55 protein-coding genes, 1 tRNA gene and 2 pseudogenes (1 of these 58 running past the window's edge) are annotated in these 54,887 nt (G+C 63.2%); 37 read left to right on the top strand and 21 right to left on the bottom strand.

The window, feature by feature from the left end:
* A protein-coding gene (locus NKJ73_RS18650; protein WP_023677950.1) for a twin transmembrane helix small protein crosses the window boundary here: on the bottom strand, nt 1-51 show its 5' end (the start). 141 nt of this gene lie to the left of the window's left edge; 51 of the gene's 192 nt are visible here — the first part of the coding sequence; the start codon lies at nt 49-51; its stop codon lies beyond the left edge, outside the window.
* A gap of 24 nt (nt 52-75) precedes the next feature.
* A complete protein-coding gene (locus tag NKJ73_RS18645) occupies nt 76-942 on the bottom strand; it encodes an SDR family oxidoreductase (RefSeq protein ID WP_352570547.1) in 867 nt (288 codons plus the stop codon).
* 57 nt (nt 943-999) lie between these two features.
* Between NKJ73_RS18645 and NKJ73_RS18640 the strand changes: the two genes are divergently transcribed.
* On the top strand, nt 1,000-1,854 hold the full coding sequence (locus NKJ73_RS18640) for a YihY/virulence factor BrkB family protein (protein ID WP_031212039.1): 855 nt from the start codon (nt 1,000-1,002) through the stop codon (nt 1,852-1,854).
* On the opposite strand, the gene NKJ73_RS18635 is transcribed toward NKJ73_RS18640, so the two are convergent.
* Nucleotides 1,821-2,711: a DMT family transporter gene (locus NKJ73_RS18635; protein WP_352570546.1), complete on the bottom strand. Its 891-nt coding sequence runs from the start codon at nt 2,709-2,711 to the stop codon at nt 1,821-1,823. The two genes, NKJ73_RS18640 and NKJ73_RS18635, sit on opposite strands and share 34 nt — an antisense overlap.
* Before the next feature lie 149 nt (nt 2,712-2,860).
* Nucleotides 2,861-3,736: a tRNA glutamyl-Q(34) synthetase GluQRS gene (gene gluQRS, locus NKJ73_RS18630; RefSeq protein WP_352570545.1), complete on the bottom strand. Its 876-nt coding sequence runs from the start codon at nt 3,734-3,736 to the stop codon at nt 2,861-2,863.
* Nucleotides 3,737-3,858: 122 nt separating this feature from the next.
* Here gluQRS and NKJ73_RS18625 point away from each other — a divergent pair, with 122 nt between their 5' ends.
* The gene (locus NKJ73_RS18625; RefSeq protein WP_352570544.1) at nt 3,859-4,500 is read left to right on the top strand and encodes a DNA-3-methyladenine glycosylase family protein; all 642 of its coding nucleotides are present in this window, start codon (nt 3,859-3,861) and stop codon (nt 4,498-4,500) included.
* A 129-nt stretch (nt 4,501-4,629) separates the two neighbouring features.
* On the top strand, nt 4,630-5,187 hold the full coding sequence (locus tag NKJ73_RS18620) for an HNH endonuclease (protein WP_023677956.1): 558 nt from the start codon (nt 4,630-4,632) through the stop codon (nt 5,185-5,187).
* 151 nt (nt 5,188-5,338) lie between these two features.
* Here NKJ73_RS18620 and NKJ73_RS18615 read toward each other — a convergent pair whose 3' ends face one another.
* A complete protein-coding gene (locus NKJ73_RS18615; protein ID WP_352570543.1) occupies nt 5,339-5,857 on the bottom strand; it encodes a disulfide bond formation protein B in 519 nt (172 codons plus the stop codon).
* 29 nt (nt 5,858-5,886) lie between these two features.
* The gene (locus NKJ73_RS18610) at nt 5,887-6,474 is read right to left on the bottom strand and encodes a YqaA family protein (RefSeq protein ID WP_352570542.1); all 588 of its coding nucleotides are present in this window, start codon (nt 6,472-6,474) and stop codon (nt 5,887-5,889) included.
* Nucleotides 6,475-6,852: 378 nt separating this feature from the next.
* Here NKJ73_RS18610 and NKJ73_RS18605 point away from each other — a divergent pair, with 378 nt between their 5' ends.
* From NKJ73_RS18605 to NKJ73_RS18595, 3 genes are all read left to right on the top strand, one after another.
* Nucleotides 6,853-8,712 (top strand): ABC transporter ATP-binding protein, encoded by a 1,860-nt coding sequence (locus NKJ73_RS18605; protein ID WP_352570540.1) that lies wholly within the window; start codon nt 6,853-6,855, stop codon nt 8,710-8,712.
* Nucleotides 8,713-8,838: 126 nt separating this feature from the next.
* Nucleotides 8,839-9,612, top strand: coding sequence for a CPBP family glutamic-type intramembrane protease (locus tag NKJ73_RS18600; RefSeq protein WP_352570539.1), 774 nt, complete (start codon nt 8,839-8,841; stop codon nt 9,610-9,612).
* A 158-nt stretch (nt 9,613-9,770) separates the two neighbouring features.
* A tRNA-Leu gene (locus NKJ73_RS18595) sits at nt 9,771-9,855 on the top strand.
* 376 nt (nt 9,856-10,231) lie between these two features.
* On the opposite strand, the gene NKJ73_RS18590 is transcribed toward NKJ73_RS18595, so the two are convergent.
* Nucleotides 10,232-10,663, bottom strand: coding sequence for a winged helix-turn-helix transcriptional regulator (locus NKJ73_RS18590; RefSeq protein ID WP_352456668.1), 432 nt, complete (start codon nt 10,661-10,663; stop codon nt 10,232-10,234).
* Between the two features lie 142 nt (nt 10,664-10,805).
* Here NKJ73_RS18590 and NKJ73_RS18585 point away from each other — a divergent pair, with 142 nt between their 5' ends.
* Together NKJ73_RS18585 and NKJ73_RS18580 are read left to right on the top strand one after the other, a co-directional pair.
* Entirely contained in the window at nt 10,806-11,624 is an 819-nt protein-coding gene (locus NKJ73_RS18585) for an antibiotic biosynthesis monooxygenase (RefSeq protein ID WP_352570538.1), read from the top strand.
* Nucleotides 11,625-11,773: 149 nt separating this feature from the next.
* Complete coding sequence (locus NKJ73_RS18580; RefSeq protein WP_352570536.1) at nt 11,774-12,511, top strand: SDR family NAD(P)-dependent oxidoreductase; 738 nt, start codon at nt 11,774-11,776, stop codon at nt 12,509-12,511.
* Between the two features lie 94 nt (nt 12,512-12,605).
* Here NKJ73_RS18580 and NKJ73_RS18575 read toward each other — a convergent pair whose 3' ends face one another.
* The 5 genes from NKJ73_RS18575 to NKJ73_RS18555 all read right to left on the bottom strand — a co-directional run bounded on the left by NKJ73_RS18575 (nt 12,606) and on the right by NKJ73_RS18555 (nt 17,179).
* Nucleotides 12,606-12,812 (bottom strand): hypothetical protein, encoded by a 207-nt coding sequence (locus NKJ73_RS18575; protein WP_023677964.1) that lies wholly within the window; start codon nt 12,810-12,812, stop codon nt 12,606-12,608.
* A gap of 182 nt (nt 12,813-12,994) precedes the next feature.
* The gene (locus NKJ73_RS18570) at nt 12,995-13,471 is read right to left on the bottom strand and encodes a hypothetical protein (RefSeq protein ID WP_352570535.1); all 477 of its coding nucleotides are present in this window, start codon (nt 13,469-13,471) and stop codon (nt 12,995-12,997) included.
* Between the two features lie 209 nt (nt 13,472-13,680).
* Nucleotides 13,681-14,286, bottom strand: coding sequence for a hypothetical protein (locus tag NKJ73_RS18565; protein WP_502905385.1), 606 nt, complete (start codon nt 14,284-14,286; stop codon nt 13,681-13,683).
* Nucleotides 14,287-14,498: 212 nt separating this feature from the next.
* Nucleotides 14,499-15,779 carry a GNAT family N-acetyltransferase gene (locus NKJ73_RS18560; protein WP_352570533.1) on the bottom strand — a complete coding sequence of 427 codons (1,281 nt, stop codon included), beginning with the start codon at nt 15,777-15,779 and terminating at the stop codon, nt 14,499-14,501.
* Complete coding sequence (locus NKJ73_RS18555) at nt 15,779-17,179, bottom strand: lipopolysaccharide biosynthesis protein (protein ID WP_352570532.1); 1,401 nt, start codon at nt 17,177-17,179, stop codon at nt 15,779-15,781. The genes NKJ73_RS18560 and NKJ73_RS18555 overlap by 1 nt, the downstream gene beginning before the upstream one ends.
* A 269-nt stretch (nt 17,180-17,448) precedes the next feature.
* On the opposite strand from NKJ73_RS18555, the gene NKJ73_RS18550 reads away from it, so the two are divergent.
* The 4 genes and pseudogenes from NKJ73_RS18550 to NKJ73_RS18535 all read left to right on the top strand — a co-directional run bounded on the left by NKJ73_RS18550 (nt 17,449) and on the right by NKJ73_RS18535 (nt 19,017).
* Nucleotides 17,449-17,634 carry a hypothetical protein gene (locus NKJ73_RS18550; RefSeq protein WP_352456662.1) on the top strand — a complete coding sequence of 62 codons (186 nt, stop codon included), beginning with the start codon at nt 17,449-17,451 and terminating at the stop codon, nt 17,632-17,634.
* Nucleotides 17,635-17,687: 53 nt separating this feature from the next.
* Nucleotides 17,688-17,845, top strand: a pseudogene (locus NKJ73_RS18545) (IS1380-like element ISCARN79 family transposase); the annotation flags it as partial.
* A gap of 48 nt (nt 17,846-17,893) precedes the next feature.
* Nucleotides 17,894-18,049: a hypothetical protein gene (locus NKJ73_RS18540; protein WP_352456661.1), complete on the top strand. Its 156-nt coding sequence runs from the start codon at nt 17,894-17,896 to the stop codon at nt 18,047-18,049.
* A gap of 51 nt (nt 18,050-18,100) precedes the next feature.
* Nucleotides 18,101-19,017: pseudogene (locus NKJ73_RS18535) on the top strand (NAD(P)-dependent oxidoreductase).
* A gap of 287 nt (nt 19,018-19,304) precedes the next feature.
* On the opposite strand, the gene secA reads toward NKJ73_RS18535, so the two are convergent.
* Nucleotides 19,305-22,037 carry a preprotein translocase subunit SecA gene (gene secA / locus NKJ73_RS18530; RefSeq protein ID WP_352456659.1) on the bottom strand — a complete coding sequence of 911 codons (2,733 nt, stop codon included), beginning with the start codon at nt 22,035-22,037 and terminating at the stop codon, nt 19,305-19,307.
* Between the two features lie 252 nt (nt 22,038-22,289).
* Here secA and NKJ73_RS18525 point away from each other — a divergent pair, with 252 nt between their 5' ends.
* Nucleotides 22,290-23,207: a peptidylprolyl isomerase gene (locus NKJ73_RS18525; RefSeq protein ID WP_352570530.1), complete on the top strand. Its 918-nt coding sequence runs from the start codon at nt 22,290-22,292 to the stop codon at nt 23,205-23,207.
* A gap of 43 nt (nt 23,208-23,250) precedes the next feature.
* Here the strand turns inward: NKJ73_RS18525 and NKJ73_RS18520 are convergent, their stop codons facing one another.
* Nucleotides 23,251-23,907 carry a TetR/AcrR family transcriptional regulator gene (locus NKJ73_RS18520; RefSeq protein WP_352570633.1) on the bottom strand — a complete coding sequence of 219 codons (657 nt, stop codon included), beginning with the start codon at nt 23,905-23,907 and terminating at the stop codon, nt 23,251-23,253.
* A gap of 109 nt (nt 23,908-24,016) precedes the next feature.
* On the opposite strand from NKJ73_RS18520, the gene NKJ73_RS18515 reads away from it, so the two are divergent.
* Nucleotides 24,017-24,253 carry a putative antibiotic biosynthesis monooxygenase gene (locus NKJ73_RS18515; protein ID WP_352570529.1) on the top strand — a complete coding sequence of 79 codons (237 nt, stop codon included), beginning with the start codon at nt 24,017-24,019 and terminating at the stop codon, nt 24,251-24,253.
* Nucleotides 24,254-24,256: 3 nt separating this feature from the next.
* On the opposite strand, the gene NKJ73_RS18510 is transcribed toward NKJ73_RS18515, so the two are convergent.
* On the bottom strand, nt 24,257-25,483 hold the full coding sequence (locus tag NKJ73_RS18510) for a caspase family protein (protein WP_352570527.1): 1,227 nt from the start codon (nt 25,481-25,483) through the stop codon (nt 24,257-24,259).
* Between the two features lie 180 nt (nt 25,484-25,663).
* Here NKJ73_RS18510 and argJ point away from each other — a divergent pair, with 180 nt between their 5' ends.
* The 5 genes from argJ to NKJ73_RS18485 all read left to right on the top strand — a co-directional run bounded on the left by argJ (nt 25,664) and on the right by NKJ73_RS18485 (nt 28,842).
* A complete protein-coding gene (gene argJ / locus NKJ73_RS18505) occupies nt 25,664-26,905 on the top strand; it encodes a bifunctional glutamate N-acetyltransferase/amino-acid acetyltransferase ArgJ (protein WP_352570526.1) in 1,242 nt (413 codons plus the stop codon).
* Complete coding sequence (locus tag NKJ73_RS18500; RefSeq protein WP_352570524.1) at nt 26,905-27,684, top strand: GNAT family N-acetyltransferase; 780 nt, start codon at nt 26,905-26,907, stop codon at nt 27,682-27,684. The genes argJ and NKJ73_RS18500 overlap by 1 nt, the downstream gene beginning before the upstream one ends.
* Nucleotides 27,681-28,103, top strand: coding sequence for a (deoxy)nucleoside triphosphate pyrophosphohydrolase (locus tag NKJ73_RS18495; RefSeq protein WP_023677979.1), 423 nt, complete (start codon nt 27,681-27,683; stop codon nt 28,101-28,103). The genes NKJ73_RS18500 and NKJ73_RS18495 overlap by 4 nt, the downstream gene beginning before the upstream one ends.
* A gap of 127 nt (nt 28,104-28,230) precedes the next feature.
* Nucleotides 28,231-28,536: a hypothetical protein gene (locus tag NKJ73_RS18490; protein ID WP_023677980.1), complete on the top strand. Its 306-nt coding sequence runs from the start codon at nt 28,231-28,233 to the stop codon at nt 28,534-28,536.
* A gap of 126 nt (nt 28,537-28,662) precedes the next feature.
* Nucleotides 28,663-28,842, top strand: a complete 180-nt coding sequence (locus tag NKJ73_RS18485; RefSeq protein WP_352456654.1) for a Flp family type IVb pilin — start codon at nt 28,663-28,665, stop codon at nt 28,840-28,842.
* A gap of 50 nt (nt 28,843-28,892) precedes the next feature.
* Here the strand turns inward: NKJ73_RS18485 and NKJ73_RS18480 are convergent, their stop codons facing one another.
* Complete coding sequence (locus NKJ73_RS18480) at nt 28,893-29,765, bottom strand: methyltransferase domain-containing protein (RefSeq protein ID WP_352453067.1); 873 nt, start codon at nt 29,763-29,765, stop codon at nt 28,893-28,895.
* 54 nt (nt 29,766-29,819) lie between these two features.
* Here NKJ73_RS18480 and NKJ73_RS18475 point away from each other — a divergent pair, with 54 nt between their 5' ends.
* The 5 genes from NKJ73_RS18475 to NKJ73_RS18455 are packed head-to-tail and all read left to right on the top strand — an operon-like array spanning nt 29,820 to nt 32,921.
* Complete coding sequence (locus tag NKJ73_RS18475) at nt 29,820-30,620, top strand: ComF family protein (RefSeq protein WP_352570523.1); 801 nt, start codon at nt 29,820-29,822, stop codon at nt 30,618-30,620.
* A 28-nt stretch (nt 30,621-30,648) separates the two neighbouring features.
* Nucleotides 30,649-30,918 (top strand): glutaredoxin 3, encoded by a 270-nt coding sequence (gene grxC / locus NKJ73_RS18470; RefSeq protein ID WP_352491813.1) that lies wholly within the window; start codon nt 30,649-30,651, stop codon nt 30,916-30,918.
* 10 nt (nt 30,919-30,928) lie between these two features.
* On the top strand, nt 30,929-31,795 hold the full coding sequence (locus NKJ73_RS18465) for a carbon-nitrogen hydrolase family protein (RefSeq protein ID WP_352570521.1): 867 nt from the start codon (nt 30,929-30,931) through the stop codon (nt 31,793-31,795).
* Nucleotides 31,792-32,217: a DUF1178 family protein gene (locus NKJ73_RS18460; protein ID WP_352471325.1), complete on the top strand. Its 426-nt coding sequence runs from the start codon at nt 31,792-31,794 to the stop codon at nt 32,215-32,217. The genes NKJ73_RS18465 and NKJ73_RS18460 overlap by 4 nt, the downstream gene beginning before the upstream one ends.
* Nucleotides 32,218-32,225: 8 nt before the next feature.
* Nucleotides 32,226-32,921 carry a hypothetical protein gene (locus tag NKJ73_RS18455; protein WP_352570520.1) on the top strand — a complete coding sequence of 232 codons (696 nt, stop codon included), beginning with the start codon at nt 32,226-32,228 and terminating at the stop codon, nt 32,919-32,921.
* Between the two features lie 77 nt (nt 32,922-32,998).
* Here NKJ73_RS18455 and NKJ73_RS18450 read toward each other — a convergent pair whose 3' ends face one another.
* Nucleotides 32,999-33,799: an SDR family NAD(P)-dependent oxidoreductase gene (locus tag NKJ73_RS18450; RefSeq protein WP_352570519.1), complete on the bottom strand. Its 801-nt coding sequence runs from the start codon at nt 33,797-33,799 to the stop codon at nt 32,999-33,001.
* 179 nt (nt 33,800-33,978) lie between these two features.
* Here NKJ73_RS18450 and NKJ73_RS18445 point away from each other — a divergent pair, with 179 nt between their 5' ends.
* Together NKJ73_RS18445 and NKJ73_RS18440 are read left to right on the top strand one after the other, a co-directional pair.
* On the top strand, nt 33,979-35,199 hold the full coding sequence (locus NKJ73_RS18445; RefSeq protein ID WP_352570518.1) for a helix-turn-helix domain-containing protein: 1,221 nt from the start codon (nt 33,979-33,981) through the stop codon (nt 35,197-35,199).
* Between the two features lie 9 nt (nt 35,200-35,208).
* Nucleotides 35,209-35,862: a Vgb family protein gene (locus NKJ73_RS18440; protein ID WP_023675144.1), complete on the top strand. Its 654-nt coding sequence runs from the start codon at nt 35,209-35,211 to the stop codon at nt 35,860-35,862.
* Nucleotides 35,863-35,924: 62 nt separating this feature from the next.
* On the opposite strand, the gene NKJ73_RS18435 is transcribed toward NKJ73_RS18440, so the two are convergent.
* Complete coding sequence (locus NKJ73_RS18435; RefSeq protein WP_352570517.1) at nt 35,925-37,418, bottom strand: FAD-dependent monooxygenase; 1,494 nt, start codon at nt 37,416-37,418, stop codon at nt 35,925-35,927.
* A gap of 69 nt (nt 37,419-37,487) precedes the next feature.
* On the bottom strand, nt 37,488-37,973 hold the full coding sequence (locus NKJ73_RS18430) for a MarR family winged helix-turn-helix transcriptional regulator (RefSeq protein WP_352542481.1): 486 nt from the start codon (nt 37,971-37,973) through the stop codon (nt 37,488-37,490).
* Nucleotides 37,974-38,074: 101 nt separating this feature from the next.
* Here NKJ73_RS18430 and NKJ73_RS18425 point away from each other — a divergent pair, with 101 nt between their 5' ends.
* Nucleotides 38,075-38,965, top strand: a complete 891-nt coding sequence (locus tag NKJ73_RS18425; RefSeq protein ID WP_352503215.1) for a DMT family transporter — start codon at nt 38,075-38,077, stop codon at nt 38,963-38,965.
* A 19-nt stretch (nt 38,966-38,984) separates the two neighbouring features.
* Here NKJ73_RS18425 and ubiG read toward each other — a convergent pair whose 3' ends face one another.
* Nucleotides 38,985-39,734, bottom strand: a complete 750-nt coding sequence (gene ubiG, locus NKJ73_RS18420) for a bifunctional 2-polyprenyl-6-hydroxyphenol methylase/3-demethylubiquinol 3-O-methyltransferase UbiG (RefSeq protein WP_023675148.1) — start codon at nt 39,732-39,734, stop codon at nt 38,985-38,987.
* A gap of 214 nt (nt 39,735-39,948) precedes the next feature.
* Here ubiG and NKJ73_RS18415 point away from each other — a divergent pair, with 214 nt between their 5' ends.
* From NKJ73_RS18415 to NKJ73_RS18375, 9 genes are all read left to right on the top strand, one after another.
* Entirely contained in the window at nt 39,949-40,518 is a 570-nt protein-coding gene (locus NKJ73_RS18415; protein ID WP_023675150.1) for a putative glycolipid-binding domain-containing protein, read from the top strand.
* Nucleotides 40,519-40,716: 198 nt separating this feature from the next.
* A complete protein-coding gene (locus NKJ73_RS18410; RefSeq protein WP_023675151.1) occupies nt 40,717-41,970 on the top strand; it encodes an aspartate kinase in 1,254 nt (417 codons plus the stop codon).
* A gap of 181 nt (nt 41,971-42,151) precedes the next feature.
* Nucleotides 42,152-44,422 (top strand): phosphoenolpyruvate--protein phosphotransferase, encoded by a 2,271-nt coding sequence (ptsP, locus tag NKJ73_RS18405; RefSeq protein ID WP_352471315.1) that lies wholly within the window; start codon nt 42,152-42,154, stop codon nt 44,420-44,422.
* A gap of 8 nt (nt 44,423-44,430) precedes the next feature.
* A complete protein-coding gene (prfA, locus tag NKJ73_RS18400) occupies nt 44,431-45,510 on the top strand; it encodes a peptide chain release factor 1 (protein WP_352570515.1) in 1,080 nt (359 codons plus the stop codon).
* Complete coding sequence (gene prmC, locus NKJ73_RS18395; RefSeq protein ID WP_352570514.1) at nt 45,503-46,381, top strand: peptide chain release factor N(5)-glutamine methyltransferase; 879 nt, start codon at nt 45,503-45,505, stop codon at nt 46,379-46,381. The genes prfA and prmC overlap by 8 nt, the downstream gene beginning before the upstream one ends.
* A gap of 331 nt (nt 46,382-46,712) precedes the next feature.
* Nucleotides 46,713-47,675 carry a DUF4167 domain-containing protein gene (locus NKJ73_RS18390; RefSeq protein ID WP_352570513.1) on the top strand — a complete coding sequence of 321 codons (963 nt, stop codon included), beginning with the start codon at nt 46,713-46,715 and terminating at the stop codon, nt 47,673-47,675.
* 238 nt (nt 47,676-47,913) lie between these two features.
* Nucleotides 47,914-50,520 (top strand): ATP-dependent chaperone ClpB, encoded by a 2,607-nt coding sequence (gene clpB / locus NKJ73_RS18385; RefSeq protein WP_352570512.1) that lies wholly within the window; start codon nt 47,914-47,916, stop codon nt 50,518-50,520.
* Between the two features lie 147 nt (nt 50,521-50,667).
* Entirely contained in the window at nt 50,668-51,033 is a 366-nt protein-coding gene (locus NKJ73_RS18380) for an MmcQ/YjbR family DNA-binding protein (protein WP_352456638.1), read from the top strand.
* Between the two features lie 238 nt (nt 51,034-51,271).
* The gene (locus NKJ73_RS18375) at nt 51,272-52,753 is read left to right on the top strand and encodes a L,D-transpeptidase family protein (protein ID WP_352570511.1); all 1,482 of its coding nucleotides are present in this window, start codon (nt 51,272-51,274) and stop codon (nt 52,751-52,753) included.
* 21 nt (nt 52,754-52,774) lie between these two features.
* On the opposite strand, the gene NKJ73_RS18370 is transcribed toward NKJ73_RS18375, so the two are convergent.
* Entirely contained in the window at nt 52,775-53,407 is a 633-nt protein-coding gene (locus NKJ73_RS18370) for a TMEM175 family protein (RefSeq protein ID WP_023675159.1), read from the bottom strand.
* Between the two features lie 168 nt (nt 53,408-53,575).
* Here NKJ73_RS18370 and NKJ73_RS18365 point away from each other — a divergent pair, with 168 nt between their 5' ends.
* Entirely contained in the window at nt 53,576-54,877 is a 1,302-nt protein-coding gene (locus NKJ73_RS18365; protein WP_352570510.1) for an MFS transporter, read from the top strand.
* Nucleotides 54,878-54,887 lie beyond the last annotated feature (10 nt).

The following is a 54,887-nucleotide window of genomic DNA, read 5'->3' as shown; positions in this document are numbered from 1 at the left end:
CACCACGGCGACCATGACGAGAACGGCGAGGATGTTGAAGACGGTTGCCATGGTGTGTTCCAGGTTGGATTGCGTTCAGGCGCGTTTGGCGAGCAGACGGTAGAGTACCGATGACGGCAGGATGCGTTTAAGGATCGCGCCGATCCTGGCCGGCACTGTTACCACATAATGCGGGCGTGGGCGCCGCGACAGAAGCGCATGGTGCAAGGCGGCATAAACCACCTCCGGCCCGGGCTTCAGCCGCGATGTGCTGCCGCCGGCCCGCAGCCGTTTGAGTTGCGCCGCATAGGCGAGGCGATGAACGGACTTCTCGTGATCGATATTCGCCAGGAACCACGCAAGGCTGTTGCTGGCGATCTTCGATTTCACCGGCCCGGGCTCGATCAGCGAAACATGGATTCCGCTGCCGAGGAGTTCTTGGTAGAGGGACAGCATCAGCCCTTCGATAGCGTGCTTCGATGCCGAGTAGGCGCCGCGAAAAGGCACCGGCGCCAGGCCGAGGATCGACGAGCAATGAACGAGACGACCATGGCCTTGGCGGCGCATCACCGGTACGACACGGCGAGTGAGGTCATGCCAGCCAAAGACATTGGCCTCGAACTGCTGCCGTAAAGCCTCGACCGGCAGGTCCTCGACGGCGCCGGGCTGTCCGTAGGCGCCATTGTTGAAGAGCGCATCGAGCCGGCCGCCGGTCCGTTCCAGCACCGACGCCACCAGCGCCTCGATCGATCCGGGCTCGGTGTAGTCCAGATAAAAGGCCTCGATGCCGTCGGCCTCGAGCGCAGCGATATCTTCAGGCTTTCGGGCCGTCGCGAACACCCGCCAGCCTTCCTTCTTAAGAGCATGGGCGCAATAGGCGCCTATACCGGAAGAGGCACCTGTGACAATGATGGTGCGCAACTCTTCACCGGGAGGAATGGTGGTTTGACCTAGGGTTGTCATTTACCGCAAACCCTTCCCATATTCGCGGCGTCGGGACAATCGAAGGGAACGCGGTTCTTGTTGCGGAAGATCGTAGCCCTCAAACGCGTCCTCTACGACGCGCTCGGCCATTTCAACACCGACGACGGCTGGGCAATGGCCAGCCATCTGGCGATCACCGCGCTGATGGCGCTTTTTCCTTTCCTGATCTTCGCCACGACGCTGGCGAGTTTTTTCGGCGCGCAGGCTTTCGCCGACACCGCCGTGCACCTTGTGTTCGACACATGGCCCGAGCAGATCGCCAAACCGATCGCGCGCGAGGTGCTCAACGTGCTTACCGTCCGGCGCAGTGACCTGTTGACCTACGGTATCGTGCTTGCCGGATATTTCGCCTCGAACGGCATCGAGGCGCTGCGCACCTCGCTCAACCGGGCCTATCGTGTCTCGGAAACGCGCGGCATCATCTATCGGCGGGTGCAGAGCATCATCTTCGTGCTGATCGCGACGGCCGGGTTTTTGGCCATCAGCGTGCTGCTGGTCTTCGCGCCATTGCTGGCACGGCTGGCCGAGTCGCATTTCGAATGGATAAAACCCTATATGGGCACGATCACGCTGTGGCGTTACGTCATCGCCTCTGTAGTCATCATCGGCGGCCTGTTCGCCGTGCATTTCTGGTTGCCGGCCGGCAAGCGCCGCCTCGTTTCGATCGTGCCTGGCATCATCTTCACGCTGGTCGGCTGGCTCATCGGGTCGACCATCTTCGCCGCCTATCTCGATCATTTCTCGTCCTATGTGACGACCTATGCCGGCCTCGCCTCGATCATGATCGCCGTCGTGTTCCTCTATATCGTCTCAGCGATCTTCATCCTCGGTGGCGAGCTCAACGCCGCGATCAGCCGCTATTTAGAGGCGCGTGCCCGCGTCGGCGGCTGAGCCGTCGCCAGCCCGACGCCGAGCGTCGCGATCGCCATGCCGGCGATCTGGAGCGGGCTCAAGTGCTCACCGAACAATGCCCAGGCGATGACCGCGGTGACAGCCGGGACGAGGTAAAACAGCGAGGCGACCTTCGACATTTCGCCGTCGCGGATCATCACCATCAACAGGAAGATGGCGCCGATCGACAGCACCAGCACGAGCCAGGCCATGGCGAAGATCAGTTCGCCGTTGACGAGGACCGTTCGGGTCTCGAAGGCGAGCGAGGCCAGAGCCATCACCGATGCGCCGCCGACATATTGCCAGAACGTGGCAGCCACCAGATCGCCGCCGGAAGCAAAGCGCTTCTGCCAGATGGTGCCGGCGCTCATGCCGAGTACCGAGACCAGCGAGGCGCCCAGTGTCTCGGCCGTCACGCCGCCGCCGAGCGCGCCGAGCTTCGGCCAGAGCACGATCACCACGCCGATCAACCCGAGGCCGAGACCGGCCCAGTGGCGCGGCAGGATGGCCTCGCCGAGAAGCCGGCCGGCGAGCACTGCCGTGATCAGCGGCTGCAGGCCGACGATCAGGGCTGAAAGTCCGGCGGGCATGCCCCGGTGGATTGCCCAGAACACGCCGCCGAGATAGATGCCATGCATCAGGATGCCGGCACCGGTCGCGTGCAGCGCCTCATCGCGGGTGGCGCGGCTCGAACCAAGTGCGGCCATCAAAGCGACAAGCAGGATTGCGGCCAGGACAAAGCGCGCGGCCAGGAACGTAAAGGGCTCCGCCCACGGCATGGCATAGCGCGCGCCGATGAAGCCGGTCGCCCACAGGACGACGAAAGAGGCGGGGATGAACCGCTTGAGGCTGTGCATTTCCGGAGGCCGCGATGAATTCGGGTGAGGGATCGACTGCGGCGACTGCTTAATGCCGTTCGGGCCGGCAAGCAAAACCAAACGGTTGATCCATAGAGTCATTTGAATTGAAGGAGCGCCGTTGATGGCCGCGAGCTCACCGGTCTAGTCTAGAGACCGACCAGCCGCTTGAGATCGGCGGGCGATGCGCCCGCCTTACGCTGGGCGGCAAGGCCGGTATTGCCAAGGCTCTTCGACAGTTTTCGTCCGTCCGGGCCGAGGATCAGGCGATGGTGAAAATAGGCCGGCTGCGGCAGGCCAAGCAGTTGCTGAAGCAGCCGCTGCACGCTGGCCGCGGAATAAAGGTCCTGGCCGCGCACGACATGGCTGACGCCCTGCAGCGCGTCGTCCATGGTGACGGCGAGGTGATAACTGGTCGGGATTTCGCGGCGCGCCACGACCACGTCGCCCCAATCCTGCGGATGGGCTTCGACACGACGCGTCGCGGAGAGCGTCTCGTCCGTGTATTCGGCCCATGACAGGTCCTTGCCGGCGCGCGCTATTGCAGCATCGACGTCCAGCCGCCAGGCAAATGGCACATTTTCGGCAACGCGCCGCTTGCGTTCGCTCGCCGTCAACGCCTTGTCGGCGGCGGGATAGAGCGGCACGCCGTCCGGGTCGCGCGGCCAGTCGCGGCCACGCTTCTCGCTGTCGGCGATGAAGGCGCGGATATCACTTCTGCTCATGAAGGCCGGGTAGACAAGTTCTTCCTTGATCAGCCGCTCGAGCATCGCCCGATATTCGGCAAAATGCTCGGACTGGCGGCGCACCGGTTCCTCCCAGCCAAGCCCCAGCCATTTCAGATCGCGAAAAATGCCTGCCTCGAATTCCGGCGTGCAGCGCGTCGTGTCGATATCCTCGATGCGCAGCAGCAGGCGTCCGCCCGCCGCCTTTGCCAATTTCTGATTGAGCAGCGCCGAATAGGCATGGCCGAGATGCAGTTCGCCGTTCGGGCTCGGCGCGAAGCGGAATGTCAGCAGTGTCATTGTCCGGCGGCAATCGGGTTGTGTGGCGCTTTCGCCAATTGCTACTTTGCGCCGGTGGCGTCGTGCGTCCAGAGGGACACGTGACGAAGCGTGCGGCACTTTTGATTTTGGAACAAGCAGACATGCAACGCATCGCCAGTCTCGACGACATTGCGCAAGGGCTGGATAGGCTATGCTTACTCGACCCACGCCTGGAAAAAGTGCGCGGCATGGCCGGCGAGGTGCCGCTCAGGCTGTCGGAGCCGGGGTTCAGGAGCCTTGCCTCGATCGTCGTTTCACAACAAGTGTCCCGCGCGAGCGCCGATGCCATCTTCGGCCGGCTGACGAGACTGCTCGATCCGCTGACGCCGCAGGCGATACTTGCCGCCGACGAGGCGATCTTTCTCGAGGCCGGGCTGTCGCGGCCCAAGCAGCGCGGCCTGGTTGCCGTCGCCCGGGCGGTGGCCGAGGGACTCGACCTCGATCACCTGTGCCGGCTCGATGCAAGCGAGGCGATCGCGGCCATGACCAAGGTGCCGGGCATCGGCTCGTGGACGGCTGAAGTCTACCTTTTGTTTGCCGCCGGACACCCAGATATCTTTCCGGCGCGCGACGTTGCATTGCAGAGCGCGGTCGGCCATGCACTCGGCATCGACCCGCGTCCGCCGGAGAAAATGCTGATCCGGCTTGCCGAATCATGGAGCCCGTGGCGCGGTGTCGCATCGCGGCTTTTCTGGGCTTATTATCGCGAATTGAAGGGCAGGGATGCCGCGCCTCCGGCCTGAATCCGCAAAAAAGCATTGAAATCATGCGTTTTTGAGACCCGGCATGATCGACAATCCGCTTCACATCCCTGTCATGTCGGGCTTACAGTATCCGCGTCGACCGGTTCTAGGGTGAAGGAGGTCAACGACGTGACGGTTGCCGTATCTCCGGATGGGCTTCCAGCGCTGGTGCTGAATGCGGATTACCGTCCGCTCAGCTATTACCCCCTGTCGCTCTGGTCCTGGCAGGATGCCATCAAGGCGGTGTTCCTCGAGAGGGTGAACATCGTCGCCGAATACGAACACGCCGTCTCTTCACCGACCTTTTCGATGAAGCTGCCGAGCGTCGTCAGCCTGAAGGCTTACGTGAAGCCGTCGAGGCATCCGGCGTTTACCCGTTTCAACGTCTTCCTGCGTGACCGTTTCCAATGCCAATATTGCGGCACGCCGGACGATCTGACGTTCGACCATGTCATTCCTCGCCATCGCGGCGGCGCCACGACCTGGGAGAATGTCGTCGCTGCCTGCTCGCCCTGCAATCTGAGGAAGGGCGGCATGATGCCGGCCCACGCCAAGATGTGGCCGCTGCAGAAGCCCTACCAGCCGACGGTGCATGATTTGCATAATAACGGCCGGCTGTTCCCGCCCAACCATCTACACGAAAGCTGGATGGATTATCTGTACTGGGATGTCGAACTCGAGCCATAGAGTTCGGCAGAAATCCGCCATACCGGTCGCCTGACGCAGCTTTCTGCGCTTCCGGTGCTCACGTACTTTAGTACGCTCCGCTCCGGTTCTCGAAAGCCACGTCATGCACTCCGGCCTGACGAATTTCTGGACGAACTCTGCGTTGTGCCGCTCAGTCGCGGGCGAAGGCGCTGCGGAAGGCTACGACTGCCAGGACAAAGCTGGCGATGGCGTTCCAGCCGGCTAGCGACAGGCCGAGGATGCGGAGCGCCGCCTTGTCGCAGGAGGGCGGGACGAATTTGTCGAGCGCATCGAGCACGCCCTTGCCGCCGGTGTCCACCGGCCCGGCGGCTGCAGTGCAATCGGTCGGGCCTGGCCACCACGCCCATTCGACGCCGGAGTGATAAACGCCGAGATAGACGCCGTAGAGCATCAGCAGGCCGCCAATAGCCAGCAGGCCACGGCTTACCCAGGCTGGCGCGTGAAGAGCCGACGCAAGCACCGCCAGCAGCATCAAGGGCACGCCGACGTAGTAAGGCGTGCGCTGCTCGAGGCAGAGCTTGCAGGGGATGTAGCCGCCGAGATACTGGAAGGCCAGCGCCGAGCCGACCGTGGCGGCCATGGCGACAGCGAGAAACAGGGCGGTGCGCAGCCGCTGGCGTCCGGTATCGGCATTCACGGTCGCTGTCATCGGACTCAGTCCATTCGGTTCGATGCCGTTCAGACGGCGTATTTGACGACGATATAGAGCAAAATCAGGGCAGCGGCGGCGGCGCCTGCAAGCTGGCCAAGGCGCTTTTCGATGAAGTGGCGGATCGGCTCGCCATAGCGGCGCAAGAGCCACGCGAGAAACAGGAAGCGAGCACCGCGCGCCACGATTGCCAGCACGATGAACAGCAGCAAGGGAACACCGATGACGCCCGACAGGATCGTCACAACCTTGATCGGCGGCAGATGGGCGAGGCCGGAGGTGACCAGCATCAGGATGATGAAGCCGACACCCGATGAGACGCGCATCGCTTCGAACTCGTCATATTTGCCATAAAATTCGAGGATCGGCCGCGCCACCGCATCATAGGCATAATGGCCGATGAACCAGCCGGCGATGCCGCCCAGCACCGAGGCGACGGTGGCGACCAGCGCGTAACGATAGGCGCGATCCGGCCGCGACAGCGCCATCGGCAGATAGAGGACGTCGGCCGGCACCAGGAACACCGAGCTCTCGACGAAGGCGATGAAGGCAAGCCACCATTCGGCCGATTTGCTCGCCGCCAGCGACAAGGTCCAGTCGTAAAGTCCGCGAAGCATCGGCACTCCTAATGCACGCCCAAACCAGAAGCGGTCTTGGGATCACGACATGTACAAACAAGACTTGGAAGCGCCCCGCATCAACCTCGTCGGACAAGGTGCGCTTCAATGACATGCGCCGCCTGTCTAGAAAGATTTTCCGCGCTGCACAATGGCAGCTGCTTCACGAAATCGAAAGGCTGAGGCTTGAGCGAGCCCAGATGTCGGGATTTGGCCAGTTGATTGACGAGCAAGCCATGGCGTCGAACACTTGCCTGCCTGAAGTGCGTCAAGGCAGTTTCCAATTACATCGTGGGTTTTCCGGCCGAACACGATCCGTGTTTAAATACCGGCGATTCCTGTCGCATCCTCTCTCCCTGCTTCGCCCTTTGCGCCGCCATGTCGTTGTCTGATTTCATTTATCGCGCCTTTGAGAAGCTCATCCGTCCGCTGGATATTCCACCCGCGCCGCTGCCTGCGAGCGGGCCGTTTGCGCTGCTCCTGCATTTTGCGCGGATGTTCCGCGGCACCCTTGCGGCCATTACCGTCCTGATGATGGCGGTCGAGGGGATCAACCTTGCGACGATTTGGGGGGCCTCGTTCGTCGTCGATGGGGTGAGCGCGAAGGGCGCGGCGGTTTTCCTGCAGGAGGACTGGCCGACGCTGGTCGTGCTCGGCGTGCTGGTTTTCCCCGTGCTGCCGTTGCTCATCTTCGTGGGCAATGCGCTGAACTCGCAGACGGTGGCCGTATGCATGCCGGCGGCGATGCAGTGGCAGGGCCACAAGGCGGTGGAACGTCAGGATCTTGCCTTCTTCCACGACCTCTTCGCAGGTCAGGTGGCGTCGCGCATTTCGCAAGTCGCATCCGCCGTGCAGCAGCAGATCGTCGTGGCCTTCTACAGAATACCGCTGTTTCTGGTGCAACTCGTCGGTTCGCTCGTTCTGCTTGGCGCGTTGTCCTGGCCGCTGGCGCTTCCGGTTTTCCTCTGGATCTCCGCCAACATCGCCATTGCGGTGGTGGCGGTACCCCAATATTCTAAGCGGTCGCGCCGCTCGGCGCGGGGGCGAAGCCTCGTGGTCGGCGCCATGACCGACCTCTACAGCAACATTCAGATGGTCAAGCTGTTTGCGGCGGAAGACAGCGAGGCGGGCGCGATGCGGACCGTGATGGAAAACGCCATCGAGACCCAGCAGCGCGAAAGGCGCATCTATCTGACGACCGATATGGGCGTCGTCCTGCTCAACGTTGCCCTCTTTCTCACCAACGTTGCCATAGGGCTCTGGGGATTTGTCGCCGGCTTCGTCACGGTTGGTCAGTTCGCCGCTTCGATCGCCATCGTGCAGCGGCTCAATGCCAACTCCCGTGCCTTCCTGCAGATGGGCCAGCAGATTTTCCAGGCGGTGGGCACGATCCGCGACGCAATGCTGGTCGTGACGACGCCGCCGACCATAAAAGACGCGCCGAACGCCAAGCCGCTCGACGTCACGGCCGGCGAAGTCGAGTTCAAGAACATCCAGTTCGAATACCGCGAGGGTCAACGGGTGATCGAAGACCTGTCGCTCACCGTGCGCGCCGGCGAGAAGGTCGGGCTCGTCGGCCTCTCCGGGGCCGGCAAGTCGACCCTTGTCAGCCTGCTCCTGAGGTTCTTCGAGCTGAAGGGCGGCGCGATCCTGATCGATGGGCAGGATCTCCGCAGCGTGACCCAGGCCAGCCTTCGGGAGAGCATCGGCGTCGTCACCCAGGACGTCTCACTGCTGAATCGCTCCGTCGGCGACAACATCCGTTATGGCCGGCCCGATGCCCCGCCGGAGGCGTTGGAGCGCGCCGCGATGCTGGCCGAGGCCGACGGCTTCATCGCCGATCTCAGAGATGGCGAAGGCCGCACCGGCTACGACGCTTTCGTCGGCGACCGCGGGGTAAAACTTTCCGGCGGCCAGCGTCAGCGCGTCGCGATCGCCCGGGTGTTGCTCAAGGACGCGCCAATCCTGGTTCTCGATGAGGCGACGTCCGCATTGGACAGCGAGGCCGAGGCGGCGGTCCAGGACAAGCTCGCTCTTCTGATGGAAGGCAAAACTGTGATCGCCATCGCCCATCGCCTGTCGACGATTGCCAGGATGGACCGGATCGTCGTCCTCGACAAAGGCCGCATCGTCGAGGAGGGAAAACCATCGGCGCTGCTGGAGCGCGACGGGCTCTATGCCCGACTGTGGAAGCTTCAGACCGGCGGCTATATTGCCGACGCCCTCGAGGAGATGTGAGCCGCCCTCGGTGATGATGTTTTGCTCATGGCCGGCTCGATACATTCTGCTTTCACTCCGGAAACCGGACTTGGCTGAACTCGTTTCCACCATAACGTTCGGAAGCCGATCCCAACTTCATCGATCATGAGCGAAGCCATAATCCCGAACTCCCGTGCCGCCATTCTCGAGCGGCGATCTGCCGGCGCGCTGACATGGTCCGGCCCCGCCCTGATGTTGTTCGCGCGGTCGGCTTTCGCTGTTGCCGCGCAGGGCCTGGTTGCGGCCGTGTACGCTGCGCACGGTTCGGCGACGCCCTGGCGCGACGCACGGGCTTGGCTGCCGGTATATGGCAGCTTGATCGACGCGGGCTGCCTTGGACTCCTTTGGTGCCTTGCGCGGCGCGAGGGCATCACGTTGCTCGATTTGGTCGGTTTCGATCGCAAACGCTTGGGGCGCGATCTGTTGTTGGGCGTTGCGCTCATCCTCCCGAGCCTCGTTTTCATCTACGCTGGGATCACCGCCAGCAGCCTGTTGGTCTATGGCAACCCTGACGCACCGCAAATATACGGACCTTTGCCGCTCTTGCCTGCGCTCTACGGGGTGCTGATCTTTCCGTTGGTCTGGGGCATTACGGAGCAGACCACCTATAACGGCTATCTTCTGCCGCGTTTCCAAGTCTTGTCGGGAAGCACGGGATTTGCCGTTGCCGTCGTAGCGTTTTCCTGGTCGTTTCAGCATGCGGTGATGCCGCTGACGTTCGACCCACACTTCATGCTCTACCGGCTCTTGGCACCCATCGCGCATTCGACATTCATCACCCTCGTGTACCTGCGCGTGCGCCGCATCCTGCCGCTGGCGACGGCGCATTGGCTCATGGATGGGGCGTCGGTATTCATCGGCATTCCGCTGTTGCGGTAGAAGGGTTCAAACGGGCTGAGATGCCCACTTTAGACCGAAGCCTCCGATCGACGAAATCGAAAGCCTGGGTTTGAGCTACATGGGGTCTCGGGAATTGGCCAGTTGACGAACAGGCCTCCAACCGTATAGTCCGCGCCCATCCAGGCCGCCCGGCCTGAGCCCCTATGGCGGAATTGGTAGACGCGCTCGACTCAAAATCGAGTTCCGCAAGGAGTGCTGGTTCGATCCCGGCTAGGGGCACCATTTCCTAAAATTCCCACGCCACTTCCTGTTAAATCCAATGGCGTGGGTGGGATCGTCCACGACGCCCTCGACGGCCACCGAATGGTTGCGTCTTGCCTGTTGCCGCAAGCTGCCCAAGCTTCCGCTGAACGGTGCGCGGACCAGCCCCAAGCGCAATCTGGCGTTCCTCACCGCACGCGATCAGGCGTGCCGCGGTCCCGCAAGAAGACGTTGCCGCAAAGTCGATCGCTGCCCGACGGACATGTTTCCTCCCGCGAACTACCCACCAGACCCGGCCCACGGATGCAACCTCGGGAGGTGAGATATGCGGGCATTATGGCACGATGCGAAACAGCTTCGTCTTGGATCGTGCTGCGGGCCGGAGCCGCCGCCGTGCCTAGCGCAGGGCCGCCACGACGTCGGCGAAGTCGGCCCGCTTGCCATTGCCGGCGCGACGCAATTGCACCTCGACCGGCTTGCCGTCGGATTGGTCGCAGTAGACGATGGGTCCGGGCCGCACCCATTTGTCGCCCCACTCGGTCAGCGCGATAATGACCGTTTTGAATTCCAGCCCCTTCCGGGTCAGGACGTAGTCGGCCTGCTCGCCGGCGGCACCCGGGCGACGGTCCATCAGGCCGGCCTCGACGAAATCCTCGAGGCGCTTGGCCAGGATGTTGGTGGCGATCCCCAGGCTCTTCTGGAATTGCGAAAAGCGCGTGCAGCCGCCGAATATCGCGTCGCGCAGGATCAACAGGCTCCAGCGCTCGCCGACCAGTTCCAGGGCGCGTGAGGCCGAGCAGTTTTGTTTTTCATAGAGACGACCAAGCATGGTGTGAACATACCCTATTGACTTGCATCATGCAAGTACGCAATTGTGCTTGCATGATGCAAGCGACAGAGGTCGAGAGAGTGTTCATCGCCCGAGATTTCGGGTGTCCATCAACCAATCAGATCCAGACAGGAGATATGTTATGAAAAAGGAAGAAGATTACACGACGTCATTCGTCGTTAAGCAAAGCCCCGAAGAGGTTTTTGCCGCGGTTGTCAATCCGCGAGCCTGGTGGTCGGAAGATATAGATGGCGATACCAACAAGCTCGGTGCGATATTCTACTATCATTTCAAGGATATCCACCGCGGCACATTCAAGGTCACGGAGCTTGTGCCTGGCAAGAAGGTCGTCTGGCACGTCGTCCAGAACTACTTCAACTTCGTCAAGGATGCGACCGAGTGGACCGGCACGGACGTGGTCTTCGAGATCGCGCCGACCGAAAAGGGGACCGAGCTGCGTTTCACCCATGTCGGGCTGACGCCGAGTGAAGAATGCTACGATGTCTGCCATGACTCGTGGCGCTTCTATGTCGCGAGTCTCCGCGACCTGATTTCGACGGGCAAGGGGCAACCCAACAAGGGCGAAGAGAACGCCAACCCAACGGTTGTGCCGCAAAACGAGGACCTCGGCGCCGTCGAGCGCAAGGCGGCAGGCGATGGCGCCGAGATGATCGTCATGACGACGGCAGCGGCGAAGCCCGGCATCGAAAGCAAGGTGCGGAATGCCCTGCGGGACGTGGCGGGGGCGGCCCGCAAGCAAAGCGGGTGCATCGACTATAGCGTCTTTCGCTCGGAGGCAGAGCCCAACGTTACCATCTGCGTCGAGCGCTGGGCATCGAAGCAGGAGCGCGACGCTTTTCTACGCTCGGCGGACGCGAAGAATTTCGTTTCGGCCATAACCGGCGCCTTCCTGGAGCGGCCTTCACCGATCTCCTACACGACGTTGGAAGTCGGGTCCTAGTTGCAAGGTTCGCCCGGTCACGGCGCCGGCTGCCCTGGAGCAATGCAACGGGGCAGACGGCGTCCAAGCGTGGGAACAGAAAACCATAGCCTACTTGCATGATGCAAGAACGAATGGCTTGCATTCATGCAAGAGGAAGAGAGATCGCCGTGCCGAAATCGATGGAAGTCACAAACAAAGCCGTTCTCGTGACCGGGGCCAATCGCGGCCTCGGCAAGGCGCTGGTCGAGGAAATATTGAGGCGGGGTGCCAAGCGCGTCTATGCCGGCGCGCGCAAACCGCTCGCCCACGCGGATCGGCGCGTCACGCCGCTGATCCTGGACGTGACCGATGCGGTGCAGATTGGGGCGGCTGTCGAGCGGATCGGGTCTCTCGATATCCTCATCAACAACGCCGGCATCGGGCTCTACGACGATCTTGGCGATCGTGCTGCGCTCGAGCGACACCTCGCCGTCAACCTGCTCGGCGTGCATGGCGTAACCCACGCATTCCTGCCGCTGCTCACGAATTCGCGCGGCGCCGTGGTCAACATCCTGTCGGAAGCGGCTCTCGTTCCCTTCCCGATTATTCCGTCTTACTCACTATCGAAGGCCGCCGCGTTTTCCATGACGCAATCGCTGCGTGCTCTCGCCGGCGCTCGTGGCGTGAGCGTTCATGCAGTCCTGTCCGGTCCCATAGACACCGACATGAGCAGAGACGCCGATATACCGAAGAGCTCCGCGGAGAGCGTCGCGAAAGGTATCCTGGACGGCATGGCGCGAGGGGAGGAGGAAATCTTCCCTGATCCGAAATCGGCCTCCATGGCCGAGAGCTGGCGCGGCAGCGCGTTCAAAGCGCTCGAACGCCAGATGGCGGCTTTCGTCCAAGCCATGCCCGCCAAGCCATAGGCGACCGCCGCCATCGATACGCTGCCAGCATTCGCAATTCAGCACCCCACAGTGGAGCGGAACATCATGCTGTTGAACGCAACTTCCCCGGTTTTCACCAGCGGATCACGATGACTTTGTCGGTCCCGTTAGCGAGTTCGACAGCTTCGGTGCCATCCGGTTTGCGGCTTTGGATTCTGGCGCTCTCGACAGCTTCAACGCCAACAACGTTGACTGCAAAGGCTTCATCGATTTCGGCGGCACAGACCAAGGTGTCCGGCGGCAGGTCCTTTACTTGATCCAACAACTCGCGAAGCTTCATGGTCGAATCTCCTTGGCGATAGCAGGAATGAGCAGCACGCTTTCGCCGCACATTCGGAACCATGTCCCTTGAGAAAGGTTCCCGATGAGGTGGAGATGCCGCAGAATGGGACGAGCGCGACGATCCGCCCGTCGCGATGATGTGAACGCGCCGTGCGAAGCATCTGTCTCAAATCCCTGTCCCTAATGCTGCCGGCGCAATTCCTTGTTGATCATGCCGCCCATCGCTAGACCGACCGCCATCACCGCAAAAGTCGCCGCGATAGATCGCTTCGGCAGCACCGTCTCCCAACCTGGCGTCAACCGCTTCGGCACGAAGCCATAATCTGTTGCCGCGGCAATGGCCGCTGCCGCCAACGCATCGCGAAATATCAGAAGCGACGGACGCGGCGGCCTCGAGGCGAGCCATAGTTCGAAAAGGAATGCCCAGAAGATGGAGGAAGCGTGATGCGTGCCATAGCCGACGAGCGTGTGCGCCACGTCACCGCGCCGCACGGACGCGGCCTGTTCGCCGTAGAGCCAGTGGCTGGTCGCATTCGTGGGCTGCAGGGCGCCTTTGCCTTCCCGCCTTGCAAGCAGGGCCAGCGCAGCTGTCGTGGCGAAGCTGACGATCGTACCCGAACCGGCTGCGGACAATCCTGTCTGGATCAGACTTTTCACTTGGTCCTCCGTCGTTTCGCGGGTCGGCTCCTTGGAACGCCTTCGTGAATTCGCGGCAGTCTCGTGCCGTCGTTGCCAAACGGCAAAACGAGTCCGAAGTTCCGGGAACGGACTTTTGGTTGGACGTTATCCCAGAAGCGTCCTCTGGGATAACGCCATTGAAGTCCGGCTGCCTTTCCTCGCAAGCTCGGATCGCAGCCCGGCCGCTATTACATTGGCCCCGGCACCATCTTGGTCGGCTGCTCAGGCATCGGAAACGGATAGTTGTCGCATTTCACGTCCGGGTTCGTCGGGCTGAACATTCCGAGCGGGTTGTCCTTGAACAGCCAGGCGTGAAGGTCGTAGTGGTGGAACTCCTTCGGGATGAGCGGGTAATGCCCCTCCATCGGCCCCTGGAATGTCTGGCCGAAGAGCTTCGGCGGCTCCTTTGTGTCCGGCGTCAAGGGCACGAGCCATTCCGCGCCGACCAGGCGCAATTCGCCGCCGACCGGCTCATAGATCAGCACATTGGGGCGCGTCGGATCCGCGGTCGGGCCGACAGTCGTGACGTTGACGAAATGGATGCCCATCGCGCCCTTCGGGTAGTCCATCGCCCCCTCTACCTTTTCGCCGCTGTAGAAGACGCATCCTACCGTCGATAGATAAAGCTCGCGAATGGCAACCTTGTAGTCTTCATACCTGGACAGCGATTTACGCAGGGCATCGATCTCGGCTTTGTCGGGTTCGGCCGCCCGAGGAGTGGCGGCGTTCAGCCACGCGCCAATGAGACCTGCCAAGGTGAGGATACCGACACGCCTGAGGTGAGTTGTTTTCATCATGCATTCCTCCCAGATTTTTTTCTTCTGGCCGTGCAGGACCGAGGCGGCAGTGATGCTGGACGCGCGGCCGTAATTGATCGCCTCATCCCGGTTGGGACTGCGTCGATGCTAATCCTTTCCGCTGATCGGGAGAATTAACCCTGACGACCTAGGCCCGAGCGGGCCGACGGTGCGGAGACGGACGGCCGGGCCCGCTTTGGACCGATGCACTAGCGCCGGCGCAGCAGGCTCCTCATCCGGTTGCGCAGCAGGCGCGCCATGTTGCGGGTTTCACGGTAGAGGTGAAGCTGCGACGCCGCCTGGCGGGCGGGGCGGTCGGCATCCGGCGTCAGCCCGATCACCAGCGTGCCCATCGGCTTGCGTTCGCTCCACAGCCGGCTCATCACCGGATGGTCGGGCACCGCGCAGGAATCGGTCATCATGATGTTGGGGTCGTCGAGATGCTGCCTGGTCACCTCGATCATCAGCAGCGTGCCCGGCGAATAGGCGGCGAGCGTCTCGTCATAGGCGGTCTTCCAGGTGTAGGCGACGCCGGCCTCGACGAAGACGACCAGGCAGGCAATGGTGCGGCCGTCGAGCGTCAGCGAATGGATGCGGCAGAGATCCTGCTCGGCCAGCCGGTGCACCGCCTCGCGGGCGAAGGCGGCGCGGTAGCGGTCGATCGCCATGGCAGTGCGCTCGCGGCCTTTCCAGCCGGCAGCCTCCAGCGTCAGGAAATTTTCGATGGCGTGGCGGATCTCGTCAGGCCCGCGCGCCACGACATGCTGCAGCCGGCCGAGGTCGGCGAGGCGGCGCTTCAGGCGGCGGAACTCGCGATAATGGTGCGCGCGCAGCGAAGCTTTCAGATATTCCTCGCCATCGAGCTCGCTTTCGAGCACCGGGCGCTCGGCCTTGCCGGTGGTGACCAGCGTCAGGCCGCGCGTTTCGGCGACGCTGGCGAGCAGGTTCGCCACCGGGCCATCCAGCCTTATGTCGGGCAGCACGAAGACCTTCGGCAGCTTGAGATGCGGCCTCGACAGCATCGCGAAGAAATCCTCGATGACACCGATCGGATCGTCGCGGTCGACCAACGGCGTGCCGATCGGGCCGAACGGGCTCGACCAGGTGCGCATGACGGGAACCCCGAGCGGCACCACCGGTCGCTCGACCGAGAACGGCACCAGCAGGCGCAGCCGGTTGCGATACTGGTCGCCGTCCCGGATGACGGCCAGCCGCACCTCGCGGTCCTCGAGCCTGGGCATGGCCGGCGCCAGGAAGCGCGGATTGAAGAAGACGTTGGGCTCGATCGTGCGGGTACAGAGATAGTCGAGCTCCTCGACCAGGTCGAAGCCGGCGGAGGCCGGATAGATGGCAAGCTTGCGCTCGGGCCGGTTGTTGGCGAGGATCTCGACATGGGCGGGATCGGCTTCGCGGGCAAGCCCGGCAAGGCCGGACACCATGGCGCCGGCCGGGCCGCCGCTGGTTTCCTCGAGCAAGGGGACGGCAGCCATCAGGCAGCTCCTTTGGCGGGCACGAAAATGACCATGGCGATGCCGAGCTTGCGCCAGACCGTAAAGGACAGCGCGCCGGCCTCGAAGATCATGGCGAAGACGGTGGCCATCGCCGCGCCCCACAGACCGAAGAGCGGGATCAGCACGACGCTAAGCGCGATGTTGAAGGCCAGCGTCATAGCATAGACAGCGGCACAGATGTTCTGGTTGCCGCTCATGGTGAGCAGGCTTTCGCAAGGGCCGACGGCGGCCCGCGCGACGACGCCGAACACCAGCAGGAACAGCAGCGGATAGCCGGCGGAAAATTCCGGGCCGAACAGGGTCAGCATCGGCTCGCCTAGGGCCAGCACGAGCAGCGCCATCGCCAGCGACGGCCAGAAGGTCCACGACACGGTTTCGCGGGCGAAGGCGGCGAGCCTGTGCGGCTCGCCATGGGTGAACTGCGCATAGCGCTGGGCGACGCCGGCCTTGACCGCGAAATAGACGAAATGCACTAGCGCCAGCGTCTTGACGGTGGCGAAATAGACGGCGACGTCGTTGGGATCGAGATAGGCGCCGACCATCAGCACGTCGGCATTGGTGAGCAGGAAGAAGAAGCTCTCGACCAGGAAGATCGGCAGCGAGACGATGAACCATTGGCCGAAATGCAGCTTCATCGGCCCGGCCGGAATTCTTTTGTCGATGCGCGAGGTGACGCCGACGAGCTGACCGAGCGTGGTGGCGTAGGTGGCGGCGATCGCGGCGAAGATCGCCGTTCTGGCGTCGGGCGCGTAGCCCGCCAGCAGCATCAGCGCCATGAACGCCAGGATCAGCAGCGGCCGCACCAGGAATGTCGGCGACAGCGCAAACAGCGCCCAGGAATTGGCCCGCGCCAGCCCTTGCAGCAGGTCGGACATGGCGATCATCGGCAGGCAGATGATGCCGAGGATGAACGGCACGACATAATAGTTCTCGATAAAGGGCGACAGTAGCCAGACGCCGAGCGCGCCGAGGCCGGCGATCACCGTTGAAGCAACCAGCACGAACAGCCGGCTGGCCCGCACGATGCCGCGCAGTTCGGCCAGCATGCCGCGCTCGCGATATTCCGGGATGAAGCGGATGATCGAGGTGTGGAAGCCGAGGCAGGCGAGATTGCCGACGATGACCATCGTCACCCACACGAGCACGAAAATGCCGTATTCGAACGACCCCATCCAGCGCGCCATCAAAACCTGGCTGACGAAGGCGATGACGGCGCTGACGATGCGGACCGAAAAGGCGATCAGCGACATGCGGCCGGCCTCGCCGCGCGCGCCGGCGCTGAACAGGACGGCATCGATCAGGCCAAGCAGCGGCCTTATGCGCAGCGCAAGGCGCTGCGGCAAGAACCGCCCGGCTGTCGTCGCCGCGGAAAAGCGCACCCCGATACTCTCCGTTTTCCGCCAATTTACAGGGTGTTGGTGTAGCGGAGACACATTAAGAAACGGTTGGGTGGGCTTTCCTTCGCCCCGTCTCGGGGAGAAGGCGCCGGCAGGCGGATGAGGGGCGGGTGCGCTGCTTCATATTCATCATTCGCGCAACCCTTCACCCTGCTCGGTAGTGTCTCAGTTTGAAATACGCGGAAACGCCTATCTCGTTTGCCCCATATGCCAAAACGCCTATATGCTTAGCGGAACGCATGGCAGCAACAATGGTCTACACTGTCATCTGGTATGGAAGGCAGGGCATCGTCGACAAGGTGATCTTCGACGAGGAGAAGACCGCGAAAGATCATGCAACCTCCATGTTCCAAACCCGAAAGGGTGACGATGGAATCGTGTCCGTTGAAGTTCGTAAGGACAACGGCGCTGTCGTCTTTAGCCATGCGGAGAACTAGGAATGCCAACCGGACCTAAAGGCCAGGAAGGATGTTCTGCCACCACTTACCAGCTCACAAACAAGCTCATCAAGATCGGTGCCGAGGTTATCAGCCATGGGTGTTATGTCGCCTTCCAGATGCGGAGGTCGCTATCCCGAGGCAACTCTTCCCCGACATCCTGCGGCTGATCGCGGAACTCCGGCCATCGCCCTATCCATCACCGGCGTGACCGGCCCGGTTGTCATGCGTTTCAGCAAAACCAGGGGAGAACTATGCCTTGAAGAAAGCGAAATCGACATCCTCGGCCAGCAGCGGGCAGACATCACGACTTTGGCCGATCACCAACGCCATTTTTGCCGGGTCTGGTCTTGCAACTGGTGCCAGTTTGCGCAAACCTCAGTCTCAACAGACCGGTAATCCGGTGGATGCCTGATTACCTGAATCTGGGAGGGGCGAAGTGTTAGGCGAGCCCATTACCGTTCTGATGGTCAATGAGTATCCTGACTACATTGATGCACAAGTGTGGGCTGCTGAGCTGAAAACCCGTGTGCCGCAGCTGGAGTTCAGGCTTTGGCCAGACGCCGGGAACAAAAGTGACATAGATATTGTGCTGATCGACAAGGGCGCCAGTCCTGGCTTTTTTGATGCCATGACGGGGCTAAGCGCCGTCGTCTATTTGGGAGCTGGTGTCGAGGGTATTGATCTTCAGAGCTTTCCCAAGAGTGTTCCGCTCATCAGGCTCGCAACGCGTGAGCAGGCTTCGGAAGTGGTGCAGTACATCGTCCTTCGCGTTCTCTGCCAGCAACGGCATGTTGCGGATTACATTAGTCTACAAGCCCGCAAGTTGTGGAATCCGATCGCGCCGCGGAAGATCTCCGAGACAAGAATAGTTGTGCTGGGTGCGGGCCGGATCGGTGGCTGGGCCGCAAAGCTGTTTGCGGACTTGGGCTACGACACAGCAGTCTGGTCTCGTCATCAAAAGACGCTTCCTGGTATACACAGTTACTTTGGCCGTGCCCAGCTTGCGGACGCATTCACAAGTCGGGACTACGTTATCTGTTCACTTCCCCTGACTGGTGACACTCGTGGGACTCGAGTGCCTTTGGAAAAATGAAGCGAGGTGCCTACCTTGTGAATGTCGGCAGGGGCGCGCATGTCAACGAAGCCGACCTGATCCGCGCTCTCGACGAAGGTCAGCTTTCTGGTGCTTGTCTTGACGTGTTTGAGCGTGAACCGCTGGAGGCTTCATCGCCGTTGTGGACTCATCCCAAGGTGACCGTCACACCTCATGTCGCGAGCTTCTGGGTGGATTCTGGAATCGACCAGGCCGCAGATCTCTGCGGTCAAGTCGCAAGAGGAGAGCCTCTGTCCAACAAGATCGACCTCGAACGGGGTTATTGAATCGAAGTAGTGTCTTTACCCACTTTAGCAAGTTCCGATCTTCATGAAGCGCGGACATCAGCGCGTGCGTCACCCGGCTATTAGATTTCAAACTGAAACACCACCGACGGTCGAGATACAGAAAATTCGAAATGCGTATTTTGGTGTCGGCGGGACAGCGCCCCCTGTGGCCTGCCGGCCATCTCCCCCTCAAATGGGGAGATCGACTAGTCGCCAACGCCTCTGCTGCCCCTCATCGCCCTTTCGGGCACCTTCTCCCCGTATGACGGGAGAAGGAAAGTAGGCGCTTACGCAAACGCCCCGTGGCAGTGCTTGTATTTCTTGCCTGAGCCGCAGGGGCAGGCTTCGTTGCGGCCGACCTTGCCCCAGGTCGCCGGGTTCTTCGGGTCGCGGTCTTCGGGGGCGACGATGGCGTTGGTCTCTTGGCGGACCAGAACGGCCGTCTCGCCGCCTTCGAAATCGTCCTCGCCGGTGAAGCCGTCGATATGGCTGCCGAACATGTCGGGGGCTTCGGGCGGCGGCGCATCGGCCGCCTGGCGGACCAGTTCGACGCGCATCAATTGCGCGGTGACGGCCTGGCGCAGATTGCCCAGCATCGCCTGGAACAGCTCGAACGCTTCGCCCTTGTATTCCTGCAGCGGATCGCGCTGCGCATAGCCGCGGAAGCCGACGACCGAGCGCAGATGGTCGAGATTGACGATGTGCTCGCGCCACAGATGGTCGAGCGTCTGCAGCACCACCGAGCGCTCGACATAGGTCATCACGTCGGGGCCGAAACGCTCGGCGCGCTCCTTGGCGGCGGCGTCGGCGGCCTGGCTGACGCGCTCGCGGATGTCGTCCTCGGCGATGCCTTCTTCCTTGACCCAGTTCTCGACCGGCAGATCGAGATTGAGGAATTCGGCGATCTCGGCCTTGAGGCCGGCGACGTTCCACTGCTCGGCATAGGCGTTTTCGGGAATGTTCTTGGCGACGATCTCCTCGATGACGCCTTCGCGCATCTCTGTGATGGTTTCGGACAGGCCCTCGCCGTCCATCAGCTCGATGCGCTGCTCGAACACCACCTTGCGCTGGTCGTTTGAGACGTCGTCGTATTTCAAGAGGTTCTTGCGGATGTCGAAGTTGCGCGCCTCGACCTTCTTCTGCGCCTTTTCCAGCGCCTTGTTGATCCAGGGGTGGATGATCGCCTCGTCTTCCTTGAGGCCGAGCTTCTGCAGCATGCCGTCCATGCGCTCGGAACCGAAGATGCGCATCAGGTCGTCCTGCAGCGACAGGAAGAATTTCGACCTGCCGGGATCGCCCTGGCGGCCCGAGCGGCCGCGCAACTGGTTGTCGATGCGGCGCGATTCATGGCGTTCGGTGGCCAGCACGTAGAGGCCGCCGGCGGCGAGCGCCTTTTCCTTCAGCCGGGCGATGTCGTCGCGGATTTCCTTTTCCCTGGCCTCGCGCTCGGGGCCGGCCGGCATGTCGCCAAGCTCCTCGGCGATGCGCATGTCGGCATTGCCGCCGAGCTGGATGTCGGTGCCGCGGCCGGCCATGTTGGTGGCGATGGTGATGGCGCCGGGCTTGCCGGCCTGGGCGACGATCGCCGCCTCGCGCTCGTGGTGGCGGGCGTTCAGCACCTCGAAATCCTTGAAACCTTCCTTGCGCAGGCGTTCGGCCAGTTGCTCGGACTTCTCGATGGAAGTCGTGCCGACCAGCGTCGGCTGGCCCTTGGCGCGGGCTTCCTTGATCTCCTTGACGATCGCCTTGTATTTCTCCTCGACCGTCCGGTAGACCTCGTCGTCTTCGTCAATACGGATGACCGGCAGGTTGGTCGGGATCTCGGTGACGTCGAGATTGTAGATGTTGGCGAATTCCTCGGCCTCGGTCAGCGCCGTGCCGGTCATGCCGGCGAGCTTCTTGTAGAGGCGGAAATAGTTCTGGAAGGTGACCGAGGCGAGCGTCTGGTTCTCCGGCTGGATCGCCACATGCTCCTTGGCTTCGAGCGCCTGGTGCAGGCCCTCCGAATAGCGGCGGCCGGGCATCATGCGGCCGGTGAACTCGTCGATGATGACGATCTCGCCGTTGCGCACGATATAGTCCTTGTCCCGCTGGAACAGCCGGTGCGCCTTCAGCGCGTTGTTGACGTGGTGGACGATGGCGACGTTCTCGACGTCGTAGAGCGACTCGCCCTTGAGCAAGCCGGCATCGCGCAGCATGTTCTCCAGCTTCTCGGTGCCTTCCTCGGTGAAGATCGACGTCTTCTGCTTCTCGTCGATCTCGTAGTCCTGCGGCTGCAGCTGGATGATGAAGGTGTCGATGGTGTTGTACATTTCCGAACGGTCCTCGAGCGGACCGGAAATGATCAGCGGCGTGCGCGCTTCGTCGACCAGGATGGAATCGACCTCGTCGACGATGGCGTAGCTGTGGCCGCGCTGCACCATCTGGGCGCGCTCGTATTTCATGTTGTCGCGCAGATAGTCGAAGCCGAGCTCGTTGTTGGTGGCGTAGGTGACGTCGGCGGCGTAGGCGACGCGGCGCTCCTCGTCGGACAGGCCGTGGACGATGACGCCGACCTTAAGGCCGAGGAATTTGTAGACGCGGCCCATCCATTCGGAGTCGCGCGTGGCCAGATAGTCGTTGACGGTGACGACATGCACGCCATTGCCGGCGAGCGCGTTGAGATAGACCGGCAGCGTCGCCACCAGCGTCTTGCCTTCGCCGGTGCGCATCTCGGCAATGCCGCCATTGTGCAGCACCATGCCGCCGATCAGCTGCACGTCGAACGGCCGCATGCCCAGCACGCGGCGGGCGGCCTCGCGCACGGTGGCGAAGGCCGGCACCAGGAGGTCGTCGAGGCTGGCGCCGTTGGCGATGTCCTGGCGGAATTTGTCGGTGCGGGCCTGAAGCTCGGCGTCGGAAAGCGCCCGCATCTCGTTTTCCATGGCATTGATCGCCTCGACGCGCGGCCGGGTCGATTTGACCCGACGATCGTTGGAGGAGCCGAAAACCTTACGGGCGAGACCGCCGAGACTGACCATCCAATGGCCCTTTCGATAGCATTCCAAGTCATTGCGACGGGCGCCGGCCGGCCCCATCAACTCCACGTGAACGCGGACAAACGCAAAAAGCGCCCGGAAAACGGTTCTGGACGCAAAGTCGTTGGACAGATAAGAGGGGGCTCATTCGATGTCAACGCCGCGCTCGCCCTGTCGACCGCGCCAAATTCCGCCACAATCTTGCTGGTCTGGAAGCCATTCCGCTCTAGCTACCCCGCTTTGGAGATAATCGTAATGTCATTATTGTTCCGCCGCGCGTCGCTCGCCAGCCTTGGTCTGGCATTCGGGCTATCGGCCCTCTCGCTGTCGCCGCTGATGGCGCAGGAAGCCGCCCCTGCCCAGCCGGCAGCACCCGCTCCGGCGGCCAAGCCGGTCGATCCGAACGCCGTGGTCGCCACCATCAACGGCCAGACGCTGACCGAGGCAGACCTTGGGCTTGCCGAGGGCGAGCTGTCGCAGCAGTTCGCGCAGCTTCCGCCCGAGCAGCGCCGCGCCGCGGCGCTGTCGGCGGCGATCGAAATCCGCGTAATGGCGGCTCAGGCGGTGACCACCGGCCTCGACAAGGATCCCGACTTCCAGCGCCGCATGGCCTTCCTGCAGCAGCGCGCGCTGCATGGCGAAATGGTCGAGAAGGGCGTCGTCGACAAGGTTACCGATGCCGAGGTCCGCGCCCGCTACGACCAGGAAATCGCCAACACGCCGCCCACCAATGAGGTGCACGCCCGTCACATCCTCGTGAAGACGAAGGAAGAGGCAGACGCCATCATCAAGCAGCTCGACGGCGGCGCCGACTTCCAGAAGCTTGCCAACGAGCACACCAGCGATCCGAGCGGCAAGACCAGCGGCGGCGATCTCGGCTGGTTCGGACCTGGCCAGATGGTGCCGGAATTCGACAAGGCGGTGTTTGCGCTGGCGGTCGGCAAATATACCGACCAGCCGGTGCAGTCACAGTTCGGCTGGCATGTCATCAAGGTCGAGGACAAGCGCACCAAGCAGCCGCCGGCGTTCGACCAGGTCAAGGACCAGGCGCGCCAGGCGGTCATCCGCGACAAGTATTTCGCGCTGGTCAAGTCGCTGCGCGCCAACGCCAAGGTCGACATCCCCGATGCGAACCTGAAGAAGACGGTCGACGCGCTGGAAAGCGCCAAATAGGCCAGATTGGGCTATGACAGGGCGCGCTGCCGCCCTGTCGCTTCTATTTGGGGGCGCGAGCGATGATGCGTCGACGCCGCCGCCGGACCGGCGTGGCGTCGCCGGCATCGTCAGCGACTATGCCTTTCAAGACATAGCCGACCGCCCTGCGCAGCGTCGCTTCGTCCTCGTCCAGGCGGTTCGTCAGAAGATGCGTCCAGGCGAACGAGGCGATCAGGTCGGCGACGACAGTGGCATCGACGTCGGCAGCTATCTCTCTCCTTGCCTTGGCGCGTTCGACCATCTGGCCGGTGTGGATGCGACGCCCTCTTGCGTATTCGGCGAGGGCGGCGGCGGCTTTTTCGTCCGACTGCGCCTCGGAAATCAGCGATCTGAACACGCTGCCCGACGACGTGTCGCGCCAGTGCGCGAACAAGCTCTTCAGGAAGCCGACGAGATCCTCCTCCAACTTCCCGGTGTCGGGATTATCGACGCGCTTTTGCCGTTGATAAACGTCGAGCAGCAAGGCGGCCTTGCTTGGCCACCAGCGATAGATCGTCGGTTTTCCGGCGCGTGCGCGGCGCGCCACCGCCTCGATCGAGAAGCCGGAATAGCCAGCTTCGACAAGTACCGCCTCGGCGGCATCGAGAATGGCATCGGCGCTTTCCGGGCTGCGCCGTGCGCCAGCCGACTTGCGCCCGGGATCGGTGATTTCGCCCATCTCTTCTTCCTTACCCGCGATTTCGCCAGCCATCATATACAACTCTTGACGAAACGGAACGATCCGTTTTATATGTAACGGAACGTTCCGTAACGATAAGGAGAGTTTGATGAACTCGATCGCCGTGACCCGCTTTTCGCGCCTGCGCTTCGCCCTGCTGGTGCTGCTCGGCGTCTATCCGCTGATCACAGCCATTTTGTACGTGGTTTTTCCGCTGACGCAGGAATGGCAAATCTGGCAGCGTACGCTGGTCATCGCGCCGCTGATGGTCTCGATCATGATCTGGGGGCTGATTCCGAGCGTGCAGCGGGCGTTTCGCGGGTTCATCAACCCAGCGGTCCGCTGATGTTCATTCCAGCGCTTGCGACGTTTCCGACGCAACGCGCCACTCGCCGTCGGCCAGCACGAGTTCCAGCGTCACCCGCGCCTTGCCGGTCAGGCGCTGCGCCGATTTGTCCTTCGGCACATAGTCGTAGCGCATGGCGAAAACCACGTCGGCACGGTCCTTGCCGTGCGGCGTCACCTCAAGGCTGCCGGGCTCGAGACCGAACGACCACGATGCCCATTGCGCGAACCAGTCGGTCTTGACCTTGACGATCGCCTCGCTGTCGTAGCGCGTGCCGTAGATGGTGGCCGACGAACCGTAAAGCCGCTTGACGGTTTCGCGCATTCTCCTGACATCAGGCGCCAGATAGTTTTCGCGCAAGAATTTTTCGATGGCACCCTCGTCGCCGACGGAGCGTTCGAGCGCAGCCACCTGCGACGCGGGAGCCGGGCTGACAGCCGGTTTCGGTTGCTGGGCAATGTCTGCGCCCGGAACGAATTCGAAACGCTCGAGCAGCGACCCCTGCTCCCAGGGACGCTGCGCCTCGCGCGTTGCGGAAACGACGTCGCGGCGCACTGCGATCATCATGTCGTTGATGCTTTGTCCGGGCTCGGCCATATGCCGCAAAAGTGCCGCCGCAAAGGGCGAGTTGCGTCCCGTCCCGTCCATTGCCACGGCGCCGGGTGCCGTCGAGAAGGCGATGAACGAGCCGCGCGTCGACTCGAACTGGGCAAGGCCGGCGAGAGCCGTCGCCGAGCGCGTCGTGGCGCTGCGGCTGAGACTTCGGGCAAACGGGTTGTTGCGGCAGGCATCGAGGAAGACCAGGCTGACCTTGGTCTGCTGCTCCATGATGTCGAGAACCTCGTCGATCGGCACCGCCTCGAGCTGCAGCTTGACCGGCATGTCCAGCCTGGCGTCGACCGGCACGATGAAGTTGCGCCCGTCGACCTGCAGGCCGTGGCCGGCATAGTAGAACAGCCCGGCACCGGCACCTTGCAGCGCATCGGAGAATTCGCCGATCTTGCGTTCGAGCTCGCGCTTGCCGAGATCGTTGCCTTCGATCACCTCGAAACCGATGGCGCGCAGCTTGTCGGCGATGTCGAGCGCATCGTTGACGGGATTGGCCAGCGTGCCGGCTTCGGCGTAGCTGCCGTTGCCGACCACAAGCGCCACGCGCCGCGCCGTCTGCGCATCGGCGCGCAGCAGCAGAAAGCCCAGAAACGCCAGTGCCAAGACCACAAGCCTGCCCATGGGGCAGGATCATAGCGCTATCGGTCGCAGCGACACCAACAAATTTGCAACAGCCTGCTTGCTGCCGCGGCAGGTGTCAGGCGTCCGGCACCCGTAACGGCTGTGAATACGCCTTGCGCCGGCGCGTGCTATCGGGCAAACCGGCGTTCCTTTCGCGATTTTTCCCGCCCGGGGTCTTCCATGTCCACACAGGTTTCGCCACTCGCGCCGAAGAAATATGCCAAGATGCCGGCCATCGAGGGCGTGCGCATCGCCACCGCCGAGGCCGGCATAAAATACAAGAACCGTACCGACCTGCTGGCCATGGTGTTCGACGCCGGCACCACGGTCGCCGGCGTGTTCACCAGGTCGAAATGCCCGTCGGCGCCGGTCGACTTCTGCCGGCAGAACCTCACGGCGGGCAAGGCCCGCGTGCTGGTCGTCAATTCCGGCAACGCCAATGCCTTTACCGGCCAGAAGGGCCGCGCCTCGACCGCACTCACGGGCGAGGTGGCGGCGAAGGCGGCCGACTGCACAGCGGGCGAGGTGTTCCTGGCCTCGACCGGCGTGATCGGCGAACCGCTCGACGCCGGCAAGTTCAGCCATCTGCTGGCCGGTCTGGTCAAGGACGGCAAGCCGGAATTGTGGACCGAAGCCGCCAAGGCGATCATGACCACCGACACCTATCCCAAACTGGCGACCGCGACGGTCAAGCTCGGCGATGCCGACGTCACCATCAACGGTATCGCCAAGGGCGCCGGGATGATCGCGCCCGACATGGCGACGATGCTTTCCTTCATCGCCACCGATGCGCCGATCGCAGCACCCGTGCTGCAGGACCTCCTGTCGCGCGGTACGGCCAAGACCTTCAACGCGGTTACCGTCGATAGTGACACCTCGACCAGCGACACGCTGCTGATGTTCGCCACGGGTGCTGCCGCCAGGCGCGGCGCGCCGGCAATTTCCGACCCCAAGGATGCGCGCCTCGGCGCCTTCCGCCGTGCCCTCGGCAAGGTGCTGAAATCGCTGGCACTGCAGGTGGTGCGCGACGGCGAGGGCGCCCGCAAGCAGGTCGAGGTCACCGTCACCGGGGCCAAATCGGCCCGCTCGGCCAAGCGCATCGCGCTGTCGATCGCCAATTCGCCGCTGGTCAAGACGGCAGTCGCCGGCGAGGACGCCAATTGGGGCCGCGTCGTCATGGCCGTCGGCAAGGCCGGCGAACCGGCCGACCGCGACCTTCTGTCGATCTGGTTCGGCGACAACCGCCTGGCCTATCAGGGCGAGCGCGACGCCGCCTATTCCGAGGAGGCGACTTCGGCGTATATGAAGCGCGACGAGATCCGCATCCGCGCCGATATCGGCATCGGCCGCGGCAAGGCGACGGTGTGGACCTGCGATCTCACCAAGGAATATGTCGCCATAAACGGCGATTATCGGAGCTGATGGCGTTGGCTTCCAGACATCCGGCAAGCGTGTTGGCGATCGTGCGCCGCTATGAGGCGGCCGGATTTCGCGCCTGGCCGGCGGCCGCCGTCCATTATGACGGCACCTGGGTGGTGCGGCTGACGGCCGGCCATCCGGCCAAGCGGCTGAATTCGGTCAATCCGCTCGATCCGGGCGACATCCAGCACATTGCCGAGCGCATCGGTCGCGCCAGCCGTCGGTTCGACGCCTATGGCAGGCCGCTGACCTTTCGCATCTCGCCGCTGTCGGGGCCGGATCTTTCGAAGTACCTCGACGGCGAGGGCTGGAGCATATTCGCGGAGTCGCTGGTCATGCGGCTGCCGCTGGCGGACGCCACGCTCGACGACGCCATGGACCAGATTCCGTTGAAGGACATCAGCCGTTTCATCGGCGCGGCGCTCAAGGTGAGCGGCTCGGATGTGTCGCTGCGGCCGGGCCTGTCGGAGATCATCGGCGCCATCCAGCCGGAGGCCGGGCTGTTTGCGCTGGAGGCCGGCAGCGAACCGCTGGCAACGTTGATCTGCGTGCATGACGGCGACCTTGCCGGCCTGTTCGAGATTGCCACCGACAGGTCGGTGCGCAACCAGGGCCATGGCCGCCATCTCATCCGGTCGGCGCTGAAATGGGCGCGGCTGCGCGGGGCGCGGGAAGCCTGGCTGCAGGTCGAGGCTGACAACGCGCCGGCGCTGGCGCTCTACCGTTCGCTCGGATTCGACGAAGTCTATCGCTATCGCTATCGCCGGCCACCCGGCGCATGAGCGGCTTGGATACGATCGGCAAACGCCTGCTCCTGGTCGCGGCCTGCGCGCTGGTCGATGCCGACGGGCGCGTGCTTTTGGCGCAGCGGCCCGAAGGCAAGCAACTCGCCGGCCTGTGGGAGTTTCCGGGCGGCAAGGTCGAGCCCGGTGAGACGCCGGAACAATGCCTGATCCGCGAATTGTACGAGGAGATCGGCATCGAAACCGACATCCCTTGCCTGGCGCCACTCACCTTCGCCAGCCATTCCTACGATGATTTTCACCTGCTGATGCCGCTGTTCGTCTGCCGTCGATTCCGCGGCATTGCCCAGCCGAAGGAAGGCCAGGTGCTGAAATGGGTGCGGCCGCGCCAGATGCGCGATTTTCCAATGCCGCCGGCCGATGCCCCGCTGATCCAGTTCCTCATCGATCTGCTGTAACGGCCGACCTGCCGTAAATCGGGCAGCGCCGCAACGCGCTGGCAGCAGCGTTAATGAAAGATTTATCTGACCGTGAAAAATTGACGCTAGGCGGTTACGCCGATTCCACCGCTGGGGAGCGATTTGCATGAGCCTTGAAAAGGACTGGGACTCGCCTTGGCCCGACCGCCTTCCTGGCGCCGCCAATGCCGGCATGGGAATATTGCGCATCGCCCTCTTGTTCGGCTCGGCCGCGGTGGCTCTGGCCTTGATCGCGACGCCCTACCTCGACAGCCGGACCCGCTCGCAGTTTGCCCGCGACGGGCTTGATACGATGAGCACCGGCTCGATCGGCCAGCGCGATAGCTATACGCTACGCAAGAGCGTGCTGCAGCCGCTGCCCAGTTCGGTCTGCGTTATACGGGCCGATGGCAGAAGCAGCGGCGACTGCTGACTCCTCAACAGATCTCTAGGATTCGGCTGTTTCCTAGAATGCAGCAGGTTCACCGCGCGTTAAGCCTGTCGCATTAACCTTTCTTAACGGGTCGGCGCTAGGTTCGGGCAAGAGGGATGGGCGCCCATGAAAATCTTGCTGCAACGATTTTTAGACGACGAGAGGGGTGCGACGGCTATCGAATATGGTTTGATCGTCGCCGTGCTGTCGCTTGCCATTGTCGCTGGTATTGGCCAGGCTGCCGGCGCCATCCAGTGGTTGTTCAGCGACAACAGCAGCAAGCTTGCCAACGCTTTTGCACAGTGACCCGCTTAGCTTTTGCGTGGGATACGCTTAGCTTTTGCGCAAGGATACGCTCAGGGGCCGCCGGGGTTTTCCAGGATTGTCTTCAGCGATATTTTTGCGGAGCCCGGCTTCAGCGGCTTTTGCTGAGAGGCATCGGGCGCCCAGCCTGACATCCAGACCACCGAGAAACTCGCCCTGACGCGGCCATCGGCATCCGAAAACCGCTCCGCATAGATTTCGGCGGCGCGCGCGAACAGCGCTCGCGTGCCCGGCCGCCTGCTGCGGTCGACAAGCGCGCTGGTCTCGCCCATGGCGCGCAGGTCGGCGACCAGGCCAAATAGCGAATCGTAGCGCACCGTGATCGTCTCGACGTCGGCAACCGGCAGTGCCAGGCCGGCGCGCTGCAGCAGCGCGCCGGCGTCGCGGACGTCGGTGAACGGGATCACACGCGGGCTGGCGCCGCCATAGAGCTCGGTCTCGGCGGCAAGCAGGCTTTCGCGCAGTTCGGAGAGCGTGCCTGTGCCGGCGAAGGCGCCGAGGAAAAGCCCGTCCGGCTTCAGCGCCCGGCGGACCTGCACCAGCATGCCGGGAATGTCGTTCATCGCCTGCAGCGACAGCAGCGAGACTGCGAGGTCGAGGCTTTCCGGCTCGAATGGCACGGTTTCCAACGGCGCCAACAGTCCTGGCTGGCCACCCAGGAAAGCGGCGTCGGCCTCGACGCGCACGTTTTCCGTCACCTTGCCGCTTTCGGCGAGCACCTCTGCTGCTGCCGGCGTCTGGCAAAACAATGAGGCCGCCTTGCCGAACCTGCGTTCGACGGCGCCGAGCCGGTCGGCAAGATCCTCGGCCGCCCGCCGCATGAGGAAATCCGCGCCGGCGATGGGACGGGTCAGTGCCCGGCGCTTGCGCGCCAGCCAGAGCGAGGTGTCAATTACAGGCTGCAATGGGCAGGTCCTTGTGCTTCGCTCTCTGATATAGTGATGCGGAGGACCAACCACGTGGCCGATCCCATGCCAGAGATCAAGCGTAGTGCGATCAAGAGCATTGCCCGCAAGGCATTGGGCTGGCCAGCGCGCCTCTTGTTCCCGCCGGTCTGTGCCGGCTGCCGCCGCCATGTCTCGCAGCCCGGCGTGTTGTGCGGCGCCTGCTGGCCGAAACTCAGGCTGCTGGAACGGCCGTGGTGCCCGGTGATGGGCACGCCGTTCACCCACAATATGGGTGAGGGTTTCCTGTCGGCGGAGGCGATAGCCGACCCGCCGCCGTTCGAGCGCGCGCGGGCGGCGGTCGCCTATTCCGGCGTTGCCCGCCAGATGGTGCAAGGGCTGAAATACCAGGACCGCACCGATCTGGCGCCGTGGATGGCGCGCTGGATGCTTCGCGCCGGTGCCGAGCTCATCGCCGAGGCCGACGTGGTCGTGCCGGTGCCGCTGCACTGGCGGCGTTTCTTCCGACGGCAGTTCAACCAGTCGGCGGAACTGGCGCGGGCGGTGGCGCAGCTCGGGGAGCGGCCTTTCGCGCCATCAGCCATCAGGCGCGTCAAACTCACGCGCCAGCAGGTCGGGCTTGAGCGGCGGGAACGCGAGGAAAATGTTCGCGCCGCATTCAAAGTGCCTGATGAGGCGGAGATCGAAATCGCCGGCCGCCGGGTGCTGCTGATCGACGATGTCTACACCACCGGCGCCACCGTCCGCGCGGTCGCCAAGGCGTTGAAGAAGGGCGGTGCCGGCGCGGTCGACGTACTGACCTTTGCGCGTGTGCTGCCGGGGGACTTTCGGGCCGACGAATCGGCGCCTATATAGCCTAGGAACGAGGCAGGATTGCTGACCGATGGTCGATGTGACGATCTACACGCGGATGATGTGCGGCTATTGCACCGCGGCCAAGCGGCTGCTCGACAGGAAGGGTGTGACCTACACCGAGCACGACGCCTCGTTCTCGCCGGAGCTGCGCCAGGAGATGATCTCCCGCGCTCACGGCCGTTCCACCTTTCCGCAGATATTCATCGGCGACACGCATGTCGGCGGCTCTGACGATCTCCACGAATTGGAGGCGGAAGGACGGCTGGACAAATTGCTCGCCAACGGCTCGGCCAGATAAGGACATGACGATGGGTGGTTTCAAGGCGGCGGCGATCCAGATGCGTTCGGGAACCAGCCCGGAGCGCAATGCGGTCGATCTGGAACGGCTGGTGCGCGAGGCGGCAGGCCTTGGCGCGACCTATATCCAGACGCCGGAAATGACCGGCGCGCTGATCCGCGACAGCCAGGCATGGGCCGCTTCCTTCACCTCCGAGGACAAGGACATCGTCGTCTCGACGTCGCGGCGGCTGGCCAAGGAGCTCGGCATTTTCCTGCATATCGGCTCGACCGCCATTCTGCGCGCCGACGGCAAGCTTGCCAACCGCGCCCTTCTGTTCGGGCCGGACGGCGCCAGGATTGCCACCTACGACAAGATCCACATGTTCGACGTCGATCTCGACAATGGCGAGAGCTGGCGCGAATCCGCCGCCTATGAGCCTGGCACCGAGGCCGTCGTCGCCGAAGTCAATGGCGCGAAGCTCGGCTTTGCCGTCTGCTACGATCTGCGCTTTCCGCAGCTGTTCCGTGCCGAGGCGCTGGCCGGCGCCGATCTGCTTTCGGTGCCCGCCGCCTTCACCCGCCAGACCGGCGAAGCGCATTGGCACGTGCTGCTCAGGGCGCGCGCCATCGAGAACGGCGCCTATGTGGTTGCCGCCGCGCAAGGCGGCGTGCACGAGGACGGCCGCGAAACCTATGGCCATTCGCTGATCGTCGATCCCTGGGGCCGCATCGTCGCCGAAGCTGCGCATGACGAGCCGGCGGTGATCGTCGCCGAGATCGACCCGGCGCAGTCAGTCGCTGCGCGCAAAAAGATACCGAATCTCAAAAACGCACGCGATTTTGCCGTAAACGCCGGTTCGGCGGAGGCAATGCCGCTCAGGGGTGCCGCCTCTTGATCCGCTTTTCCCTGATCTGCGAACACGAGCACGAATTCGAGGCCTGGTTCCGCAGCAACGACGATTTCGACACCCAGAAGAGGCGCGGTTTCGTCGATTGCCCGGCCTGCGGCTCGCACAAGGTCGACAAGGCGCTGATGGCGCCTGCCGTCTCCACCGGGCGCAAGCGCGAAAGCATCGCGCTGGCCATGGGCGAGGCGCAGAAGCAGGCGCTGGCGCAGCTCAAGGCGCTGGCCGACAAGGTGCGCGAGAATGCCGACTATGTCGGCGACAAATTTGCCGAGGAAGCGCGCAAGATCCATTTCGGCGAAAGCGATCCGCGCGGCATCTATGGCGAGGCGACGCTGGACGAGGCCAAGAGCCTCGCCGAAGACGGCGTCGAGTTCATGCCTATTCCAAGCTTCCCCGACGACCGCAACTGAGGAAAGTCTTGCCCCATCCGGAGAAGACTGAAAAGCGGCGTGGTTCAGAGGTAGTGATCCGTGTTTTCAGCTGGTTGGCTATAAAGTCGATCGACAAGAGGACGATCGATGGGTTGCCAGTTTTCTATAATGGCGAGAGCGGTGGGAAAGATGCAGATAAGGTTGCCGCCGCGCTGCGGTTGATTCAGAAATTTGACCCTGTTCGATACAGCCGTCTGGTCCGCGATCTCAAACGGATCTGGATTACAATCAATCCAGGTGCCGCTGCGCAATTTGTGAAATCGACTTCGACTTGCGAGCTTGATCGGCGATTTGTTCTAGGCGAGCACACGCTGAGCGACCAGATCGCCAGCGCGATAGTGCATGAGGCGACGCATGCGCGTCTCCATCAGCGAGGCATTGGCTATGAGGAGGAATTGCGCCACCGGGTGGAGTGGGTTTGCATGAGACGTGAACTGGCTTTTGCGGCGAAACTGCCGGACGGGGCGAGTATTCGTCAATGGGTCGAAGCTCGACAAACGGAACCCTCGGATTTTTCCAATGTAGCGATGAATGGTCGGCAAATTGATAGCGCGCGTGATGCCTTGCTCCATCTCAATGCTCCAGGTTGGCTGGCAGACTTGATCGTCTTTTTCGCCCGGCGGCGATATCAGAGGCGTATCAGGCGACAAGAAGCTGAAGCGCATTTCGACAAGCGAAAATGATGCTCCGTTTCGCTTGTGGGGATTCGCTTCCGCCCAGAGCGGCGATGCCGCCGCCCCCTGCACAAGCGTCCGCAATTTCAGGCCGAGCAGCAAGGATGGGCCTCGCGGGTAATCGTTTCGCTGCTTCTTTCATGCCCACTGCCTGACGGGCTTGCTTCACTTGACGGGCTTGCTTCCGCATAGGCTGCAAACTGGCGTTCAAGCGCCTTGACTGCACTGCTGCGCCAGCCCTCCGCCAGGGATTCCGACATGGGATCGGGGAAGATTTCCTCTTCGCCGTTCTCCACGCCGTTCAGGATTGCCCGCGCGACAGACTCCGCAGAGGCCTTCGCAATGTCCAGGCCCCGTGTCATGTCCGTGTCCACCGGGCCGGGAAGGACCCTGTGGACGCTGACACCCCGTCCGGCCAAAAGGGTGCGCAACGACTGCGACAGCGAGAACGAGGCCGCCTTCGAGACCGAGTAGGCCGGACTGAACGGCACGGCGGCAATCGAGGCCAGCGACAGAATGTTGACGATGGCTCCCCGCGACCGGGCGAGCAACGGCAGCAGAGCCTGGGTAACGTCGTACGAGCCGAAGAGGTTTACGGCGAGCTGTTGTTCGAGCACACGACGGTCGCTGAGGTCATCGATGGGGGATACGCCGGCGTTGTTGATGAGGATATCGAGAGCATCGATCTTCTCGACGGCCTCCCGGATCTGCGCAGCGTTGGTCACATCCATGGTCAGGGACGTCACACGCCGGTCAGGGTGGGCCATGGCTTGGCGGGTTGCAGCATAGACGCGCTTTACGCCTCTGCTCAGGGCTTCCTCGACCAGTGCCCGACCGATGCCCCGATTGGCTCCAGTCACCAGGATGGTTGAACCTTCGATCTTCATTGCGTCTCTCCTAGTGCTTATCGTTGCGTTCGAGCTAGTGCACAGTCTAGCCGCGACTCAAGGTTGGCGCGCCGCAACTCAGGTTGGCTACAGTCGCCGTTGTCGATACGACTGGTTGGTGAGATGGACTTAGCGCCGGACGTCGAAGCCATGGGAGTGACAAGTGTGACGGGATTCCGATGGACTCGCTGATCACGGCCGCGGCGCATGCGCTTGCGGCGGGCGATCCGCTCGGCGCCTTGAAGCGGGTTGCGCTGCGCGACGATGCGCCGGCACTGGCGTTGCGCGGTATCGCGATGGCGCAGCTTGGCGACCTGGTTCGGGCGAAGGTTCTTCTCAAGAGGGCGGCGCGCGCATTCAGCCCGAGGGAGGCCGTGGCCCGCGCGCGGTGTATCGTCGCCGAGGCCGAGATCGCGCTCGTCTCGCGCGACCTTACCTGGCCGGCCAAGGCACTCGACGCCGCACGGGCGACGCTTGAAAAGCATGGCGACCGCGTCAACGCCGCGCATGCGCGCAACCTCGACGTTCGGCGCCTGCTGCTGATCGGCCATCTCGACGAAGCCGAGCGCAGGCTGGACGGCTTCGATCCCTCGCCGCTGCCGCCGGCATCGCGGGCCGCCCACGAGCTGGCTGTCGCCGGCATCGCCATCCGCCGCTTGCGGACCGGCCCTGCGCGCGCCGCGCTTGGCCTGGCGGCGCGGGCGGCGCGCGCGTCCGGCATCCCCGCGCTGATCGCGGAGGTGGAGAGCGCATCGCTGGTGCTGGACACGCCGGCCGCACGCCTTGTCGCGCGTGGCGGGGAACGGCCCCTCCTGCTCGATGAAGTCGAAGCGCTCCTGGCGTCGGGGGCGCTCGTGGTGGATGCATGCCGCAATGTCGTGCGGGTCGCAGACAACGTCGTCTCGCTGGCGACCCGCCCGGTGCTGTTCGCGCTGGCCCGCGCGCTGGCCGAAGCCTGGCCGGCTGACGTGGCAAGAAGTATGCTTATTGCGCGCGCTTTCCGCGGAAAGGACGCGGACGAATCACATCGCGCACGGTTACGGGTCGAAGCCGGGCGGCTTCGCGCGGAGCTTCGGAGTTTGGCGGATGTGAGCGCGACGAAGCGGGGCTTTGCGCTGGCCCCGCGCCGCGCAGGTGAGGTCGTCGTGCTGGCGCCACCCGTCGAAGAAGAGCATGCCGCCGTGCTCGCCTTTCTCGCCGACGGCGAGTCTTGGTCGAGTTCGGCCCTGTCGATTGTGCTGGGAGCCAGTTCGCGTACCGTGCAGCGAGCGCTCGAGCAACTCGCCCTGGCCGGCAAGGTGCAGTCGTTCGGCCGCGGACGGGCGCGTCGCTGGATGACCCCACCGCTGACGGGTTTCCCGACAATCTTGTTACTCCCCGGCCCACTGCCGGGCTACTAGGATGGAATCATGGAACGATCCGCAGCCGAAATCCTTCGAGAATATGGACCCTTTCCGGGTGTCGACCACGTAGACGGCGTTACCTTCGACGGTGAGCATGTCTGGTTTGCCTCAGGCGACAGATTGAACGCCTTCGATCCGGCAAGCGGCAAAGTGGTGCGCTCGATCGATGTCGCGGCACACGCCGGAACGGCCTTCGACGGCCAGCATCTCTATCAGATCGCCGAGGATCGTATCCAGAAGATCGATCCGAAGAATGGCCACGTCCTGGCGACGATCCCGGCGCCCGGCAATGGCGGTGATTCCGGGCTCGCCTGGGCCGAAGGAACACTCTGGGTCGGGCAGCATCGGGGCCGAAAGATTCATCAGGTCGATCCCGAGACAGGGGCAATCCTTCGCACCATCGTTTCCAACCGCGTCGTCACCGGCGTCAGCTGGGTCGACGGCGAGCTGTGGCATGGCACCTGGGAGGGCGAGGAGAGCGATGTCAGACGGATCGATCCTGAAACGGGAAAGGTCCTTGAGAAGCTCGATATGCCGCCGGGAACAGGCGTGTCGGGGCTCGAATCCGATGGCGGCGACCAGTTTTTCTGTGGCGGCGGAAACAGCGGCAAGATCAGAGCTGTTCGCCGGCCCAAACGAGGCTCGGCGACCAGAATCTGAGTTTTTGCCCTCCGTAGCCGTTTGATTTCGGGACCATTCGAGCTAACTGGTTTTTGCGGTTTTTAGCCCGGTGGTCCGAACCAGGTGTTCATCGCGTCTTGAAGACCATCCTGCGTCCTGTCGCCTACCCAAGCAACATATCCATCGGGTCGGATTAAAACTGCGGTTGGAGCGGAGACCAAACCTAGCGCAGGCAACTCCCATGGATCGTCCCATTTGGCGTAAACCAACTTAATGCGGTCTGACCACGGCTTGATGTCGAGGCTGCCCGGCGCGTCGAGATTCAAGAGCACTGGCCGCGCTTTTTGGAGGAGCGCAAATACGCGCATGGGACCATCAGGCGTGGCCAGGTCGAGGTCAGGAATGCGGCGGCCGACCAGCGGATGCCCCTGGCCGAGGTCGTAATGGATACCAAGTCCGGACATCTCGGCAGCGATCCGTTTGCGAGGCTCCTCCATCCCAAGGAGCTCTGATACGATTTCACGCAAGGCTTCAGTGCGATCATCAGTACGTTGCAATGCGACCTGTGCCATTGTCGTACGCAACACGCGGGTCGCAACCGGATGCCGCTCGATGTGATAAGTGTCGAGCAAGCGTTCAGGCGATGTTCCTTTCACCACTTGGGCCAACTTCCAACCGAGGTTCACCGCATCCTGCACACCGATATTGAGGCCTTGTCCGCCCACCGGGGAATGCACATGGGCGGCATCGCCCGCTAGGAGAACCCGGCCCTTGCGGTAAGCCGCCGCCTGCCGCGACATGTCCGTGAACCTGGAAATCCAGGTTGGGCTATGGATTCCGTAATCTGTTCCGCATGCGGCGACGAGCGCTTCGCGGAGATCGCGCAGCGTGGGCTCGGTCGTGGCGCCGACATTCTTTTCAGTGACCATGACGCCTATGGGACCTTTATCGGCAAAGACGACCTTGCCGTCACGAATTTCGTACTCTTCCCTGCCGAAGGCATGGATGCCAAGTGCGGTGCGATGAATGCCCAGTGGCGGCTCCTCCGCCATCTCGGCCTCGGCGAGGATGCTGCTGGTCGTCGCATCCCATCCTCGAAACTCAATGCCAGCAGCTTTGCGGACCAGACTGCGGCCTCCATCACACCCGACGAGATAGCTTGCCCGCAGCGACGCACCATCGGACAGTTCGATGGTGACGCCGGCGTCGTCCTGCACGAAACACGTTAATTCACGGGCGCGATAGATCGGCACTGCCAGCTCGCTGACCCATCCAGCGAGAATGCGCTCAATGTGTTTCTGTCTCAGCGCCAGCCCGTAGTTGTGGCGGGTCGGAAAATCGCTGATGTCTAAACGCATCGCCGCGAATCCGGTGACTTGGGCTATTTGTCCTTCGGCGAGGAACCGGTCCGCGATGCCGCGCTGATCGAAAACTTCGAGAGTGCGTGAACTCAGACCTCCAGCACGCGAACCGGCAAGCTCTTGGTTCGGGCGGCGTTCGACAATGGCTACGTCGATGCCTGCCAACGCCAACTCGCCTGCCAGGGTTAGGCCCGTCGGACCTCCTCCGGCAATCACGACTGCATGTTCTGTCATCGGCAAACTCCTCTGGCAGTTACGACTCCCAATGCAATGATCGCAGAGTCCCAGTGGTTGCCGTTTGGGTTAGTTCAGGCTCGCTATCAATTTTTCGAGCAGGCGAGCGAGCATGATCTGCTCCGGGCGTATCAGGCCGGAAAGTATCTGGTGCTCGTTGGCGACGTGAGCGGTAACCGCCTCGTCAATCAACGCCAGACCCTTTTTAGTCAGCTGCACGACAATGCCGCGGCGATCGTCGGGGTGCGGCCCGCGCTTGATCAGGCCGGATTTCTCGAGCCGGTCGAGGCGGTTGGTCATCGCGCCCGACGTCACCATCGTCGCCTCGTAGAGAGCCGTCGGCGTCAGCGCGTATGGCGGCCCGGAACGACGCAGCGTTGCCAGCACATCGAATTCTCCGGATTGCAGCCCGTAACTTGCAAACAGCGGCGCCAGCCGCTCTCGTGCGATCAGCGAGGCGGCCTCGTTCAACCGTCCGAGCACGGCCATCGGCGAGACATCGAGATCCGGCCGTTCCTTTTTCCATTGCCCGATCGCTTTTGCTGCGCGATCCATGTCTCTCACCGTTATGTATCTTGACGTGAAGAATCTTTAGCTTATCTTACCTCAGCTTGCGATATTGGCCAAGTGCCGCGAACGGGCGACGGGACGGTGCGATGAAATTTCTCTGGGACTCGGCGCTTGGCCTTCTGGTTGTCACCGGTGGACTGCTCGGCCTGACGCTGCCGTTCGGCAAGATCGCGACGGCGGCCGGCGTGGCCGCCATGGTCTGGGCCTTCGTCATCTCGCTTGGTGCCGGCGGCGTGCTTTTATGCGCATTGCTGCTCAACGGGAAGCGCATGCGGCTTACGCCGCACAGGCTGCGCTATTTCTTCGTCACCGCGGCCGTCTCATATGCAATCCCCAATCTGCTGATGTTTTCAGCCATTCCGCATCTGGGCGCCGGCTACAGCGGCATCATGTTCACGCTGTCGCCGGTCGTCACGCTGGTGTTCTCGATGCTGCTCGGCGTCAGGCGCCCGACCATGCTGGGCATCGTCGGCATAGTCGTCGGTTTCGTCGGCGCAGTCATGGTGGCGGTGACGCGCGGCGAAGCGGGCCAGCCGGCCGAATTTTTCTGGGTTGCGATGGGCCTGCTCATCCCGGTCAGCCTCGCCGCCGGCAACATTTACCGTACCGTCGACTGGCCCGAAGGCACCGGCCCGATCGAGCTCGCCGTCGGCAGCCATCTGGCAGCAGCCTTGATGCTGTTTGCCGGCATTCTGGTCCTGCTTGGCGGCAATGCATTCGGCTCGCTCGGCGGCGTGCCGCTGGTCGCTGCGGCACAGGTGGCATCAGCCTCGGCGATGTTCGCCTTCTTCTTCCGCCTGCAAGCGGTCGGCGGCCCGGTCTATCTCAGCCAGATCGGCTACGTCGCGGCGGCGGTCGGGCTGTTTGCCGGGACCCTCTTCCTCGGCGAGCGCTATCAACTGCTGACCTGGGCCGGTGCCGTCATCATCACCGCCGGCGTGTTCATCACCACCAAGGCGCAAAGCCAGAGGCCATAGGGGCCAGAAGGCGTAAGCTTCAGACGGATGCCTTCTCCGCCAGCACCATGTAGTTGACGTCCATGTCCTTCGAGCGCTGCCAGCGGTCGGCGAGCGGGTTGTAGGTGACGCCGGTGCGGTCGATGACGGTCAGGCCGGCGCCGGCAAGCGCCTTTTCCAGTTCCTCGGGGCGCACCAGCTTGCCGAACTGGTGGGTGCCGCGTGGCAGCCAACGCAGCACATATTCGGCGCCGATGATGGCCAGGCCCAGGGCCTTCAGCGTGCGGTTGATGGTGGCGACGAACATGATGCCGCCAGGCTTGACCATCTCGCCGCATTTGGCCAGGAACAGATCGACATTGGCGACATGCTCGACCACTTCCATGTTGAGGATGACGTCGAATTTTTCGCCGGCATCGGCAAGGTCTTCCGCGGTCGTGGCGCGATAATCCACGCTCACGCCGACTTCCGCCGCATGCAGCTTGGCCACTTCGATGTTGGTGGCGGAGGCATCGGCGCCGACCACTTCGGCGCCAAGCCGCGCCATCGGCTCGCACAAAAGCCCGCCGCCGCAGCCGATGTCAAGGAAGCGCAGGCCTTCGAACGGCCGTGCCGCACGCGGATCGCGGCCGAAGCGGGCCGCCACCTGATCGCGGATATAGGCAAGCCGGATCGGGTTGAACTTGTGCAACGGGCGGAACTTGCCGTTCGGGTTCCACCATTCGGCGGCAAGGGCGGAAAAGCGTTCCACCTCTCCGGCATCGATCGTCGATCGTCGGGGCTCTGGCATGGCGTGGTCTCCTCGGACGCTAGGAAGTCGGGCGCGAGGCTGCGAATGTCAAGGCGCGAAATTCACCGCCGGCGGTGCGATGCGCGCGATGCCTTCCGGCGCCGCCTTTTGCCGGCTGCATTTGTGTCAGCACGTGTCAGTTGATGGTGTGCCGGAAGGAAACGCCTAGGCTTTGGCGGACGAAGCAGAGACATCGGGTTCGGAGGAGTGCGCAATGATGCGAGCGGTTGCTTCCATTCTTTGGCGCCGGCTTGACCAGGAAGGCCACGACGCTTGCCTTCTGTCGGAATCGGGCTCTCGGTGGAACCTCAGGGGACAGGCGCTTTTCGTCCAGGACGGCGAGCCGTGCAGCATCGCCTACGAGGCGGACTGCGACGCCGATTGGCATACACGATCGGCGCGCGCCGACGGCTTTCTCGGCACGCAAGAGCTGCATTACAGGATCGACCGGCTGACCGAGCGCCAATGGACGCTGAACGGCGAGCATCAAGCGGAAGTCGACGGTCTCATCGATGTCGATCTCGGCTTCACGCCCGCCACAAACCTTTTGGCGCTTCGTCGTTTTGCCCTCGATGTCGGTATGGCGACGCCCGCGCCGGCAGCCTATCTGACATTTCCCGAACTCAGGCTCGTTCGCCTCGAGCAAACCTATCAGCGCGTCGATGCTGCACATTACGCCTATGCCGCCCCGATGTTCGGCTACCACGAGACACTGGAGGTCTCGCCGCTCGGTTTCGTCCTCGACTATCCGCGCCTGTGGAGAGCCACGGCACAGCTGGGCTGAAGCGAGCACCATTTTGGCAAGAAGCAGTGCAGGCGCGATGCTGCGCTGGTGTGTCGCCCGGCCGGCAGCGGCGGCACGCCTTGCGAAACCGCTATCATTTGGCTAAGGAGGCCGCGCATTGAGCGCCCGGCCACAGCTTGGCGCATTTTCCGCTTTTCGCCCTCCGGTCCGGCATCCAGTCAAAGGCATTTCGCTTCTATGGCGCGCATCGTGATGAAATTCGGCGGAACCTCCGTCGCCGACATCGCCCGCATCCGCAATGTGGCGCGTCATGTCAAACGCGAGGTCGGCGCCGGCCATGAGGTCGCCGTCGTGGTCTCGGCGATGGCCGGCAAGACCAACGAGCTCGTGCAATGGACGCGAGAGGCCTCGCCGATGCACGATGCGCGTGAATATGACGCCGTGGTCGCGTCGGGCGAGCAGGTCACTGCCGGCTTGCTGGCGATCGCGCTGCAGAATATCGGCGTGCATGCCCGCTCCTGGCAAGGCTGGCAGATCCCGATCAAGACCGACAACGCGCATGGCGCGGCGCGCATTCTCGATATCGACGGCGGATTCCTGATCAAGCGCTTCGGCGAAGGCCAGGTGGCGGTGGTCGCCGGTTTCCAAGGCATCGGGCCGGACAACCGGATCGCAACGCTCGGCCGCGGCGGTTCCGATACCAGCGCTGTCGCCGTCGCGGCAGCGGTCAAGGCCGACCGCTGCGATATCTACACCGATGTCGACGGGGTCTATACGACCGATCCGCGCATCGAGCCGAAGGCGCGGCGGCTGGCCAAGATTTCGTTCGAGGAAATGCTCGAAATGGCCTCGCTAGGCGCCAAGGTCCTGCAGGTGCGCTCGGTCGAGCTTGCCATGGTGCACAGGGTGCGTACTTTCGTGCGGTCGTCCTTCGACGATCCCGATGCACCCGGAATGGGGGATTTGCTTAATCCGCCGGGAACGCTTATTTGCGATGAGGAAGAGATCGTGGAACAGCAGGTCGTCACCGGAATTGCCTACGCCAAGGACGAGGCGCAGATTTCGTTGCGCCGCGTCGGCGATCGGCCGGGCGTCGCCGCCGGCATTTTCGGGCCGCTGGCCGAGGCCAACATCAATGTCGACATGATCGTCCAGAATATCTCCGAGGACGGCAAGTTCACTGACATGACCTTCACCGTGCCATCCGGCGACGTCGACAAGGCGCTCGCCGTGCTCGAGCGGCTGAAGGCGACGATCGGCTACGACGTGGTGCAGTCGGAAGCCGGCATGTCGAAGGTCTCGGTCATCGGCATCGGCATGCGCAGCCATGCCGGCGTCGCCGCTACCGCCTTCAAGGCGCTTGCCGACCGCGCGATCAACATCCGCGCCATCACGACGTCCGAAATCAAGATTTCGATCCTGATCGACGGTCCCTATACGGAACTAGCAGTTCGCACTTTGCATTCCGTGTACGGTCTGGATAAGCAGTAGCGGACTGCATCGGCCCGAAAATCGGAATCGATTTTCGGAAGGCAGGATGCAGCGGATCGAAAATCTTGGAGCGGTCTTTATGCGTCCAATTGGACGATGGCGCTCTAATTGAGTTGTTGCGTTTGTGCCGCTGTGCAGGGCAACCTGCACCGGTTGAAACGCTATTGGAGAAGAAGCCGCGATGCGTGATTCGGCCAGTGGCCCGCGCGTTTTGCTGAAACGGCTCCGCGAGCTCATGCAAGAGCCGCTGGAGCCGCAGGAGCGGCTTGACCGAATCGTGCGCGACATCGCCTCCAACATGGTTGCCGAGGTCTGCTCGCTCTATGTGCTGCGCGCCGATTCGGTGCTCGAACTCTACGCCACCGAAGGCCTGAACCCGAACGCCGTCCACCTGGCGCAGCTCAGGCTGGGCCAAGGCTTGGTCGGCACGATCGCGGCCTCGGCGCGGCCGCTCAACCTCTCCAATGCACAGGAGCATCCTGCCTTCGCCTACCTGCCGGAGACAGGGGAAGAAATCTATAATTCCTTCCTCGGCGTGCCGGTGCTGCGGGCAGGGCGGACACTCGGCGTCCTGGTCGTGCAGAACAAGACCATGCGCCATTATCGCGACGACGAGGTCGAGGCGCTGGAAACAACGGCGATGGTGATCGCCGAGATGATCGCCACCGGCGATCTGGAGCGGCTGACAAGGCCCGGCCTCGAGCTCGATCTGCGCCGCCCGGTAAGCTTTACCGGCCTGTCCTTCAACGAAGGCGTCGGTCTCGGCCATGTGGTGCTGCACGAGCCGCGCATTGTCGTCACCAATCTTTTCAACGAGGACAGCGAGGAAGAGGTCAGGCGGCTCGACGCGTCGCTCGGCTCGCTCAGGCTCTCCATCGACGACATGCTGGAGCGCCGCGACGTCGCCTTCGAGGGCGAGCATCGCCAGGTGCTCGAAGCCTATCGCATGTTCGCCAACGACCGCGGCTGGGTGCGCCGGCTCGAGGAGGCGATCCGCAACGGCCTGACGGCCGAAGCGGCGGTCGAAAAGGTGCAGAGCGACATGCGTGCCCGCATGCTGCACATGACCGATCCGTATCTGCGCGAACGGATGAGCGATTTCGACGATCTCGCCAATCGGCTGCTGCGGCAGCTGATGGGGCGCGGACCGGAGGACGTCGCGGCCTCGCTGCCCAAGGACGCCATCATCGTCGCCCGCTCGATGGGGGCTGCCGAGCTGCTCGACTATCCCAGAGACAAGCTGCGCGGGCTGGTGCTGGAGGACGGCGCGGCGACCAGCCATGTCGTCATCGTGGCGCGGGCGATGGGCATACCTGTCGCCGGCCAAATGAAAGGCGCCGTTTCCATGGCGGAAAACGGCGATGCCATCATCGTCGACGGCGAGGAGGGTGCAATCCATCTGCGCCCGCAGCCCGACCTCGAGGCGGCCTATGCCGAGAAAGTGCGTTTCCGGGCGCGGCGGCAGGAGGTCTACCGCGAGCTGCGCAAGAAGCCGTCGGTGACCAAGGACGGTGTCCAGGTCGACCTTCTGATGAATGCCGGGCTGGCGGTCGACCTGCCGCAACTGGCCGAAGCGGGCGCGGCCGGCATCGGCCTGTTCCGCACCGAGCTGCAATTCATGGTCGCCTCGACCTTTCCGCGCGCGGAAGCCCAGGAACGGCTCTATCGTGACGTGCTGGAAGCGGCGCGCGACAAGCCGGTGACGTTCCGCACCATCGATATTGGCGGCGACAAGGTGCTGCCCTATTTCAAGGGCTCGATCCAGGAGGAAAATCCGGCGCTCGGCTGGCGGGCCATCCGCCTGACGCTCGACCGGCCTGGATTGCTGCGCACCCAGATCCGCGCGCTGCTCAAGGCGTGCGGCGGACGCGAACTGAAGCTGATGCTGCCAATGGTGACGGAACTCGGCGAGATCGCGCAGGCGCGCGAGATCATCGATCGCGAGGTGCGGCATCTGTCGCGCTTTGCCCATCATTTGCCGACCAGCCTGAAGCTCGGGGCGATGCTGGAGGTGCCGTCGCTGCTGTTCCAGCTCGACGAACTGATGAAGGCGGTCGATTTCGTCTCGGTCGGCTCGAACGACCTGTTCCAGTTCGTCATGGCGGTGGATCGCGGCAACACCCAATTGTCCGACCGCTTCGACCCGCTGTCGACGCCGTTCCTGCGTGTTTTGAAGCAAATTGCCGATGCCGGGGCGCGCAACCAGACGCCGGTGACCTTGTGCGGCGAACTGGCCGGCAAGCCGATTTCGGCGATGGCGCTGATCGGCCTTGGCTATCGCTCGATCTCGATGTCGCCGGCATCGATCGGCCCGGTCAAGGCGATGCTGACGGAACTGCCGCTCAGCGAGTTGGAAGCGTTCTTCGACGACAATCTGATGGCGCCGGCGCATGGCCTGCCGATGCGGGCGCTGCTGCAAGCCTTTGCCGACGACCGCTCTATACCGCTATAGACTTCGCCATGATCAACCTGCCCCGCGACCGTATGGATCAAGTCGTCAAGCGTTTCGACATGCTCGAAGCGCAGATGTCGGCCGGGCCGGCGGCGGACGCCTATGTCAGGATGGCCTCCGAATATGCCGACATCCAGGAGATGGTGGCAAAGATCAGGGCGCTGCGCGCCGCCGAGCGCGAACAGGCCGATCTGGAGGCGATGCTCGCCGACAAGGGCACCGACGCCGAGATGCGGGCCTTGGCCGAGGCCGACCTGCCGGAGGTCAAGCATCACATCGAGGCGCTGCAGAAGGACATCCAGATCCTGCTGTTGCCCAAGGATGCCGCCGACGACAAGAACGCCATCCTCGAGATCCGCGCCGGCACCGGCGGCGACGAGGCGGCGCTTTTCGCCGGCGACCTGTTTCGCATGTACGAGCGCTATGCCGCGGCGCATGGCTGGCGTTTCGAGACGGTGTCGGCCAGCGAGGGTGAGGTCGGCGGCTACAAGGAAATCATCGCCACCGTTTCGGGCAAGGGCGTCTTTGCCCATCTGAAGTTCGAATCCGGCGTGCACCGGGTGCAGCGCGTGCCGACGACCGAGGCGGGCGGACGCATTCATACCTCGGCGGCGACGGTCGCGGTGCTGCCGGAAGCCGAAGAAGTCGACATCGACATCAGGGCCGATGACATCCGCATCGACACGATGCGCGCCTCGGGTTCCGGCGGCCAGCACGTCAACACCACCGATTCGGCCGTGCGCATCACCCATCTTCCGACCGGCATCATGGTGGTGCAGGCGGAAAAGTCGCAGCACCAGAACCGGGCGAAGGCCATGCAGATCCTGCGCGCCAGGCTCTACGACCTCGAGCGCAGCAAGGCGGACGAGGAACGTTCCGAATCGCGCAAGTCGCAGGTCGGCTCGGGCGACCGCTCGGAACGCATCCGCACCTATAATTTTCCGCAGGGTCGCGTCACCGATCATCGTATCAACCTGACGCTCTATAAGCTCGACCGGGTGATGATGGGCGAACTCGACGAGATCATCGACGCGCTGATAGCCGATCACCAGTCGAAGCTGCTCGCCGATATCGGCATCGATGGCTGACAGCCTGCCCGCCACGCTGGCGCCGCTGCTGCGGGAGGCGCAAAACCGGCTCGCCGCAGCCGGGATCGCGGATCCGGCGCTCGATGCCAGGCTGATCGTCGAGCATTTTTCCGGCACCAGTCGCACGCAGGCCATCGCCGATCCCGGGCGCGCTGTCGATACGGACGTGACGGCGGTAATCGAAGCCGCCTTGCGGCGGCGCATCGCCGGCGAGCCGGTACACCGGATCCTTGGCTACCGCGAATTCTACGGCTTGCGCCTTTCGCTTTCGCCGCAAACGCTGGAGCCGCGGCCGGATACCGAAACGCTGGTCGAGGCTATACTGCCCTTCGTCAAGGCAATGGCGGCACGCGAGGGCGGCTGCCGCATCCTCGATCTAGGGACCGGTACCGGTGCCATCGCGCTGGCGCTGCTCAGCGCCGTTCCGGCCGCGACCGCCACCGGCGTTGACATTTCGCAGGAGGCGCTGGCCACAGCCATGCGTAATGCCGGGGAATTGGGGCTCGTCGGCCGGTTCACGCCGGTCAAATCCGACTGGTTTGAAAAAGTTTCTGGCCTGTACCATGTAATTGTCGCAAACCCTCCCTATATACCCTTAGACGACATTGGAAATCTGCAGGACGAGGTCCGCGGTTTCGATCCACGCCAGGCCCTCGATGGCGGCGTGGACGGTCTGAGCCCCTACAGGAAGATCGCCGCGGGAGCGGCAGCGTATTTGGAACTCCAAGGCAGGATTGCGGTCGAGATCGGCCATACGCAGCACCAACAGGTTACGGAGATATTCTCCGCGGCCGGGTACCGTTCGGTCGGGGTGTTTCGTGATCTCGGCGGAAACGACAGAGTTCTTGTGTTCGAACGGTGGAAGCCGTGATGCAGTGCGAAAAAAGCGCTTGGCAATACCGGGGAATGCGGCTAGGGTCGCGTTAACCGGATGAGACGAAGCAGGCAGTGCTCTTAGCGATTCGGTTTTCCTTGGAAATAGCTGCCTTCTTGCGCAAACGACGCCCAAGCTTCGTGCGGGAATCGTCCGGCAAGTGAAGTAACCGGAACAGGATGGCACGTGGCGCCAACGCAATTGATGCGGGCGAACGCCGGTGAAGGAACGAAACGGCTGGCCGTATGAGCGCCTCCGTTCGTGAAGAGTTTTTCGAAAATTTCAAAGTGAAGAGAGTCTAATGAGGCCACAACAGCAAAACAGGCGCATGCGCGGTCGCAACAACAGTGGCGGCGGCGGCAACAACAATAACAACAACAATCGTAAGGGGCCGAATCCCCTGACGCGTAACTATGAGAGCAACGGCCCGGACGTGAAGATCCGCGGATCGGCTCAGCAGATTGCCGAGAAGTACGCAACCCTTGCCCGTGACGCGCAAAGCTCCGGCGACCGGGTGATGGCGGAAAACTATCTCCAGCATGCAGAGCACTATAACCGCATCATCGCAGCCGCTCAGGCGCAGATGCCGATCCAGAACGCCCAGCAGAATCGCGACGATTTCGACGATGACGGCGACGAGGATCGCGACGAGTTCGACAATGCCGGCAACAACAATGCCAACGAGACGTCGGGTTCGGCGGTCAATCACGGGGCCGGCCCGCAGCCGGTCATCGATGGCACGCCGGCCGAGCTGGCGCTGAACCAGGAAAACAGCCGCGACAATCGGGGCGGCCGCGATAACCGTGACGGACGCGACAACAATGGCGGACGCCACCGCGACCGTCGCCCCAATGGCGGTTACGGCCAGAACGGCCAGCGCGGCGAGTATGGCGCGCGCGGCGAGCAGCAGGGTGGACAGCGCGTCGAACAGCCACGGCGCGACGAGACGCCGGCGCAGGCGGAGCCCGTGCCGGCCGCTGAGCCGGTCTTTGTGAGCGAGCCCGCACCGCAATTCGAAAACCTTTCGCCAGCGGGTCTCGCCGCCCAGGCCGAGCTCAACGAAGCCGCGGCCGAAAACAGCCCGGCACGCCGCCCCAGGCGTCCGCGCCGTCCGCGGCTCGATGTCGAACCGGCAAATGGCGGCAACGACAACGCCGGCCGTGACAGTGCCGAGACAAGCAGTGCCGAGACAAGCAATGCCGAGACTGGCAATACCGACGCTGGCAATGTCGATGCAGCGCCGGCTGAAGGCCCCGGCGGTCAAGCTGTGATCGCAGACGTCGAGAATTGATCGGAAAAACGTTCAGCCGATCTTAGCGCATCCTTTACCCTGGACGGCGGAGAGAAATCTCCGCCGTTTTTGTTTTGCGCGCTCGGAATATTATGCATTCGCCAGTGTCGAGGCGTCTTGAGGGTCTGTGGTTTGCGTCCCATATCTTGCGTGAACAGGACCCGGCTCGAACGGGCGGGTCCGTCACCGCAATCTGATCCGGTGCCGCGAAGCGGGCCGGTGACGGAAGGAGACAGGCATGAATCTTGAAAAATATTCCGAGCGCGTGCGCGGCTTTATCCAGTCCGCGCAAACCATGGCGCTTTCCCGCAATCACCAGCAATTCACCCCCGAGCATATCCTCAAGGTCCTTGTCGATGACGACGAGGGCCTGGCTGCGTCGCTGATCGAGCGCGCCGGCGGCAATGTCCGTGACGTCAAGCTCGGCGTCGAAACGGCACTGGAGGCAATGCCCAAGGTCGAGGGCGGCAATGGCCAGCTCTATCTGGCGCAGCCGCTGGCAAAGGTGTTTTCGACCGCCGAGGAACTGGCCAAGAAGGCCAGTGACAGCTTCGTTACCGTCGAACGGCTATTGCAGGCGCTGGCCATGGAAAAATCGGCCAAGACCGCCGACATCCTGTCCAAGGCGGGTGTCACGCCGCAGGCGCTGAACCAGGTCATCAACGACGTACGCAAAGGTCGCACTGCCGATTCGGCGAGCGCCGAGCAGGGCTACGACGCGCTGAAGAAATACGCGCGCGACCTGACGGCGGACGCCCGCGCGGGCAAGCTCGATCCGGTCATCGGCCGCGACGACGAAATCCGCCGCACCATCCAGGTGCTGTCGCGCCGCACCAAGAACAACCCAGTGCTGATCGGCGAACCCGGCGTCGGCAAGACGGCGATCGCCGAAGGGCTGGCGCTGCGCATCGTCAATGGCGATGTGCCGGAATCGCTCAAGGACAAGCAGCTGATGGCGCTCGACATGGGGTCGCTGATCGCCGGCGCCAAATACCGCGGCGAGTTCGAGGAGCGGCTGAAGGCGGTGCTTTCCGAAGTCACGTCTGCCGCCGGCGGCATCATTCTGTTCATCGACGAGATGCACACGCTTGTCGGTGCCGGCAAGGCGGATGGCGCCATGGACGCGTCGAACCTGCTGAAGCCGGCGCTCGCCCGCGGCGAACTGCACTGCGTCGGCGCCACCACGCTCGACGAGTACCGCAAGCATGTCGAGAAGGATGCGGCCCTTGCCCGCCGCTTCCAGCCGGTCTTCGTCAATGAGCCGACGGTCGAAGACACCGTCTCGATCCTGCGCGGCCTGAAAGAGAAATACGAGCAGCACCACAAGGTGCGCATCTCGGATTCGGCGCTGGTCGCGGCCGCTACACTGTCAAACCGTTACATCGCCGACCGCTTCCTGCCGGACAAGGCGATCGATCTCGTCGACGAGGCCGCGTCGCGGCTCCGCATGCAGGTCGATTCGAAGCCCGAGGCGCTGGACGAGATCGATCGCCGCATCATGCAGCTCAAGATCGAGCGCGAGGCGCTGAAGGTCGAGAAGGACGATGCCTCGAAGGACCGGCTCGCGCGGCTCGAGAAGGAACTCTCGAACCTCGAGGAGGAATCGACCGAGCTGACCTCGAAATGGCAGGCCGAGAAGCAGAAGCTCGGGCTTGCCGCCGACCTCAAGAAGCAGCTCGACGAGGCGCGCAACGAACTTGCCATTGCCCAGCGCAAGGGCGAATTCCAGCGCGCCGGCGAACTTGCCTATGGCAAGATCCCGGAACTCGAAAAGCAGCTGAAGCAGGCCGAAGCCAGGGATGGCAAGGCCGGCATGGTCGAGGAAGTGGTCGGTCCCGATCACGTCGCCCATATCGTCTCGCGCTGGACGGGGATCCCGGTCGACAAGATGCTGGAAGGCGAGCGCGACAAGCTGTTGCGCATGGAAGACGAGGTCGGCAAGCGCGTCGTCGGCCAGGGCGAGGCGGTGCAGGCAGTGTCGAAAGCCGTGCGCCGTGCGCGCGCCGGCCTTCAGGACCCGAACCGGCCGCTCGGCTCGTTCATGTTCCTCGGACCGACGGGCGTCGGCAAGACCGAATTGACCAAGGCGCTGGCCAGCTTCCTGTTCGACGACGAGAGCGCCATGGTGCGCATCGACATGTCGGAGTTCATGGAGAAGCACTCGGTCGCCCGGCTGATCGGCGCGCCTCCCGGCTATGTCGGCTATGAGGAAGGCGGCGCGCTGACCGAAGCGGTGCGGCGCCGGCCCTATCAGGTCGTGCTGTTCGACGAGATCGAGAAGGCGCATCCTGATGTCTTCAACGTGCTGCTGCAGGTGCTCGACGACGGCCGGCTGACCGATGGGCAGGGCCGCACGGTCGATTTCCGCAACACGCTGATCATCATGACATCGAACCTCGGCGGCGAATATCTGGTCAATCTCGGCGAGGACCAGGATGTCGACGTCGTGCGCGACGAGGTGATGAATGTCGTCAGGGCTTCGTTCCGGCCGGAATTCCTCAACCGCATCGACGAGGTAATCCTGTTCCACCGGCTGCGCCGCCAGGATATGGGTCGTATCGTCGAGATCCAGCTCAAGCGCCTGGAAAACCTGCTTGTCGACCGCAAGATCGCGCTTTCGCTCGATCAGGAGGCGATCGACTGGCTGGCGGCCAAGGGTTACGACCCGGCCTATGGCGCGCGGCCGCTGAAGCGGGTGATGCAGAAGGAATTGCAGGACCCGCTGGCGGAAAAGATCCTGCTCGGCGAGATCCTCGACGGCTCAACCGTCAAGGTCACCGCCGGCTCCGACCGCTTGAACTTCCGCTCGAAGCCCGCGGTCGTGGCAACCGAGGCAGCCGCCTGAGCTCAAGCCAAGAGCCTGTTCCATCCCGATCGAATCGGGATGGAATTCCTGTCTTCAATCTCGACCATGATCCTTTCCGAAAAACCGGCATACCCTTTTGTTACGCCGGCCTTCGGTTCATGGTCCAACATCACTGGCGGGGCGCAGATGACGCTGGACGACTATAACAGCTTCTGCGCCTCGCTGCCTTCGGCGACCCATGTCGTGCAGTGGGGCGGCGCCCATGTCTGGAAGGTCGGCGGCAAGGTCTTCGCGATCGGCGGCTGGAGTGAGGGCAAGGAGCCGTTCGTTACCTTCAAATGCTCCGACATCGCCTATGACGTGCTGAGGGAGCAGCCGGGCCTTCGGCCCGCGCCCTATCTTGCCTCACGCGGCATGAAATGGATCCAGCGCCAGACCGGCGAAAGCATGGATGATGGCGCGCTGAAGGATTACCTGCGCGAAAGCCACCGTCTTGTCGTGCTGAAGCTGACGAAGCAGGCGCGCAAGGAATTGGGACTCGCTGCCGGTTAATCGGTCAGAAATCCGCCATCTTCATGCCCGGTTCATATTGGAACCTTATCGTTGGCAACTGATTTGCTGGCGAAGGGGTTCGCCTACCACATCGGCCCGAAATCGAGTTTTGATTTTCGCAAAGCACGATGCGGAGATTTAAAGCGTTAGAGCGTCCTTTGCGCGTCGAAAAAGACGCGCGGCGCTTTGAAGAGACAATGCCGGCGGCGGCAATTACGGACCGGAGAATTTGGCCATCATGTTGCGCACCATCTTCACCCTTTCAGCGCTTGCTGCCGGGCTGCTGGCGTCGAATGCGATGGCCTCGCCAATAGTGGATACCGCGCCACGGGTGGTTCGTGCCGCCAATGGCGGCGGCATTCTTGTCGCCCAGAACGGCAATCTCGATATCTACTACGATGCCAGGGGAAACCGCGTCATCGTCGATGCGGAGACCGGCAAGGTCATCGCCATCCAGCCGCCGCAGACCAGGCTCGACCGCCGCGCCTTGCGCCGCGAGCGCTTGCGCAATCTCGGACCGGTCGAGGACGGCCGCTATTATCTCGACGACCCGCAGGACATGGCGCGCTACCGCCGCAGGCAGTTGGAAGACGAGGGCAGGATCATCGTGCCGCCGGCCGACGACTACGATCTTAATGGCGACAATTCGGTGGAAGCCTTCCCCGAAGCGCCACGGGATGACGGCTACGGCAACGGTTATCCGGAGGCAGCGCAGCCGGTGAGGCCGCGCACCATCGAGCGCCAGCCGCTCAACGAGGCCTCGATCGAGCCGGTCGAGCCGACGGTGCCGAACGAGCAGGCGGCCTTACCGCCAGACACAGCCCCGCCGCCAAGCACTGGCGGCAAGACGGCGGTCGACCCGTCGCTTGCGCTCGGCGCCCGCGAGGACGTGGCGGTACTGCAGGTGCTGCTCGACCGTGCCGGTGCATCGCCCGGCGTCATCGACGGACGCTTCGGCTCGAATGTCGACAAGGCGCTCGCCGCCTATAATGAGATCACCGGCAGCAATCTGAAATCGACCGACGCAATCGGCATCCAGGCGGCCCTGGCGCAATCCGGCGGCGATGCCTTCGCCTCCTATACGATCACGCCCGAGGATGCGGCCGGTCCCTATGTCGCCTCGATACCGGAGGACTACAGCCAAAAGGCCCAGCTCGATCGGATGGGCTACACGTCGGTACCCGAAGCGCTGGCCGAGCGCTTCCATATGGATGAAACCTATCTGAACAAGCTCAATCCGGACGCCAATTTCAATCGTCCGGGCACCATCATCAAGGTCGCCAATTTCGGCAGGCTGGTGGCGACGCCGGTGGCGCGCATCATCGCCGACAAGTCCAATAAGCAGGTCCGCGCCTATGATGCGGCGGGCAAGCTGGTCGCAGCCTATCCGGCGACTATCGGCTCGTCCGACACGCCGTCGCCGTCCGGCACGCATGCGGTGTCGCGTGTCGCATTGGACCCGAACTACACCTACAACCCGAACATCAATTTCAAGCAGGGCGAAAACGACAGGATCCTGACCATCCCGCCGGGGCCGAACGGCCCGGTCGGCTCGGTCTGGATTGCGCTGGACAAGCCGACCTACGGCATTCACGGCACGCCGGATCCGTCCAAGATCGGCAAGACCGAAAGCCATGGCTGCGTGCGGCTGACCAATTGGGACGCGCGCGAGCTTGCCAAGATCGTGACGCCCGGCGTTATCGTGGAGTTCGTCGACTAAAGCGCAACGCCTTCGCCCGAATCACCCGATGACCTTGCGCAGCAGTGGCGCGCGCAGCGCTGCGGCATAGATCAGCTGCACCACCAGGATGAAGCCGACGCTGAGCAACGGGCTGATCAGGCAGAGTGCAGCGCCGACGGCCCACAGGATCTGTGCCTTGACGATGCGCAGATAGACCGTTCGGGTGGTCTCCGCGTCGACACCTTCGGCCAGAAATCCGTTTTTGTCCGCGTAGCGCCAACTGGCGAGCAGCGTCAGTCCGAGCATCAAAAGATTGAACCAGTAGACGAGCACCGCAGTCCTGAATTCGAGGAAGTCGGCGAGAAGGTCGGTCGAGAACGGCAGCAAGGCGATGAAGCCGAGGAAACAGAGGTTCAGCGTGGCAAGCCGCCGGTCGGATTTTGCAATCAGCCCGTGTTGCGCCTGCTGGCCGAACCAGAAGATGGTCAGCGTCAGGAAGCTGAGCGCATAGGTCAGGAAGCGCGGCGCCAGTGCTGTGATCGCTGTGATCAACTCGCGTTCGGAATGCACCGTTTCATGCGCCGGCACCCTGATCTCGAGAACGATCAGGGTGAGCGCGATGGCGAACACGCCGTCGGTGATGCCGACGACGCGCCCGCGTCCTTCCGCCGAGGGTTCGAGCGGTCGTTTCATGCGGTATTTCCCCCTTGTCTGTAGCGCTGCGAGAAGCTTAGCACGGCACTTGCCGTTTGCACCCTGAGCGGCGTGATCCTGCCTGTGTGGCCAGGTTGGGCCTGGTTTCAACGAGAACAGCGTGCTGGCCGGTTGTCGCCGGCGCGCCGGCGATCTAGGTAAGGCGGCATGCACACGCCAACCAAAGTCGGTACCGGCGCCGTTCCCCTGACCGGCTCACTTCCCGCCGATACGTTCTGTCCGCAGGCGCAGCGGCGGTTCGTGCTGATCGCCGCGATCCTGGCTTCTGCCCTCGGCTTTATCGACGGGTCGGTCCTGGCCATTGCAACGCCGGCGATCCGCGTCGACCTCGGCGCCAGCCTCGCCGAGGCACAATGGATTTCCAATGCCTACGCATTGACACTCTCGGCCCTCATTCTCGTCGGCGGCGCCGCCGGCGATCGCTTCGGCCTGCGCCACTCCTTCGTCGCCGGCATCGTCCTGTTCATTGCCGCCTCGCTTGCCTGCGCGCTGGCGCCTAACCCGGCGGTGCTTATTGCGTTTCGGGCTATCCAGGGTGTCGGAGCGGCCATCATGGTGCCGGGCAGCCTGGCCATTATCGCCAAAGCCTATCCGAAAAAGGAACGCGGCCGGGCGATCGGCATCTGGGCCGCAGCATCGGCCCTGACGACCGCGCTCGGCCCGGTGCTGGGCGGCTTCGTGCTGTCGGCGTTCGGCGACGGCATCTGGCGGGCGATCTTCGCCATCAATCTGCCGCTCGGCCTTATCTCGGTCTATCTTCTGCTGGCCAAGGTCCCTGCCGACGCGCCGGCGGAAAAGCGCAGCCTCGATCTCGGCGGCGCTGCACTCGCCATATTGGCGTTCGGAGCTCTCGCTTACGGTCTGACCTCGATGAGCGGCGACGGGGAGGGGCTGATGTCCGGCCCGAGTATTGCCGCCGGTGCGGTTTTGCTCGTCGTGTTCATCGTCTTCGAGCGCCGGCGGCGCGAGCCGATGATCGATCTGTCGTTGTTTCGGATCGGCGCGTTCGCGGGCGCCAATGTGGCGACCTTCTTCCTTTATTTCGCGCTGTCGGCCAATCTGTTCTATCTGCCGATGCTCATGATCGCCGGATGGGGGCTGAGCGCGGCCGAGGTCGGTTTCATCTTCCTGCCGCTGTCGGCATTGATCGCAGTGTTGTCCGGACCGGTCGGCCAGTGGTCCGACCGCATCGGGCCTCGCTTTCCGATCGCCAGCGGCAGTCTGGTTGTGGCTCTTGCCTTTGCCGGACTTGCCTTGCTGGCCTATTGGGGCATCCACAATTTCTGGATCGGGGTATTCCCGCTGATGGCTCTGATGGGGTTCGGCATGGCGCTGGTGGTATCGCCGCTGTCGACGGGCGCGCAGGGCGGCAGGCCGGGGCGGGAACTACAGGTGCGGGGGTCGATCGAGTTTCATACGCACCGCCACCCGCCAGCAGCCCCCCAGTAGACGGGCTATG

This window comes from Mesorhizobium sp. M0074 (assembly GCF_040322975.1).
Taxonomy (GTDB): domain Bacteria; phylum Pseudomonadota; class Alphaproteobacteria; order Rhizobiales; family Rhizobiaceae; genus Mesorhizobium.
The sequence above is the reverse complement of the archived record's forward strand: the minus strand, read 5'-3'. Positions and strand labels throughout refer to the sequence as shown.

Bases quoted from the DNA above. Each gene is read 5' to 3' on its own strand.
- NKJ73_RS18645 (WP_352570547.1), bottom strand. From the start codon at position 942: ATGACAACCCTAGGTCAAACCACCATTCCTCCCGGTGAAGAGTTGCGC.
- NKJ73_RS18635 (WP_352570546.1), bottom strand. From the start codon at position 2,711: ATGCACAGCCTCAAGCGGTTCATCCCCGCCTCTTTCGTCGTCCTGTGG.
- gluQRS (WP_352570545.1), bottom strand. From the start codon at position 3,736: ATGACACTGCTGACATTCCGCTTCGCGCCGAGCCCGAACGGCGAACTG.
- NKJ73_RS18625 (WP_352570544.1), top strand. From the start codon at position 3,859: ATGCAACGCATCGCCAGTCTCGACGACATTGCGCAAGGGCTGGATAGG.
- NKJ73_RS18615 (WP_352570543.1), bottom strand. From the start codon at position 5,857: ATGACAGCGACCGTGAATGCCGATACCGGACGCCAGCGGCTGCGCACC.
- NKJ73_RS18610 (WP_352570542.1), bottom strand. From the start codon at position 6,474: ATGCTTCGCGGACTTTACGACTGGACCTTGTCGCTGGCGGCGAGCAAA.
- NKJ73_RS18605 (WP_352570540.1), top strand. From the start codon at position 6,853: ATGTCGTTGTCTGATTTCATTTATCGCGCCTTTGAGAAGCTCATCCGT.
- NKJ73_RS18600 (WP_352570539.1), top strand. From the start codon at position 8,839: ATGAGCGAAGCCATAATCCCGAACTCCCGTGCCGCCATTCTCGAGCGG.
- NKJ73_RS18590 (WP_352456668.1), bottom strand. From the start codon at position 10,663: ATGCTTGGTCGTCTCTATGAAAAACAAAACTGCTCGGCCTCACGCGCC.
- NKJ73_RS18585 (WP_352570538.1), top strand. From the start codon at position 10,806: ATGAAAAAGGAAGAAGATTACACGACGTCATTCGTCGTTAAGCAAAGC.
- NKJ73_RS18575 (WP_023677964.1), bottom strand. From the start codon at position 12,812: ATGAAGCTTCGCGAGTTGTTGGATCAAGTAAAGGACCTGCCGCCGGAC.
- NKJ73_RS18565 (WP_502905385.1), bottom strand. From the start codon at position 14,286: ATGAAAACAACTCACCTCAGGCGTGTCGGTATCCTCACCTTGGCAGGT.
- NKJ73_RS18560 (WP_352570533.1), bottom strand. From the start codon at position 15,779: ATGGCTGCCGTCCCCTTGCTCGAGGAAACCAGCGGCGGCCCGGCCGGC.
- NKJ73_RS18550 (WP_352456662.1), top strand. From the start codon at position 17,449: ATGGTCTACACTGTCATCTGGTATGGAAGGCAGGGCATCGTCGACAAG.
- secA (WP_352456659.1), bottom strand. From the start codon at position 22,037: ATGGTCAGTCTCGGCGGTCTCGCCCGTAAGGTTTTCGGCTCCTCCAAC.
- NKJ73_RS18525 (WP_352570530.1), top strand. From the start codon at position 22,290: ATGTCATTATTGTTCCGCCGCGCGTCGCTCGCCAGCCTTGGTCTGGCA.
- NKJ73_RS18520 (WP_352570633.1), bottom strand. From the start codon at position 23,907: ATGGGCGAAATCACCGATCCCGGGCGCAAGTCGGCTGGCGCACGGCGC.
- NKJ73_RS18515 (WP_352570529.1), top strand. From the start codon at position 24,017: ATGAACTCGATCGCCGTGACCCGCTTTTCGCGCCTGCGCTTCGCCCTG.
- NKJ73_RS18510 (WP_352570527.1), bottom strand. From the start codon at position 25,483: ATGGGCAGGCTTGTGGTCTTGGCACTGGCGTTTCTGGGCTTTCTGCTG.
- argJ (WP_352570526.1), top strand. From the start codon at position 25,664: ATGTCCACACAGGTTTCGCCACTCGCGCCGAAGAAATATGCCAAGATG.
- NKJ73_RS18500 (WP_352570524.1), top strand. From the start codon at position 26,905: ATGGCGTTGGCTTCCAGACATCCGGCAAGCGTGTTGGCGATCGTGCGC.
- NKJ73_RS18495 (WP_023677979.1), top strand. From the start codon at position 27,681: ATGAGCGGCTTGGATACGATCGGCAAACGCCTGCTCCTGGTCGCGGCC.
- NKJ73_RS18490 (WP_023677980.1), top strand. From the start codon at position 28,231: ATGAGCCTTGAAAAGGACTGGGACTCGCCTTGGCCCGACCGCCTTCCT.
- NKJ73_RS18485 (WP_352456654.1), top strand. From the start codon at position 28,663: ATGAAAATCTTGCTGCAACGATTTTTAGACGACGAGAGGGGTGCGACG.
- grxC (WP_352491813.1), top strand. From the start codon at position 30,649: ATGGTCGATGTGACGATCTACACGCGGATGATGTGCGGCTATTGCACC.
- NKJ73_RS18465 (WP_352570521.1), top strand. From the start codon at position 30,929: ATGGGTGGTTTCAAGGCGGCGGCGATCCAGATGCGTTCGGGAACCAGC.
- NKJ73_RS18450 (WP_352570519.1), bottom strand. From the start codon at position 33,799: ATGAAGATCGAAGGTTCAACCATCCTGGTGACTGGAGCCAATCGGGGC.
- NKJ73_RS18445 (WP_352570518.1), top strand. From the start codon at position 33,979: ATGGACTCGCTGATCACGGCCGCGGCGCATGCGCTTGCGGCGGGCGAT.
- NKJ73_RS18440 (WP_023675144.1), top strand. From the start codon at position 35,209: ATGGAACGATCCGCAGCCGAAATCCTTCGAGAATATGGACCCTTTCCG.
- NKJ73_RS18435 (WP_352570517.1), bottom strand. From the start codon at position 37,418: ATGACAGAACATGCAGTCGTGATTGCCGGAGGAGGTCCGACGGGCCTA.
- NKJ73_RS18430 (WP_352542481.1), bottom strand. From the start codon at position 37,973: ATGGATCGCGCAGCAAAAGCGATCGGGCAATGGAAAAAGGAACGGCCG.
- NKJ73_RS18425 (WP_352503215.1), top strand. From the start codon at position 38,075: ATGAAATTTCTCTGGGACTCGGCGCTTGGCCTTCTGGTTGTCACCGGT.
- ubiG (WP_023675148.1), bottom strand. From the start codon at position 39,734: ATGCCAGAGCCCCGACGATCGACGATCGATGCCGGAGAGGTGGAACGC.
- NKJ73_RS18415 (WP_023675150.1), top strand. From the start codon at position 39,949: ATGATGCGAGCGGTTGCTTCCATTCTTTGGCGCCGGCTTGACCAGGAA.
- NKJ73_RS18410 (WP_023675151.1), top strand. From the start codon at position 40,717: ATGGCGCGCATCGTGATGAAATTCGGCGGAACCTCCGTCGCCGACATC.
- ptsP (WP_352471315.1), top strand. From the start codon at position 42,152: ATGCGTGATTCGGCCAGTGGCCCGCGCGTTTTGCTGAAACGGCTCCGC.
- prfA (WP_352570515.1), top strand. From the start codon at position 44,431: ATGATCAACCTGCCCCGCGACCGTATGGATCAAGTCGTCAAGCGTTTC.
- prmC (WP_352570514.1), top strand. From the start codon at position 45,503: ATGGCTGACAGCCTGCCCGCCACGCTGGCGCCGCTGCTGCGGGAGGCG.
- NKJ73_RS18390 (WP_352570513.1), top strand. From the start codon at position 46,713: ATGCGCGGTCGCAACAACAGTGGCGGCGGCGGCAACAACAATAACAAC.
- clpB (WP_352570512.1), top strand. From the start codon at position 47,914: ATGAATCTTGAAAAATATTCCGAGCGCGTGCGCGGCTTTATCCAGTCC.
- NKJ73_RS18380 (WP_352456638.1), top strand. From the start codon at position 50,668: ATGACGCTGGACGACTATAACAGCTTCTGCGCCTCGCTGCCTTCGGCG.
- NKJ73_RS18375 (WP_352570511.1), top strand. From the start codon at position 51,272: ATGTTGCGCACCATCTTCACCCTTTCAGCGCTTGCTGCCGGGCTGCTG.
- NKJ73_RS18370 (WP_023675159.1), bottom strand. From the start codon at position 53,407: ATGAAACGACCGCTCGAACCCTCGGCGGAAGGACGCGGGCGCGTCGTC.
- NKJ73_RS18365 (WP_352570510.1), top strand. From the start codon at position 53,576: ATGCACACGCCAACCAAAGTCGGTACCGGCGCCGTTCCCCTGACCGGC.